Origin of the sequence: Coprococcus sp. RTP21281st1_F1_RTP21281_210402, assembly GCF_040915325.1 — a bacterium.
GTDB lineage: Bacteria > Bacillota > Clostridia > Lachnospirales > Lachnospiraceae > Coprococcus > Coprococcus aceti.
This window is the reverse complement of sequence record NZ_JBCPDQ010000001.1, coordinates 57,672-115,342: the sequence shown is the minus strand read 5'-3', so window position 1 is coordinate 115,342 and position 57,671 is coordinate 57,672. Positions and strand designations below refer to the sequence as shown.

57 protein-coding genes (1 of these 57 only partly in view) are annotated in these 57,671 nt (G+C 43.5%); 24 read left to right on the top strand and 33 right to left on the bottom strand.

Annotated features, from left to right (window positions below):
* Positions 1-10: 10 nt before the first annotated feature.
* The 21 genes from plsX (at position 11) to AB5150_RS00525 (ending at position 21,337) form a co-directional block, all read left to right on the top strand.
* Positions 11-1,021, top strand: a complete 1,011-nt coding sequence (plsX, locus tag AB5150_RS00625; RefSeq protein WP_022216447.1) for a phosphate acyltransferase PlsX — start codon at positions 11-13, stop codon at positions 1,019-1,021.
* Positions 1,021-1,710, top strand: coding sequence for a ribonuclease III (gene rnc / locus AB5150_RS00620; protein ID WP_022216448.1), 690 nt, complete (start codon positions 1,021-1,023; stop codon positions 1,708-1,710). The genes plsX and rnc overlap by 1 nt, the downstream gene beginning before the upstream one ends.
* Before the next feature lie 3 nt (positions 1,711-1,713).
* The gene (gene smc / locus AB5150_RS00615) at positions 1,714-5,271 is read left to right on the top strand and encodes a chromosome segregation protein SMC (RefSeq protein ID WP_368291036.1); all 3,558 of its coding nucleotides are present in this window, start codon (positions 1,714-1,716) and stop codon (positions 5,269-5,271) included.
* Positions 5,272-5,301: 30 nt separating this feature from the next.
* Positions 5,302-6,279: a signal recognition particle-docking protein FtsY gene (gene ftsY / locus AB5150_RS00610; RefSeq protein ID WP_022216450.1), complete on the top strand. Its 978-nt coding sequence runs from the start codon at positions 5,302-5,304 to the stop codon at positions 6,277-6,279.
* Between the two features lie 103 nt (positions 6,280-6,382).
* Positions 6,383-7,627, top strand: a complete 1,245-nt coding sequence (gene ilvA, locus AB5150_RS00605; protein WP_238050276.1) for a threonine ammonia-lyase — start codon at positions 6,383-6,385, stop codon at positions 7,625-7,627.
* 15 nt (positions 7,628-7,642) lie between these two features.
* Positions 7,643-9,082 (top strand): ASKHA domain-containing protein, encoded by a 1,440-nt coding sequence (locus AB5150_RS00600; protein ID WP_368291035.1) that lies wholly within the window; start codon positions 7,643-7,645, stop codon positions 9,080-9,082.
* A complete protein-coding gene (locus tag AB5150_RS00595; protein WP_368291033.1) occupies positions 9,079-9,876 on the top strand; it encodes an MBL fold metallo-hydrolase in 798 nt (265 codons plus the stop codon). Before AB5150_RS00600 ends, AB5150_RS00595 begins: the two co-directional genes overlap by 4 nt.
* Before the next feature lie 73 nt (positions 9,877-9,949).
* Positions 9,950-10,222, top strand: a complete 273-nt coding sequence (locus AB5150_RS00590; RefSeq protein ID WP_015534945.1) for an ACT domain-containing protein — start codon at positions 9,950-9,952, stop codon at positions 10,220-10,222.
* Between the two features lie 36 nt (positions 10,223-10,258).
* The gene (locus tag AB5150_RS00585; RefSeq protein ID WP_022216453.1) at positions 10,259-11,623 is read left to right on the top strand and encodes a PFL family protein; all 1,365 of its coding nucleotides are present in this window, start codon (positions 10,259-10,261) and stop codon (positions 11,621-11,623) included.
* A gap of 168 nt (positions 11,624-11,791) precedes the next feature.
* Positions 11,792-13,660: a TIGR03960 family B12-binding radical SAM protein gene (locus AB5150_RS00580; RefSeq protein WP_055272984.1), complete on the top strand. Its 1,869-nt coding sequence runs from the start codon at positions 11,792-11,794 to the stop codon at positions 13,658-13,660.
* Positions 13,644-14,342: a TIGR03936 family radical SAM-associated protein gene (locus AB5150_RS00575; protein WP_368291031.1), complete on the top strand. Its 699-nt coding sequence runs from the start codon at positions 13,644-13,646 to the stop codon at positions 14,340-14,342. The genes AB5150_RS00580 and AB5150_RS00575 overlap by 17 nt, the downstream gene beginning before the upstream one ends.
* A 46-nt stretch (positions 14,343-14,388) precedes the next feature.
* Positions 14,389-15,555 carry a ribonuclease E/G gene (locus tag AB5150_RS00570; protein WP_055144434.1) on the top strand — a complete coding sequence of 389 codons (1,167 nt, stop codon included), beginning with the start codon at positions 14,389-14,391 and terminating at the stop codon, positions 15,553-15,555.
* Between the two features lie 156 nt (positions 15,556-15,711).
* Positions 15,712-16,020: a 50S ribosomal protein L21 gene (gene rplU, locus AB5150_RS00565; protein ID WP_004850943.1), complete on the top strand. Its 309-nt coding sequence runs from the start codon at positions 15,712-15,714 to the stop codon at positions 16,018-16,020.
* Positions 16,021-16,048: 28 nt separating this feature from the next.
* Positions 16,049-16,375 (top strand): ribosomal-processing cysteine protease Prp, encoded by a 327-nt coding sequence (locus AB5150_RS00560; protein ID WP_015534943.1) that lies wholly within the window; start codon positions 16,049-16,051, stop codon positions 16,373-16,375.
* A 5-nt stretch (positions 16,376-16,380) separates the two neighbouring features.
* Positions 16,381-16,668: a 50S ribosomal protein L27 gene (gene rpmA / locus AB5150_RS00555; protein WP_004850948.1), complete on the top strand. Its 288-nt coding sequence runs from the start codon at positions 16,381-16,383 to the stop codon at positions 16,666-16,668.
* A 193-nt stretch (positions 16,669-16,861) separates the two neighbouring features.
* On the top strand, positions 16,862-18,157 hold the full coding sequence (gene obgE / locus AB5150_RS00550) for a GTPase ObgE (protein WP_055144437.1): 1,296 nt from the start codon (positions 16,862-16,864) through the stop codon (positions 18,155-18,157).
* Positions 18,158-18,171: 14 nt separating this feature from the next.
* Positions 18,172-18,459 (top strand): ribosome assembly RNA-binding protein YhbY, encoded by a 288-nt coding sequence (yhbY, locus tag AB5150_RS00545; protein WP_022216458.1) that lies wholly within the window; start codon positions 18,172-18,174, stop codon positions 18,457-18,459.
* Positions 18,460-18,471: 12 nt separating this feature from the next.
* Complete coding sequence (gene nadD / locus AB5150_RS00540; protein ID WP_055222654.1) at positions 18,472-19,095, top strand: nicotinate (nicotinamide) nucleotide adenylyltransferase; 624 nt, start codon at positions 18,472-18,474, stop codon at positions 19,093-19,095.
* Between the two features lie 69 nt (positions 19,096-19,164).
* The gene (gene yqeK / locus AB5150_RS00535) at positions 19,165-19,743 is read left to right on the top strand and encodes a bis(5'-nucleosyl)-tetraphosphatase (symmetrical) YqeK (RefSeq protein ID WP_082419750.1); all 579 of its coding nucleotides are present in this window, start codon (positions 19,165-19,167) and stop codon (positions 19,741-19,743) included.
* Position 19,744: 1 nt separating this feature from the next.
* A complete protein-coding gene (gene rsfS, locus AB5150_RS00530) occupies positions 19,745-20,095 on the top strand; it encodes a ribosome silencing factor (RefSeq protein WP_022216461.1) in 351 nt (116 codons plus the stop codon).
* 54 nt (positions 20,096-20,149) lie between these two features.
* Positions 20,150-21,337: an HD-GYP domain-containing protein gene (locus tag AB5150_RS00525; RefSeq protein ID WP_055222651.1), complete on the top strand. Its 1,188-nt coding sequence runs from the start codon at positions 20,150-20,152 to the stop codon at positions 21,335-21,337.
* Between the two features lie 294 nt (positions 21,338-21,631).
* Here AB5150_RS00525 and lexA read toward each other — a convergent pair whose 3' ends face one another.
* Entirely contained in the window at positions 21,632-22,252 is a 621-nt protein-coding gene (gene lexA, locus AB5150_RS00520) for a transcriptional repressor LexA (protein WP_368291028.1), read from the bottom strand.
* Between the two features lie 312 nt (positions 22,253-22,564).
* On the opposite strand from lexA, the gene AB5150_RS00515 reads away from it, so the two are divergent.
* From AB5150_RS00515 to AB5150_RS00505, 3 genes are all read left to right on the top strand, one after another.
* Positions 22,565-22,894 (top strand): LysM peptidoglycan-binding domain-containing protein, encoded by a 330-nt coding sequence (locus AB5150_RS00515; protein WP_015534940.1) that lies wholly within the window; start codon positions 22,565-22,567, stop codon positions 22,892-22,894.
* Positions 22,895-23,167: 273 nt separating this feature from the next.
* A complete protein-coding gene (locus AB5150_RS00510) occupies positions 23,168-24,232 on the top strand; it encodes a tyrosine-type recombinase/integrase (protein WP_055144446.1) in 1,065 nt (354 codons plus the stop codon).
* Positions 24,233-24,262: 30 nt separating this feature from the next.
* Positions 24,263-24,982, top strand: a complete 720-nt coding sequence (locus tag AB5150_RS00505) for a tRNA 2-thiocytidine biosynthesis TtcA family protein (protein ID WP_055279951.1) — start codon at positions 24,263-24,265, stop codon at positions 24,980-24,982.
* Between the two features lie 157 nt (positions 24,983-25,139).
* Here the strand turns inward: AB5150_RS00505 and AB5150_RS00500 are convergent, their stop codons facing one another.
* From AB5150_RS00500 to AB5150_RS00345, 32 genes are all read right to left on the bottom strand, one after another.
* Positions 25,140-25,754: an AAA family ATPase gene (locus tag AB5150_RS00500; RefSeq protein ID WP_238050269.1), complete on the bottom strand. Its 615-nt coding sequence runs from the start codon at positions 25,752-25,754 to the stop codon at positions 25,140-25,142.
* A gap of 183 nt (positions 25,755-25,937) precedes the next feature.
* Entirely contained in the window at positions 25,938-26,861 is a 924-nt protein-coding gene (locus tag AB5150_RS00495) for an RluA family pseudouridine synthase (protein ID WP_368291026.1), read from the bottom strand.
* A gap of 3 nt (positions 26,862-26,864) precedes the next feature.
* A complete protein-coding gene (gene lspA, locus AB5150_RS00490) occupies positions 26,865-27,383 on the bottom strand; it encodes a signal peptidase II (protein WP_368291024.1) in 519 nt (172 codons plus the stop codon).
* Positions 27,384-27,406: 23 nt separating this feature from the next.
* Complete coding sequence (aroB, locus tag AB5150_RS00485) at positions 27,407-28,492, bottom strand: 3-dehydroquinate synthase (protein WP_015534937.1); 1,086 nt, start codon at positions 28,490-28,492, stop codon at positions 27,407-27,409.
* A 32-nt stretch (positions 28,493-28,524) separates the two neighbouring features.
* Positions 28,525-29,241 carry a DivIVA domain-containing protein gene (locus AB5150_RS00480; protein ID WP_015534936.1) on the bottom strand — a complete coding sequence of 239 codons (717 nt, stop codon included), beginning with the start codon at positions 29,239-29,241 and terminating at the stop codon, positions 28,525-28,527.
* Between the two features lie 25 nt (positions 29,242-29,266).
* Positions 29,267-29,920 carry a cell division protein SepF gene (locus tag AB5150_RS00475; RefSeq protein WP_015534935.1) on the bottom strand — a complete coding sequence of 218 codons (654 nt, stop codon included), beginning with the start codon at positions 29,918-29,920 and terminating at the stop codon, positions 29,267-29,269.
* Positions 29,921-29,932: 12 nt separating this feature from the next.
* Positions 29,933-30,628 (bottom strand): YggS family pyridoxal phosphate-dependent enzyme, encoded by a 696-nt coding sequence (locus AB5150_RS00470; RefSeq protein WP_015534934.1) that lies wholly within the window; start codon positions 30,626-30,628, stop codon positions 29,933-29,935.
* 22 nt (positions 30,629-30,650) lie between these two features.
* Positions 30,651-32,057 carry an HlyD family efflux transporter periplasmic adaptor subunit gene (locus AB5150_RS00465; RefSeq protein ID WP_118649142.1) on the bottom strand — a complete coding sequence of 469 codons (1,407 nt, stop codon included), beginning with the start codon at positions 32,055-32,057 and terminating at the stop codon, positions 30,651-30,653.
* 94 nt (positions 32,058-32,151) lie between these two features.
* Positions 32,152-32,571, bottom strand: a complete 420-nt coding sequence (locus tag AB5150_RS00460) for a hypothetical protein (RefSeq protein WP_015534931.1) — start codon at positions 32,569-32,571, stop codon at positions 32,152-32,154.
* A 73-nt stretch (positions 32,572-32,644) separates the two neighbouring features.
* Entirely contained in the window at positions 32,645-33,640 is a 996-nt protein-coding gene (locus tag AB5150_RS00455; RefSeq protein ID WP_242849648.1) for a D-alanyl-D-alanine carboxypeptidase family protein, read from the bottom strand.
* Positions 33,641-33,692: 52 nt separating this feature from the next.
* On the bottom strand, positions 33,693-34,088 hold the full coding sequence (locus tag AB5150_RS00450) for a methylglyoxal synthase (RefSeq protein WP_022216472.1): 396 nt from the start codon (positions 34,086-34,088) through the stop codon (positions 33,693-33,695).
* 10 nt (positions 34,089-34,098) lie between these two features.
* On the bottom strand, positions 34,099-35,262 hold the full coding sequence (locus AB5150_RS00445) for an FtsW/RodA/SpoVE family cell cycle protein (protein ID WP_118649141.1): 1,164 nt from the start codon (positions 35,260-35,262) through the stop codon (positions 34,099-34,101).
* On the bottom strand, positions 35,213-35,542 hold the full coding sequence (locus tag AB5150_RS00440) for a cell division topological specificity factor MinE (protein ID WP_015534928.1): 330 nt from the start codon (positions 35,540-35,542) through the stop codon (positions 35,213-35,215). The genes AB5150_RS00445 and AB5150_RS00440 overlap by 50 nt, the downstream gene beginning before the upstream one ends.
* Before the next feature lie 16 nt (positions 35,543-35,558).
* Positions 35,559-36,350: a septum site-determining protein MinD gene (minD, locus tag AB5150_RS00435; RefSeq protein ID WP_022216474.1), complete on the bottom strand. Its 792-nt coding sequence runs from the start codon at positions 36,348-36,350 to the stop codon at positions 35,559-35,561.
* 25 nt (positions 36,351-36,375) lie between these two features.
* On the bottom strand, positions 36,376-37,080 hold the full coding sequence (locus AB5150_RS00430; RefSeq protein WP_055144455.1) for a septum site-determining protein MinC: 705 nt from the start codon (positions 37,078-37,080) through the stop codon (positions 36,376-36,378).
* 46 nt (positions 37,081-37,126) lie between these two features.
* Entirely contained in the window at positions 37,127-39,964 is a 2,838-nt protein-coding gene (locus tag AB5150_RS00425) for a penicillin-binding transpeptidase domain-containing protein (RefSeq protein WP_349092684.1), read from the bottom strand.
* Positions 39,964-40,473: a rod shape-determining protein MreD gene (gene mreD, locus AB5150_RS00420; protein ID WP_022216476.1), complete on the bottom strand. Its 510-nt coding sequence runs from the start codon at positions 40,471-40,473 to the stop codon at positions 39,964-39,966. Before mreD ends, AB5150_RS00425 begins: the two co-directional genes overlap by 1 nt.
* A gap of 22 nt (positions 40,474-40,495) precedes the next feature.
* Positions 40,496-41,362 (bottom strand): rod shape-determining protein MreC, encoded by an 867-nt coding sequence (gene mreC / locus AB5150_RS00415; protein ID WP_070099076.1) that lies wholly within the window; start codon positions 41,360-41,362, stop codon positions 40,496-40,498.
* On the bottom strand, positions 41,362-42,090 hold the full coding sequence (gene radC / locus AB5150_RS00410) for a DNA repair protein RadC (protein WP_015534923.1): 729 nt from the start codon (positions 42,088-42,090) through the stop codon (positions 41,362-41,364). Before radC ends, mreC begins: the two co-directional genes overlap by 1 nt.
* Positions 42,091-42,149: 59 nt before the next feature.
* Positions 42,150-43,436, bottom strand: a complete 1,287-nt coding sequence (locus AB5150_RS00405; RefSeq protein ID WP_368291019.1) for an aminotransferase class I/II-fold pyridoxal phosphate-dependent enzyme — start codon at positions 43,434-43,436, stop codon at positions 42,150-42,152.
* 2 nt (positions 43,437-43,438) lie between these two features.
* Positions 43,439-44,389: a tRNA (adenosine(37)-N6)-dimethylallyltransferase MiaA gene (gene miaA, locus AB5150_RS00400; RefSeq protein ID WP_015534921.1), complete on the bottom strand. Its 951-nt coding sequence runs from the start codon at positions 44,387-44,389 to the stop codon at positions 43,439-43,441.
* Positions 44,390-44,400: 11 nt separating this feature from the next.
* Positions 44,401-46,554 carry a DNA mismatch repair endonuclease MutL gene (mutL, locus tag AB5150_RS00395; protein WP_368291016.1) on the bottom strand — a complete coding sequence of 718 codons (2,154 nt, stop codon included), beginning with the start codon at positions 46,552-46,554 and terminating at the stop codon, positions 44,401-44,403.
* Between the two features lie 16 nt (positions 46,555-46,570).
* Positions 46,571-49,168, bottom strand: coding sequence for a DNA mismatch repair protein MutS (gene mutS, locus AB5150_RS00390; protein ID WP_368291127.1), 2,598 nt, complete (start codon positions 49,166-49,168; stop codon positions 46,571-46,573).
* A 29-nt stretch (positions 49,169-49,197) separates the two neighbouring features.
* Complete coding sequence (miaB, locus tag AB5150_RS00385; RefSeq protein ID WP_055144470.1) at positions 49,198-50,649, bottom strand: tRNA (N6-isopentenyl adenosine(37)-C2)-methylthiotransferase MiaB; 1,452 nt, start codon at positions 50,647-50,649, stop codon at positions 49,198-49,200.
* 53 nt (positions 50,650-50,702) lie between these two features.
* Positions 50,703-51,734 (bottom strand): patatin-like phospholipase family protein, encoded by a 1,032-nt coding sequence (locus tag AB5150_RS00380; RefSeq protein WP_368291014.1) that lies wholly within the window; start codon positions 51,732-51,734, stop codon positions 50,703-50,705.
* A 10-nt stretch (positions 51,735-51,744) separates the two neighbouring features.
* Entirely contained in the window at positions 51,745-52,317 is a 573-nt protein-coding gene (locus AB5150_RS00375; RefSeq protein ID WP_055272999.1) for a 5-formyltetrahydrofolate cyclo-ligase, read from the bottom strand.
* A 13-nt stretch (positions 52,318-52,330) separates the two neighbouring features.
* A complete protein-coding gene (locus AB5150_RS00370; RefSeq protein ID WP_055144981.1) occupies positions 52,331-52,549 on the bottom strand; it encodes a DUF896 domain-containing protein in 219 nt (72 codons plus the stop codon).
* 17 nt (positions 52,550-52,566) lie between these two features.
* Positions 52,567-53,427, bottom strand: a complete 861-nt coding sequence (proB, locus tag AB5150_RS00365; RefSeq protein ID WP_022216486.1) for a glutamate 5-kinase — start codon at positions 53,425-53,427, stop codon at positions 52,567-52,569.
* On the bottom strand, positions 53,420-55,063 hold the full coding sequence (locus tag AB5150_RS00360; protein ID WP_368291012.1) for an NAD(P)/FAD-dependent oxidoreductase: 1,644 nt from the start codon (positions 55,061-55,063) through the stop codon (positions 53,420-53,422). Before AB5150_RS00360 ends, proB begins: the two co-directional genes overlap by 8 nt.
* A complete protein-coding gene (locus AB5150_RS00355; RefSeq protein ID WP_238050262.1) occupies positions 55,050-56,294 on the bottom strand; it encodes an aminoacetone oxidase family FAD-binding enzyme in 1,245 nt (414 codons plus the stop codon). The genes AB5150_RS00360 and AB5150_RS00355 overlap by 14 nt, the downstream gene beginning before the upstream one ends.
* Before the next feature lie 37 nt (positions 56,295-56,331).
* Positions 56,332-56,739, bottom strand: a complete 408-nt coding sequence (locus AB5150_RS00350) for a hypothetical protein (protein ID WP_055279963.1) — start codon at positions 56,737-56,739, stop codon at positions 56,332-56,334.
* A gap of 90 nt (positions 56,740-56,829) precedes the next feature.
* On the bottom strand, positions 56,830-57,671 hold the 3' portion of the coding sequence (locus tag AB5150_RS00345; RefSeq protein ID WP_015534912.1) for a DUF3048 domain-containing protein. 256 nt of this gene lie beyond the right edge of the window; only the last 842 of its 1,098 coding nucleotides appear in the window; its start codon lies off the right edge, out of view — the gene reads right to left on this strand; the stop codon is at positions 56,830-56,832.

Sequence of the window (57,671 nt, the reverse complement as noted above, 5' to 3'; positions counted from 1 at the left end):
GAGTTTTGATATGGGCGATACAAGAATTGTAGTAGATGCTATGGGCGGAGATTATGCACCGGAGTGGATCATAAGAGGTGCTGTAGAAGCTGTGAACGAAGGGGCAAAGGCTCATATAATTCTCACTGGAAAAGAGGCTGTCATAAAGGGTGAGCTTGCAAAATACACATATGACACCTCCAAGATAGAGATAAAGAACTGTACTGAGGAGATCACATGTCACGATGCACCTGTTCAGGCAATCAGAAGCAAGAAAGACTCATCACTTACAGTTGGAATGAATATGGTAAAAAGTGGAGAGGCTGACGCAATAATCTCAGCCGGAAGCTCAGGAGCCATCCTTGCAGGAGGACAGCTTATCGTCGGAAGATCCAAAGGTGTGAAGAGATCACCTCTGGCACCACTCATCCCTACGACCAAGGGATATTCACTTCTTATTGACTGCGGTGCTAATGTAGATGCGAGACCTGAGCATCTGCTTCAGTTTGCAAAGATGGGTTCCATATATATGGAGAACATCGAGAAGATCGAGAAGCCAAGAGTAGCCATCGTCAATATTGGTGACGAGGAGGAGAAGGGTAACGCCCTCGTAAAGGAGACATACCCACTGCTCAAGGAATGTAAGGACATCAATTTTGTTGGAAGTATAGAAGCTCGTGAGATTCCAAATGGTGCTGCAGATGTCATCGTATGTGAAGCATTTGTGGGAAATGTTATCCTCAAGCTGTACGAGGGACTTGCAAAAATGCTGCTTGGAGAGATCAAGAAAGCGGTCATGTCTTCATTCAAGTCAAAGATCGGCGGTGCACTTATAAAGGATTCCCTCGGAGAGCTCAAGGAGAGATTCAACGCCAAGACAAAGGGTGGAGCACCTCTTCTTGGACTTAAGGGACTCGTAGTAAAGATCCACGGCAACTCACACAACGAAGAAGTTAAGAGTGCAATATTCCAGTGCATCAACTTCAGTGAGACCGGAGTAAACGCCAAGATTGCTGAAAAGCTGAGTGAGGAGCAGGCATAATGAAGAAGGATTATGGTGAGCTTGAAAAAAGAATAGGATACGAATTCAAGGATATAAGACTTCTGATAACGGCTCTGACACACACGTCATTTGCAAATGAGCTTAAGGTTAATAAAACTGAGTCATATGAGAGACTTGAGTTTCTCGGGGATGCCATCCTTGAGTATATTGTGAGTGACTATCTCTTCCGCAAGAAGAGAGAATATGAGGAGGGAAAACTCACAAAGCTGAGGGCAAGTCTTGTATGCGAATTTACTCTTTCACAGATATCCGAGAGTCTTGGATATGGCAAATTTGTCCTTCTTAGCAAGGGTGAAGCCCAGACAGGCGGAAGGACAAGGAAATCCATTCTGTGTGATCTCTTTGAATCCGTTCTCGGTGCGATGTATCTTGATGGCGGAATGGATGTCGCCAAGAAGTTTGTCCATCAGTTCCTGCTGGATGACGTTGAGACAAAATCATTGTTCTACGATGCAAAGTCAACCCTTCAGGAATTCTGCCAGAAGAATGGAAAAGAATTAAAGTATGAGCTCATAGAGGAGAAGGGGCCTGAACATAACAAGATATTTGTATCGGATGCCATGATAGATGGCCAGGCTACAGCCAGAGGTGAGGGTTCAAACAGAAAAAACTCCGAACAGATGGCTGCATACAAAACATTGTTACAATTAAGAAAAAAGCAGGATTAATTTATGTATTTAAAGAGTATAGAGGTAAATGGCTTCAAGTCATTTGCAAACAAGATAGTATTCAAATTCAATCACGGAATAACCTGTATCGTTGGACCTAATGGTTCGGGTAAGAGCAATGTAGCGGATGCAGTGAGATGGGTTCTGGGTGAACAGAGTGCCAAGAGTCTCCGTGGTTCCAAGATGGAGGATGTCATTTTCTCGGGAACACAGCTCAGAAAGCCGCAGGGCTCCGCATATGTTGCCATAACTCTTGACAACAGCGATCACAGCCTTCCTATAGATTATAATGAAGTCACAGTTGCAAGACGAGTATACAGATCAGGAGAGTCTGAATATCTGATTAACGGTACTGTCAGCAGACTGAAGGATGTATATTCTCTCTTCTTTGACACCGGTATCGGTAAGGAGGGTTATTCAATCATCGGACAGGGCCAGATCGAGAAGATCCTCAATGGTAAACCTGAGGAGAGACGAGAGCTTTTTGACGAGGCTGCCGGAATCGTAAAGTTCAAGAAGAACAAGGCTGCTGCGGAGAAATCACTTGAAGCAGAGAGGGACAATCTCAGCCGTGTCAACGACATTCTCAAGGAGCTTGAAAAACAGGTCGGACCACTCAAGGAGCAGTCTGAGACCGCAAGGAAATACCTGGCATTTAAAAATGAATTAAAAAAACTCGATGTGAATGCATTCCTTCTCGAGACAGAGAAACTTAAAACAGCTCTCGAGGAAGATCAGAACAGGCTCACTATCGTAAACGATGATATAGATGAGAGCAAGCAGGCGTATGAACAGACAAAGGAAGAATACGACCAGATAGAGACTGCTATAGAGCAGCTCAATTCCATAATTGAGTCATCTAAAAACGAGATTCATGAGAACAGGCTTGCAAAAGAGCGTGCTGAAGGTGAGATAAATGTTATCAACCAGCAGATAATCACACTCAAAATGAACGATCAGAACATACATGATCAGATAGACCGAATCAACAGCCAGATCGAGTCCGGCGAGGAAGAACTCGCAGATTACACATCCCAGAAAGATGAACTGGATGACTCTATCTCAGAAGTTGAACAGGCACTTAAAACAGCCCAGAAGGAAAGCTCCGACATGACCTCCTACATAGAGACCTGCCAGCAGGAGATTGAGAGCTGCAAGGCTGACATCATAGAATATATGCATGAGAGCGGTAATCTCCAGGCAAAGGTCGGAAGATATGACGCCATGCTGGAGAATATCAACTTTAGAAAGACACAGCTCAACCAGAGACTTCTGCAGTTTAAGAGCGACGATGCCGGGGACAAGAAGGAATATGAGTCACTGTCATCACAGCTTGCCGAACTTGAGGCGGGAGTAAAGGTCATTCTCGCGGGATTGGACAGTGCAACCGATCAGCTTGCCCAGAATCAGAATAGAAACAAAACTAACCGTGAGCTGATCCACAACACCAACGAGAAGCTTTCGGCCACAGAGTCCAAGATGGAGGCTCTCAGAAATATAACTGAGAGATACGACGGATACGGCAACAGTATCAGACGAGTCATGGAACAGAAACAGTGGAATCCGGGCATAATAGGCGTTGTTGCGGACATAATCACGGTAAATCAGAAGTACGAGGTCGCTGTGGAGACTGCCCTTGGCGGAAGTATACAGAACATTGTCACTGAGGACGATGCCACTGCCAAGAGAATGATCTCATATCTGAAGACCAACAGACTCGGACGTGCAACATTTCTTCCGCTTAACACCATAACAGACCGCGGTTCCGTCAGAAATGATGTGCTCAGGGAAAAAGGAGTCATAGGAGTTGCATCAGATCTTGTTGAGGTCGATTCCAAATTCAACACGCTGGTAAAGAACCTTTTAGGCAGGATCATAGTTGTCGACAATATCGATAATGCCCTGGCGGTAGCGCGTAAGAACAATCAGTCGCTCAGACTTGTCACCATAGAGGGAGAACTGATAAATCCGGGCGGATCAATGACCGGAGGTGCATTCAGGAATTCCAGTAACCTTCTCGGAAGAAAGAGAGAACTGGATGAACTCAAGGAGCAAATCGATAACCTGAAATCAACAGCGTCAAAGGCTGCGGCTCTCGACGCACAACTTAAGACTTCAAGAGATCAGCTCAGACAGGATATAGACAAATACAACTCCGAACTGCAGCAGGCATATCTGAAAAAGAATACTCTGACCATGAGTATTGACCAGGTCAAAGAAAAACTTGCCGAATCTGAAAGAGTATTTGTCTCGATCGAGAAAGAGGTAGCAGAGCTCAATAATCAGATAACGGAGATAAACAACAATAAGGATTCTCTTGCCGACAACAACAAAAAGCATGAAGCCATGAGGCTTGAAGCTGAGGCAAGAGTGGAAGAACTTGAGGGACAGGGACAGGAGAACAAGGATAAGCTCACCGCTGCAAACTCAAGGGTATCTGAGCTTATGATTAAGTTTAATTCCGTCAAGCAGAAAGAGGACTTCATTGTAGAAAATATCCGAAGAATAAATATGGATATCGAAAAATACAAGGAAGAACTTGAGGGCTTTACAAGCCGCGTGGAGTCATCATTCAGTGAGATCACAGAGCTGGAAGACAGAATAGCTGCTATAAAGACAGATATCGCAAGCAGAACCGGAAGTATCGCTTACAACGAGGACAAGGTAAACGAATTCTCAGTCAAGAGAGAGGAATTACAGCAGAGCCACAAGGAATTCTTTGCCAGACGAGAAGAACTTTCCGAAAAGATTGCAGGACTCGAGAAGGACTCATACAAGCTCACATCGATAATCGAGAAGAACACTGAGAAAGCAGACGAACTCAGCAACTATATGTGGGAGGAGTATGAGCTTACATACAGCAGTGCCCAGGAACTCAAGGACGATAATCTTCCTGAACTGCCGGCACTAAAGAAGGAGATCGTTGCAGTAAAGGCCAAGATCAAATCCCTTGGAGATGTCAATGTCAATGCCATAGATGACTACAAAGAAGTCTCTGAGAGATACGAATTTCTCAAGGGACAGCATGACGATATAGTCAGTGCGGAGACCAACCTTGTAAATATCATTGCGGAGCTTGAAAAATCAATGCAGGAGCAGTTTGCCGAGAAGTTCAAGGAGATACAGGTCATGTTCGACAAGGTATTCAAGGAGCTGTTCGGTGGTGGACGTGGTGCACTTGAGCTGGTTGATACCGAGGATCTTCTTGAAACAGGTATCAGGATCATAGCACAGCCACCAGGAAAGAAGCTCCAGAATATGATGCAGTTGTCAGGTGGAGAGAAGTCCCTCACCGCCATAGCACTGTTATTTGCAATTCAGAGTCTGAAGCCATCACCTTTCTGTCTGCTGGACGAGATAGAGGCGGCTCTTGACGACTCGAACGTAAGAAGATTTGCACAGTATCTCAACAGGCTTACAAAGGATACGCAGTTCATAGTTATATCACACAGAAAGGGAACCATGGAGGCTGCTGATATCCTGTACGGTATAACCATGCAGGAGAAGGGTGTATCTACCCTCGTATCAGTCAACCTTATTGAGAACGATCTGGATAAATAACAATAGAAGATATTAAACAGGAGGTATGTCATGGCAGAGGAAAAAGAGAAAAAAGGATTTTTTGCGAGACTTAAGGCAGGTCTTGCAAAGACAAGAGATAATATAGTAGAAAGCTTTACAGATGTATTCGGTGCATCCCATATAGATGATGATTTCTATGAGAATCTTGAAGAGACATTTATCATGGCTGATATGGGATATGAGACGACTGAGAAGGTTATAGAGGGACTTAAGCAGAAGGTTGAGGATTCACACATCAAAGAACCTGCTGCCTGCAAGGAACTTGTGATCAATATAATCAAGAACCAGATGTCTGTGGACGATTCAGCGTACGACTTCGAGAATAAGAAGTCCGTTGTGCTGGTCATCGGGGTAAATGGTGTCGGCAAGACAACGACCATCGGAAAGCTTGCTGCCCAGTACCGCCAGAGAGGCAAGAAGGTTCTCATGGCTGCTGCCGATACATTCAGAGCTGCCGCCATAGATCAGTTAAAGACCTGGGCTGACAGGGCACAGGTTGATATAATTTCACACAATGAGGGCGCTGATCCCGCTGCAGTTGTATACGACGCAGTGGCTGCCGCCAAGGCAAGAGATACGGATATCCTTCTCGTTGATACAGCGGGAAGACTTCACAACAAGAAGAATCTCATGGACGAGCTTGCAAAGATGAGAAGGATCATCACAAGGGATTATCCGGAGGCAAATGTTGAGGCGCTCATAGTTCTGGACGGAACAACAGGTCAGAATGCCCTTGAACAGGCAAGACAGTTCAGCAATGTAACTGAGCTTGACGGTATAGTTATCACCAAGCTTGACGGAACTGCCAAGGGTGGTATTGCGATAGCGATCCAGGCAGAGCTTGACGTACCGGTCAAGTTTATCGGAGTTGGTGAGAAGATCGGTGATCTCCAGAGATTTGACCCTCAGGAATATGTCAACGCATTGTTCGCAGATTTTGACGAGGACAGATCCGAGATCGATATGCTCATCGGCGATGACATGTAATACTACGGCATATATAATGATCATATGTATGTCAATATACTTATATCTGTGCACAACCATATATGATTTTCAAAAGGATTTTTACATAAGGAGACATTAACAAATGGCAGAACAGAACACAACAGACAAACTGACACTTGCGAAATTTGAGGAGGCCTACGACATTGTACAGAAGGTGGTTCTCCCTACAAAGCTCATATACAGTGACTATTTCAGTGAGATAACAGGCAACAAGGTATACTTCAAACCTGAGAACCTTCAGAAGACCGGTGCATACAAGATCAGGGGTGCATATTACAAGATAAGCACGCTTTCAGATGAAGAAAGACAGAAGGGACTGATAACAGCTTCGGCTGGAAATCATGCCCAGGGTGTGGCATATGCTGCAAAAGCATATGGAGTAAAGGCGACCATCGTTATGCCTTCATCTACACCTCTCATCAAGGTTAACAGAACTAAGGCATACGGCGCAGAGGTTATACTGTATGGAGACGTATATGATGAATCATGTGCATACGCTCTTGAGCTTGCAGAGGACAAGGGTTATACATTCATTCATCCGTTCGATGATCTCGATGTCGCCACAGGACAGGGCTCGGTTGCGATGGAGATCATAAAGGAGCTTCCTTTCGTTGACTATATCCTTGTTCCTATCGGAGGTGGCGGTCTGGCAACAGGTGTGTCCACACTTGCCAAGATGATGAATCCGAACATCAAGGTCATAGGTGTTGAGCCTGCCGGAGCAAACTGTATGCAGGTCTCACTGAAGAACAAGAAGGTTACAACACTTCCATATGTAGACACCATTGCAGATGGAACTGCAGTCAAGACACCTGGAAGCAAGATATTCCCATATATACAGAAAAATATAGACGATATTATAACTGTAGAGGATAACGAACTCATCGTTTCATTCCTTGATATGCTTGAAAACCACAAGCTGCTTGTTGAAAACTCAGGTCTTCTAACAGTGGCAGCACTTAAGCATCTCGATGTGAAAGGCGCCAAGGTCGTAAGCATACTGTCGGGCGGCAATATGGATATGATAACATTTGCCTCACTTGTACAGCACGGACTTATCGCAAGAAGCAGGATCTTCACAGTTTCAACACTTCTTCCTGACAAGCCGGGTGCGCTCATGAACATTTCAAAGGTTATCGCTGATCTCCAGGGAAATGTTATCAAGCTTGAGCACAACCAGTTCGTATCCATCAACAGGAATTCGGCAGTTGAGCTTGTTATCACTATGGAGGCATTTGGCCCTGAGCACAAGCAGCTCATCATCAACACACTTGCTGATAAGGGCTACAAGCCAAAGGAAGTCATGACAAAGGGAATATACAATTAATTGTAGTTGATATCGATGATTAACGATGAACTCACTTTAACCGTAAATGACAACAAAATAATCGCCTGCAGACGCGGTGACAATCTGTTCAAGGTGCTGTGCAGCGCCGGATATGTGTTCAGTGGAAACTGCGGAGGTCTTGGAAGGTGTCAGAGATGTCTGGTGGATGTAAAAGGTGCGGGCACGGTAAAAAGCTGTACCTACACTATCACTGATAACATACAGGTAACCATAGTTGAGGATAACATGTCAGTCCTTGCTTCGTACAAGGGTGCTGCTGAATCCAACAACGTATATAATGGCGATGGTCGTGATATAGGCATAGCTATAGATTTAGGCACCACCACCATCGCCATAGAACAGATAGATATGTCTGATGGAAGTGTCACGGACAGATGTGGATTTATGAATCCGCAAATTGAATATGGCAGCGATGTCATATCAAGGATCCGAACAGGCTCCACAGAAGATGGACTGGCAAAGCTCAGAAGCTCAGTAGTCACAAGGATTTCCTCAGAGTTGGCCGGAATGGGGTATGCCCCTGCAGATATATCAAGGATAATTATTTCCGGAAACACCACCATGAATGCAATACTGGAGCGGCTGCTTCTGGACAATCTCGGGCATGCACCATTTGAGATCAGGAATCCTGACAGTATAACAGTATCAGGGAAGGATTTCTTTGATGATGAAAGATTTTGCAGTGCTGAAGTCACATGTCTTCCTAACCTCAGTGCATTTGTTGGAGCTGACGCATTGTGCGGTGCAGTCGTCTGTAACATTGACAGGTCTGACAAATATCAGTTGTTTGCAGATCTCGGAACAAACGGAGAACTCATACTTGCAAAGCAGGGTATCGGTTATGCCACCTCATGTGCATGTGGTCCGGCATTTGAGGGAATGCTGAGGAGAGGTGTTGCAGCTCCAACCACAGCCTTTGATCTGCTGAACAGACTTAATTTGCTACACATAGTGAATGACGATGGAGTCCTGGTTGATCAGTATATAGACGGAGGCTACAGACTTGCAGGTGGAGTGACAATTGACATGGATATGATCAGAAGCTTTCTCCTTGCAAAGGCAGCCATATGTGCAGGGATAGAATCCCTCATGGATATGGCGGGGATAACGGCAGAGGACGTATCACGTGTATATCTGGCAGGAGGCTTCGGGTGCAGTCTTAATATATCAAGTGCGGTAAGCCTTGGACTTTTTCCGGACAGTTTTCAGGGGAAATCAGAATTTGCAGGAAATACATCCCTGCACGGAGCACATAAGTGCTTGATTGATAAGAGTTTTATTGATAGAATATATGCGTTTAAAGAGACCCTGACTGCTGTGAATCTCGGTGAGCTTGAGGGCTTTGACAGAAGATATTACAGTCATATGGATCTCAGACCATGGACCGCACAGTCACATGGTACAAATAAATTACAACAGAAGAGTAGATTATGAAATTACTAAGTATAGCAAGCGGTAGCAGCGGTAACTGCTATTACGTCGGCAATAGCGATACCCATCTTCTTGTGGATGTAGGCATAAGCTGCAAGAGGGTTGAAAACGCCCTTAAGGATGAGGGAATAAAGCCGTCTGATCTCGATGGTGTTCTTGTAACGCATGAGCATATAGATCATGTGAAGGGCATAGGTGTTCTGGCAAGAAAGCACGGTGTTCCTATATATGCCACTGCAGGAACCATAGCTGAGATGAAGAAGATGACCTCCCTTGGCAGTATCGATGAGGGACTGTTTCATGAGATCCGTCCTGATGAAAAGATACTGATAAAGGATATAACCGTTGATCCGTCATCCATCTGGCATGACGCAGCGGATCCGGTATGCTACAGCCTGTATGGAGATGGCAAAAAAGTGTCCATAGCGACTGATATGGGCAATTATAATGATTATATTGTAGATAAGCTTGACAACTCAGATATAATGGTAGTTGAGGCCAATCATGATGTCAGAATGCTTGAGGCGGGACCATATCCTTATTATCTCAAGAGACGAATCCTTGGCAACTATGGTCATCTGTCCAACGAATTGTCAGGGCAGCTCATATACAGACTTCTGAATGACCATGTGAAGGGTATCCTTCTGGGACATCTGAGCAAGGAGAACAATTTTGAAGAGTTGGCATACGAGACAGTCAAGCTGGAGCTTGAAAACAATTCATACGCCAACGATGTAAGGGAATTTGGGCTGGCAGTAGCCAGAAGAGACATGCCTATGGCTGCCATAGAGGCATAGGCTGATTTTTAGGAGTGAATAAAGATGGGTTCTGTATGTACAGGCTCCATCATCAACAAGGAGGATAAATGAAATGAAAAAGAGAATCATAACTGTAGTAGGTAAGGACAGCGTGGGAATCACAGCTAAGGTATGTGTATATCTGGCAAACAACCAGATCAATATACTTGACATATCACAGACTATAGTTGCAGGGTACTTCAACATGATGATGGTGGTTGATACACAGGAGTCATCCAAATCAACAGAGCTCATCGCATCGGAGCTTGGACAGATCGGAGAAGAGATTGGAGTACAGATAAAGGTACAGCACGAGAAGATCTTTGAGACAATGCACAGAATCTAATAATATACAGTCTGACAGACAGAAAAGAGGATATACATGATTAGCATAAATGAAGTAATCGAGACCAATAAGATGATCTCAGACATGAATCTGGATGTTCGTACCATCACAATGGGAATCAGTCTTTTGGATTGTGTAGGCACAGATGTGGATGATACATGTACAAAGATATATAACAAAATAACAACATATGCCAAGGATCTTGTATCAACAGGCCAGGAGATATCAAGAAGATATGGTATACCAATCGTCAACAAGAGAGTTTCTGTAACACCTATAGCACTGGTTGGTGGTTCCGTATGTAAGACCACCGGAGATTTTGTAAAGATAGCAAAGGCTCTTGACAAGGCTGCAGACACCATAGGAGTCAACTTCATCGGAGGATATTCAGCGCTTGTAAATAAGGGCATGACTCCTGCTGATGAGCTTCTTATCCGTTCAATTCCTGAAGCACTCTCAAGCACAGGAAAGGTGTGCAGCTCCATAAATGTAGGTTCAACCAAAACCGGTATAGATATGGATGCAGTCAAGATTCTCGGAGAGATGATCAAAGACACTGCCGAGCTCACCAAGGAAGCAGATTCCATCGGTTGTGCAAAGCTTGTAGTATTCTGTAACGCACCTGATGACAACCCATTTATGGCCGGTGCATTCCACGGTGTTACCGAGGGAGACTGTGTCATCAATGTCGGAGTCAGCGGCCCTGGTGTTGTAAAGAAAGCCCTTGAGAAGGTAAGAGGAGAAAACTTTGAGGAACTCTGCGAGACCATCAAGAAGACAGCTTTCAAGGTAACCAGAGTTGGACAGCTCGTTGCAAAAGAGGCATCCAAGATGCTCGGCGTACCATTTGGTATAGTTGACCTGTCACTTGCCCCTACTCCTGCAGTCGGAGACAGTGTAGGTGAGATTCTCGAGGAGATCGGTCTTGAATACGCCGGAGCTCCTGGTACAACAGCAGCACTTGCGCTCCTCAACGATCAGGTTAAGAAGGGTGGAGTTATGGCTTCATCATACGTCGGAGGACTCTCCGGTGCATTCATCCCTGTATCTGAGGACCAGAGAATGATCGATGCAGTTTCCGCAGGAGCATTAACTCTTGAGAAACTTGAGGCCATGACATGTGTATGTTCAGTAGGTCTTGATATGATAGCAATTCCTGGTGATACATCACCTGCAACCATATCAGGAATTATCGCTGATGAGATGGCTCTTGGTATGATCAACCAGAAGACAACCGCTGTAAGACTTATCCCTGTTATCGGTAAGACAGTTGGAGATCAGGCTGAATTTGGCGGACTTCTCGGATACGCACCTATCATGCCTGTCAACAGATTTGCATGTGATAAGTTTGTCAACAGAGGTGGACGTATTCCAGCCCCTATCCATAGTTTCAAAAACTAATATTGGATAATGCGGTATAGGATCACAGTTCCTGATACGATATAGATATAGAGGATGCGCACTGAATACGGAAATTCCGTGCGCATCTCTTTTGCTGTAATTGAATATTTCCATTTGGAGATAATCAGATAATATGATCACAAGAAAATTATTTAAGGATATTATTTTATGAGAAGATTAGCTTTACCGGATGAAATACTGATGAAGGTTGAAAAGCCCGCCAGATATATAGGTGGAGAATACAACAGTGTTATGAAGGACAAGGATAAGGTTGATGTGCGTTTCTGCATGTGTTTTCCTGATGTATACGAGATAGGTATGTCCCATCTCGGAATTCAGATACTGTACGATATGTTCAACAGGAGAGAGGACACATGGTGTGAAAGAGTTTATTCGCCATGGCCTGATCTGGACGCGGAGATGAGAGAACATGACATCCCTCTGTTCGCGCTGGAATCCCAGGATCCTATAAAGGATTTTGATTTCCTTGGAATAACACTCCAGTACGAGATGTGTTACACCAATATTCTTCAGGTGCTTGATCTGGCTGGAATCCCACTCCGTACAAGAGACAGAAAAAAGGGAGACACACTTGTTATAGGCGGAGGCCCATGCTCATACAATCCTGAGCCTATAGCAGACTTCTTTGACATATTCTATATGGGTGAGGGCGAAGTATCATATGATGCACTTCTGGAGCTTTACAAGGTGTATAAGCACTCTGATATGACCAGGGAAGAATTTCTCATAAAGGTGTCCAACATTCCGGGATTATACGTTCCTGAGCTCTATGAAGTCACATACAAGGAAGATGGCACGATAGCTTCATTTGCTCCTAGATTTGAAGATGTGCCTGCCACGATAACCAAGACGGTCGTCATGGATCACAGCAAAGTCTCATACCCAGAGAAGCCTGTTGTGTCATTCATGAAGCTCACTCAGGACAGAGTTGTTCTTGAGATCATGCGCGGATGTATAAGAGGCTGCAGATTCTGCCAGGCTGGAATGATATACAGACCAACCAGACCTAAGGATGTCAATCTGTTAAAGGGCTATGCTGAGAAAATGCTGGCAAGTACAGGACACGAGGAGATAACCTTCAGCAGTCTGTCGTCGAGTGATTACGAGGAGCTTCCGGAGCTCACAGACTGCCTGATCGAGAAGATGGACAATGAGCATGTAAATATCTCTCTGCCATCGCTCCGTATAGACGCCTTTTCTCTGGATGTCATGAGCAAGATCCAGGATGTGAAGAAGAGTTCACTTACATTTGCCCCTGAGGCAGGAACGCAGAGACTCAGAAATGTTATAAACAAGGGTCTCACAAAGGAGAACATAATGGATGGTGCCCTGAAGGCCTTCAAAGGCGGCTGGGATAAGGTGAAGCTGTACTTCATGATGGGCCTTCCTACTGAGACATATGACGATATTGCCGGGATTGCAGACCTGTCGGAGGAGATCACTGAGCTTTTCTTTGCAAATATCCCAAGAGAAGAACGAAATGGACGTGTCATGGTCACCGCATCGGCATCATATTTTGTGCCAAAGCCATTTACTCCGTTCCAGTGGGCTCCGATGATAAGGCCTGAGGAATTTGTCAAGCGTGCATACTTTGTGAAGGACAGATTCCGCGCAGAGAAAAACCATAAGAGTCTTAAGTTCCAGTACCACGAAGCAGATATCACCATACTTGAGGGACTGCTTGCTCGAGGCGACAGGAAGCTCTGCGATGTAATATATGATGTCTATAAGGCCGGTCAGATATTTGACGCATGGACAGAGTTCTTCAAAAAAGAAAACTGGGACAACGCCATGGCAAAGCACGGTCTGGATATAGATTTCTACACATACAGGGACAGAAATGTTGATGAGATACTTCCGTGGGATTTCATTGATATAGGAGTCACAAGAAAGTTCCTTGAGAGAGAGTGGGAGAACGCCCAGAACGAAAAGGTAACCCCTAACTGCAGACAGCAGTGTTCCGGCTGTGGTGCCGCAAGATTTGGAGGAGGTGTATGTTTTGAAAATAAGAATTAAATACTCCAAGCTCGGTAACCTCAGATTTATAGGACACCTTGACGTTATGAGATATTTCCAGAAGGAGATAAGACGTGCCGGTCTGGATGTGAGCTATTCCAAGGGATATTCGCCTCACCAGATCATCTCGTTTGCCGCTCCGCTGGCCATGGGGATCACTTCTGATGGCGAATACTTTGACGGAGAATTTGAATCCGTTACAACATCCAGAGAGATGATCGACGCATTGAATGCCGTATCGGTTGATGAGATGAAGGTCACTGAGTGTGTACTTCTTCCCGATGATGCAAAGAACTCCATGTCAGTTGTGTCAGCATCGGACTATGTCATCTCATTCCTTGACAAAGCAGGAACTGAAGAACGTCATAATATACTGGACAGTGTGGAATCCTTCATGTCGCAGGATCAGATCGTCATTCTGAAAAAGACAAAGAAGAGCGAACGCGAGGAGAATATAAAACCTGGTATCATGACCTGCGAGCTGAGGGACGATCAGATATATATGCTGCTGTCAACCGGAAGTGAATACAACCTCAAGCCGGAGCTCGTCATGCAGGCTCTCTGCGCGTATGCGGATGTCAGTCACAACCAGTTCCATTATCATATTCACAGACTGGAGACGTACATGGATGGCCCTGATGGCAATATAATACCTCTATACAAGGCCGGTTCACCATTCTAAGAGTCTGCCTGACCGTATATTTGAAAGATTATAAGGGGAATATCACATGAGAAAGCTGGTAGTTACACACTACGACAACAAAATATTACAGGCTGTTATACAGGATGGCAAAGTCACAGATCTTAACCTGTCAGAGGGCAGTACAGTCCTCGGCAATATCTATGTGGGCAAGGTGGCCAACATCGTAAACAATATAAATGCCTGCTTCGTGGATTACGGTGACAGACTTCCCTGCTACTACAGTCTGGATGACAATGATATTATATACGCCGATGGCAGGGAGCACACAAAGCTCAGGATCGGCGATGAGATAGTCGTTCAGATCAGCCGTGACGCAGTCAAGACCAAGAACCCTGTTGGTTCATCGGAGCTCACCCTCCGCGGGGATTACTGTGTGGTCCACACCGGGGAACAGATCGGTGTATCGAACAAGATAAGCAGCAGAAAGCTCCGGGACGAGCTTAAGGACATCGCGCGAAATACCCTCCCGGCGGGTATAGGTTGTATCATTAGGACAAATGCTGTGGATGCGGACCCTGAACTCATAAAACGTGAACTGAATGAGCTGGGCGGTCGTCTCACACAGATCCTGAAGGCCGCAGCAACCAGAAAATGCTTTTCCTGTCTGTACCGGAATCCACCGGAATATATAGAAAACATAACTTTCATGGGAAGTAATAAGCTAGATTCACTGGTAACCGATGATGAAGAAATATTCCACGTATTTGAGGATTACATAGAGAAAAAACAGCCTGGAACAATAGACTTAACGCTTCATACCGATACAGAATGTCCGCTTACGGCAATCTACAATCTCAATAAAGAAGTGGAGGGAGCTCTAAAGGAGAGAGTATGGCTTAAGTCAGGTGCCTACCTTATAATCCAGCAGACTGAGGCCATGGTAGTTGTGGATGTGAATACAGGCAAGGCTATATCAGGCAGAGATATGGAACAGCACATGCTGAAGGTCAACACCGAGGCGGCCATCGAAACCTGCCGTCAGTTAAGACTCCGCAATCTGTCAGGGATAGTAGTCATAGACTTTATAAACATGAAGAATCCCGATGATATTCTCAGGATACGTGATACCCTGATAAGAGAGCTGGCAGACGATCCTGTACCAGCCAAATTCGTAGATATCACCAAGCTTGGACTTATAGAGCTGACCAGAAAGAAGTTAAAGAGACCGCTTCACGAAATGGTTAAGCTTTGATGAAAATAAATCAAAAAATATTGTAAAAATATATAAGAAAATTATTGACAAATAATCATCTCAATGGTAGATTATATGAGTATGCCGCACAGTTAGGTATAAGTGTGTCAACAGACACCACCAAAACTGGCGAGTTTGATTAAGGAGGTATTAACCATGTACGCAATTATAGCAACAGGCGGTAAGCAGTACAAGGTAGCTGAAGGAGACGTGATCAAGGTTGAGAAGCTCGCAGCAGAGGCTGGAAGCGAAGTAACATTTGATGATGTTATCTTAGTAAGCACTGATTCAGACGTTAAGTGTGGAGATGCAGTTGCTAATGCATCTGTAACAGCATCAGTAGTTGGTGAAGGCAAGTCTAAGAAAGTTATTGTTTACAAGTACAAGAGAAAGACTGGCTATCACAAGAAGAATGGTCACAGACAGTCATATACTAAGGTTGAGATCAAGAAGATCAACGCTTAATTGGTATTGATTGTATCGATTATAAGACATGATTGATGTAGTTATTTATCAGAACAGCAATTCGGAATATATAGGATTTAAGACAGATGGACATGCGGAATATGATGATCCTGGACAAGATATCGTCTGTAGCGCAGTTTCAGCGATCACGATAACCATCCTGAACTCTGTTGAGAAGCTTTCAGATGTGAATTTCACACTTGACTGCGATCAGGAGAGTGGACATATGGATTTCATATTCACAGAGGAGCCGGATATCAAGGCACAGACTTTGATGCAGGCGCTTGTGATCGGTATATCCGGAATCGAAGAATCCTATGGCGATTATATTTGTATGACCTTTAAGGAGGTGTAATTGACATGATGAAGATGGAACTTCAGTTTTTCGCTCATAAGAAAGGTGTAGGTTCTACAAAGAACGGCAGAGACTCAGAGTCCAAGAGACTTGGCGCTAAGAGAGCTGACGGTCAGTTCGTAAAGGCTGGTAACATCCTTTACAGACAGCGTGGAACAAAGATTCATCCAGGTCTTAACGTTGGTATCGGCGGAGATGACACACTGTTCGCTACAGCTGATGGTATCGTTAGATTTGAGAGAAAGGGTAGAGACAAGAAGCAGGTTTCTATCTATCCAGTAGTTAACGAGTAATATTGGATATATATAAGTAATACTATCAAGAGACTGGAGTAATTATTATTATTCCAGTCTTTTTTTACAGACAAAAGTGCAGATATGGGGTATACTATGAAATAGTGTGCAGATGTATCTGCAGAACTTGACACAGGTAGTTTAGACATTGAATATTCGGTATAGAATATCTGACATAGAAAGGCGGTATATTATGTTTGCCGATAGAGCCAGAATATATGTGAGATCAGGCAAGGGCGGTGACGGACATGTATCCTTCAGAAGAGAGAAATATGTTCCAAACGGCGGTCCTGACGGCGGTGACGGAGGTAATGGCGGTGACGTTATCTTTGTTGTCGACGAGGGAATGAACACGCTCACTAACTATAGACATGTGACAAAATACAAAGCCGGAGACGGTGAAGAGGGCGGCAAGAAGAACTGCCATGGCAGCAATGGTGCCGATATCGTGCTCAAGGTTCCACCTGGAACTGTTGTCAAAGATTCAGAGACAGGTAAGGTTATTCTCGATATGGCCTACAAGAAGGAACCTGTTGTTTTCCTTAAAGGAGGCCGTGGTGGCCGTGGCAACAGAACATATGTAACTTCGACCATGCAGGCGCCAAAGTATGCACAGCCTGGTCAGCCAGCCAAGGAGCTTACAGTAGATCTTGAACTCAAGTGTATAGCTGACGTAGGACTTGTCGGATACCCAAGTGTAGGTAAATCAACCTTCCTTGCAAGAGTTACGAATGCCCGTCCTAAGATCGCGGCATATCATTTTACCACTTTAGTTCCGAACCTGGGTGTGGTGGATCTCGGGGATAAGAACGGCTTCGTGATCGCAGACATTCCAGGCATAATTGAAGGTGCGTCAGAAGGAACAGGTCTTGGACTTCAGTTCTTAAGACATATAGAGCGTACAAAGGTTATAATCCACATCGTGGATGCAGCCTCGGTGGATGGAAGAGATCCGATCAATGATATCCACGTAATCAATGAAGAGCTCAAGAAGTACAATAAAGACATCGAGAACCGTCCACAGGTTATAGCAGCCAACAAGGTCGATCTTCTGGATGATATGGGCTATGAGACTGTCATAGAGATGCTTAAGGAGGAATTCCCGGAGGATGAAGGATATAAGATATTCCCTATATCTGCAGTATCAGGAAAGGGTATCAATGAACTTCTCTGGTATGTCAATGACCTTGTAAAGCAGTCTCCAAGGGAGATCATCGAATTTGAACCTGAGATAGATCTGTCCATGCAGGATGATCCTGAGCTTCCATTTGAAGTCAGAAAGTCAGACGAGGAGGAGGGTGTATATATCGTCGAGGGTCCACGAATCGAGAAGATGCTCGGATATACGAACCTTGAATCTGAGAAGGGCTTTGATTTCTTCCAGAAGTTCCTCAGAGACAATGGAATACTTGCACAGCTTGAGGAGCTTGGCTGTGTAGACGGAGATACTGTAAGAATGTATTTCCTTGAATTTGATTATTATAAGTAAAGGAATAAACACGTATGAATAGCAAACAGAGAGCATATTTAAAGGGGCTGGCACAGACCATCCAGCCTATACTCAACATAGGCAAATCATCACTCACACCTGAGTTCACAGAATCTGTTGCAGAGGCTCTTGAGGCGAGAGAACTAATCAAGATCTCTGTTCTCAAGAACTGTCTTGACGATCCTCGTGAGATAGCAGCTATGCTCGGTGAGAGAACCCACTCACAGGTAGTTCAGGTGATCGGCAGAAAGATCGTTCTGTACAAGGAGTCAAAGGAACATAAGAAGATTGAACTTCCATAGGGGGAATACGCCATGCTGGCACAAAAAGCAGGACATGTAGGTATACTCGGCGGAACATTCAATCCTATACACTATGGACATATAGAGCTTGGCGTACAGGCATTGGAACAGTTTAGACTGGATAAAGTGCTTGTGATGCCCAACAATAAGCCTGGTTATAAAGATATTTCCAACGAAGTTACAACAGATCACCGGGTCAACATGATAAAACTTGCCATAGATGGCATAAAAGGGTTGGAGTATTCTGATTTTGAGCTCAGACGTCCCGGGATCACATACACCTCAGATACGCTTGAGGCCCTTCATGAGTTATATCCTGACGTTCACTGGTATTTTATCATGGGCGGGGATTCCATTATGTATTTTGACCACTGGCACAGACCTGACATCATATCAAGGCATGCAACGCTGCTTGTCACAACAAGAAGTGGAGCTTCTGAGGATATGATCAACGACAAGATAGCAAGCCTGCACAGTCTGTTTCCGGCTTCTGATATCCGCCGGGAATACATCCACCAGCACGATATATCCTCAAGTGATATAAGAGCTGCTGTGCGGTCAGGAGAAGATATCAGGGATATGGTTCCCGATAGCGTGATAACATATATCAGGGACAATGGTCTATATCACGTTTGATCTGGCAGGTATAACAACATATATTGAATATTACTTATACTTGAACATTTGCAACAGATAGGAGATAAGATGAACAGATTTGAGATGCGTGAGCGCCTTGAAAACAAGCTCACAAAGAAAAGATTTGAACATTCACTTGGTGTGGAATATGTATCAGGCTGCCTGGCCATGGTTCACGGAGCAGATGTGAACAAAGCTTTGACTGCCGGACTTCTACATGACTGCGCCAAATGTCTGCCTGCAGACGAGAAGATAGCAAGATGCCAAAAACACGGACTTCCAATAAGCCAGGTCGAATTTGCTAACCCTGAGCTTTTACACGCAAAGCTGGGAGCATATTACGCAAGAGAAAAATACGGAGTTGACGATGAGGACATCCGATCGGCTATAGAATTCCATACCACTGGAAGACCGGCTATGTCGCTTCTGGAAAAGATTGTTTTTGTGGCTGACTATATAGAGCCGAACCGTAAGCCTTTGCCGGAGATAGATGAAATAAGAAATGAGGCATTCTCCGATATTGACGCTTCGGTGGCCCACATATTAAAGAATACTTTAACTTATCTGGACAGTGGCAGCTGTGGAGACACGGACGAAATGTCTGTCCGGACATATAAATATTATACATCATTGAACAGTGAGGACTAATATGGCAGATTCCAGAGAGATGCTCAAGATAGCATGTGCTGCTCTTGAGGATAAAAAAGCATTTGACATTAAGATCATAGACATAAGCAGAATTTCAACCTTATGTGATTATATAGTGATAGCTGACGGAACAAATAAAAAACAGGTTCAGGCACTCAGCGATAATGTTGAGGACAATATGCACGAAGCTGGATATTCCCACAAGGGAGTGGAGGGATATTCTGAAGGTGGATGGATTTTGCTGGATTATTATGATATAATAATCCATATATTTTCTGAAGAATCAAGAAGATTCTATAACATAGAGAAGATATGGAGTGACGGAGATATTGTATCTCTGGACAGCATATAAGATATTCAGTTTAAAATAAGATTGGGTTGCAAGTAAGAATTTGGGGATTAAAACATGGAGAGTAACAGGCTATTAAGCGACAATTATATCAAGATCAATCATATTGCCTCCAAATGTATGAGGCTTTTTGCTATATTGATACTTTTGTACTGGGTATTTACATATATTGGAGGGCAGTGCAATATAGTGCTCCTGTGTTCCTGCATGGGAGTATGCTGTATTCTGACCCTTATACCTACGATTTTTATTGATCTACTTAAGAACAATGAGGGCAAATGTATAAAATATGTGGTAATTGCATTGGCTGTACTCATATGCTCCATACTCAATACAACTTTATCGTACACAGCTATGATCGTCTGGATATTTCCTATGCTTGTAGCTTCCCTTTATTATAACAAGACAATGGTTCTCTATACTGCGCTTTTATCTACAGTCGGTGTATTCGCTGCAGATATAGTCAATTACAGATTATGTGATCTTGTTATTCCACCCGCACATGATGATTTTGCTGACAATATGATACTGGTCATAGCGCCATGTGTTATAGCCATTTTTATCATGTCATTTGTATCATATTTCATAGTATCAAGAAACTCAACAATGCTCAATAATGTTATAGACCATGCTGAAGAGGTCAAGACTAATCAGAAGGAACTCATATATGCGTTTGCCGAGCTCTCTGAGAGCAAGTCAAAATCAACAGGTGAGCACATCAAGAGAGTTGCAAAATACATGGAGGTTCTTGGAAAGGCATCCGGTTTTGATGACGATTATGTTGACATGCTTTCAACCGCAGCCATGATGCACGATATCGGCAAACTGATGATCAGCGAAGAAATACTCAACAAACCTTCCCGTCTTACAGATGAGGAGTTCGCCATTATGAAGAGTCATGTATTATATGGCGACGCACTTCTCTCAAAATGTCCGGGACAGATCCTTCAGATTGCAAGAACGATCGCCAAGGAACATCATGAGAAGTGGGATGGCTCTGGATATCTGCATATGAAGGGAGAAGAGATCGCATATATCAGTAGGCTTATGGCTGTATGTGATGTATTCGATGCCCTTACATCAGCAAGATACTACAAGAAAGGCTGGTCTATGGAGGAGGCTTATACCGAGATAGTAAGCCAGAGTGGTAAACAGTTTGATCCAAAGGTGGTATTATTATTCCAGGCTCATTTCAAGGAATTCAAACAGATAGCAGAACAGAATGCTGATAAGCACATATACTAAAATGTGATTACTTAAAAATAGGCTAAATATACATTAAGCTAATAGGCTAAAAAACTGCTTTATGGTTTTTTAGCCTATTTTTGTTGGATTTAGACTTGAAATAAGCTAATTAATTGGTATAATGTAATTAACAAGTTGATATAAATTAACTATTTTTGAAGTTAATTTACTTTTAATAAGCCCCCTCTTAAAAAATATGACATAAATTGATCCCCAGGTCATATACGTAAATGTTGCTGACGTATGTTGACCTGGGGATCTCTTTCTTAATGGATTTATTATATTATATTGTAATTACATCTGCCTAAATAATCCGATAACCTTTCCGAGTATATCGCAGTGGCCTACGATAATTGGATCCATATAATCATTCTCCGGCTGAAGTCTTATATGACCATTCTCCTTAAAATATCTCTTTACTGTAGCCCCGTCATCGATAAGTGCAACCACAATATCACGATTGGAAGCAGAAGAGCATTGTTCAACAATAAGGAGATCACCATCGTTGATTCCGATGTTGATCATACTTTCGCCCTTAACGCGAAGCATGAATGTCTGATTATTGGTGTTATGTAAATATTCCGGTGGAATAGGAAAATAATCCATAATATTCTGTGTGGCAAGGATAGGAAATCCCGCTGCAACCTGTCCAACAACAGGTATATTAATAACCTCACGCCTTGACAATGCAAAATCATCATCTATTATCTCTATAGCCCTTGGTTTTGTTGGATCACGCCTTATATATCCGTTCTCCTCAAGAGATGCGAGATGAGCATGTACTGATGATGTAGACTTGAGTCCAACAGCCTTGCAGATCTCTCTTACTGAAGGTGGATAGCCCTTCTTAAGCTGTTCTTCCTTGATATATTCCAAAATCTCTGTCTGTTTATCAGATATCTTTCCTTTTCCCATGTATATTGAACCTCCACAAATAAATTCTATTTAACATAATCTGTTATATACAAAATATGATAGCACATATGTTCTGATATTGCAAACGAATGTTCTGTTTTAATTTTGCTTTGTTTTGAATATTCTTGACCGGATCTATTCTTTCGTGGGAATAAAAATGGACACTTGATAGTGCATAATATAGGAGTATTAAGGATTCAGAGTTACAATACGAACTGCAGTCGTACAAGTGTTCGAAAATCACTTGACAACAAAACATCTGTTCGATATAATACGAACATAGTAACAAACATACGTTCAGGAGGGATAGAGATGAATAGATTATTTAATTTCATTAGCAATAAAAAGGTGACAATAATTGTAGCCATAATCATAGCAGCAGTATTATATGTTTCGATCACACACATGGATGCATCCGAAGCTGATGCCACCAATGCCAGCACCAAGTATTACACATGTATATCCGTTGAGTCTGGCGATTCACTTTGGGATATAGCTCAGAAGTATATGACTGATGAATATACATCAACCCAGGATTATATCGATGAAGTTGTATCGATCAACAATCTGAACAACGATTCATCGATAGTAGCCGGAACCAACCTGGTAATACCATATTATGAAGTGACTGATCTCAATTAAACAAGGAATTAGATGTTCTTGATCAACGCATATAGATTCTATTAAATGATAGATTCTATATGCGTTTTCTGTTTAGATTTTTGCTTAGAGTGTCGTAAGAATCAGTGAAAGCAGTGCAGTTGGAATGTATTTTAGTCTATATGTTTCTATTCGCTAAACTCAGGTTTTACGAAAAAATATAGCATATTATATTAGATTATGCTATAATCCATTTAGTCATATACATGAATATGCCCACAAATTAACATATATCAGGAGGTTTCAAATATAACGATGCCAGCCAAGCCATACAACAAACAGGTCGATGAGAATAATATATTATTGCTCAGAGATATTCTTTCCGAGTTACCACAATACGCAACGATCGCTTTTCGTGGAATTGAGAATACTACATCCACAAGAACACGCCTTGGTTACGCCAGGGATATAAAAACATTCTACGAGTATTTATGTGAAAATAACCCATTCTTTCGTGATAAAACTCCACTTGATATTACTACTGAGGATCTCAGCAGACTTGAGGCCGAGGACATCGAGGAGTTCCTGCATGCCATGAAGCTTTACACTAAAAACGGACGTACATACACCAACGGTGAACAGGCGTTAAAACGCAAATTATCTGCACTCCGGGTATTTTTTGCATACCTGTATAAAAACGACCGTATAAGCTCAAACGCTGCAGAAAAGGTCGACATGCCAAAGATACACGATAAGAAAATTATACGAATGGAGCCAAACGAGGTTGCAGATTTTCTTGATAATGTTGAGTATGGCAGCGGCCTGACTGAACGCCAGAAAAAATATCATGAGAAAAATAAAGTCCGTGACCTAGCGCTTTTATCACTTATGCTCAGCACCGGCATGCGTGTATCCGAATGCGTTGGAATTGATATACGTGACGTTGATTTCGATAATATGCGGATTAAGATCGTTCGAAAAGGTGGCAAGGAGGCATACGTATACTTCAGTGATGAGGCAAGTGAAGCTTTGCTTGAATATCTTGATGAAAGGAAAAAACTGATACCGGAAAAAGGCCATGAGGATGCGTTATTTCTGTCCGGTCAATTAAAAAGAATATCTGTCAGATCAGTTGAGAATATTGTAAAAAAATACTCTCTTACCTCCGTTCCTTTAAAGCATATAACACCTCACAAACTCAGGAGTACGTTTGGCACTGAGCTTTATAGGGCTACAGACGACATATACCTGGTGGCGGACGTATTAGGCCACTCGGATGTAAATACAACAAGAAAACACTACGCTGATATGGATGAGGACAGAAAACGTCGTTTCAGGAACGAAGTACAGCTTCGTGAAAAACGCACAATTAAACCATAATAATATTATGTTAACTTAAGGAGTATTTTTATGAAATCACAAAAGCTTTTATCATATACAAGACGAGCTATAAATGATTACGATATGATCAGTCCCGGTGACAAGATAGCCATAGGAATATCCGGAGGCAAAGACAGTCTGACACTTTTATATGCAATGTCCAAACTGAAAAAGTTTTATCCCATACCATTTGAAATTGAAGCTATAACCGTAGATCTAGGATTTAAGGATTTTGACACGTCCAGACTTAAGGAATATTGCGAGTCACTTGGAGTCAATTACACGGTTTGCAAAACTCATATAGGCGAGATCGTTTTCGATTACAGGAAGGAACCTAATCCATGTTCACTCTGCAGCCGTATGCGTAAAGGAGCCTTCAATGATTGTGCTGCAGAACTTGGCTGCAACAAGATCGCATATGCCCATCACAAGGATGACGTTATAGACAGCTTCCTGATGTCCATGCTGTATGAGGGGCGCATTCACACCTTCTCTCCTGTCACTCATCTGGAGAAATCAGGTGTCACACTCATAAGACCTCTTTTATACGTCCTGGAAGGCGAAATAAGAGCATTTGCACGCGCCAACGATCTTCCAGTCTGCAAGAACCCTTGTCCCGCTGACGGCGTCACAAAACGTCAGGAAAGCAAAGACATTATAGACGAACTCAAAGTACGCGTGCCTGATGTAAAAGATCGTATATTTTCCTCCATCGAGGGTGCCGGAATAGACGGATGGTCAAGGCACTGATTAATAGCTTATGGATATAAAAAATGAATCCAATCACAAAACAAAAATGACAGTAAGCGTTTAACAAACAACCTACTGTCATTTTTTATATACAAGATTTTATAATAACATTATTATGATGATATATTACAATTTTCAATAATAATCATGACTGAGATCAATAATTATTTACAATGTCATATAACAGATCTATCGTCTTATCTATGCCGTACTTCGAAGTATTGATACATATGTCGTATCCCTTCATCTCGCCCCATCTCTTGGATGTATAATAGTTGTAATATGAAGCTCTGGCCTTGTCTTCCTTCTTGATCATATCCTTGGCCTTCGATTCACTTATGTTGTACTTCTTGGCGATTCTGGCTGTTCTGTCATCCATGTCTGCATACAGGAATATATTCACCACGTTGTCCAGATCCCTGAGTGCGTAATCAGCACATCTGCCGACAAATACACATGAACCATCTTTCTCTGCAAGATTCTTGATGGTGTCAAATGCCGCAAGGAAAACTTTGTGGTTGAGAGGAAGCTCTGTTGAACTGCCAAATCCCAGTGAATATGGATCCATCACCAGTGAGTAAAGAAAGCTATTCGTAGGCTTTTCGTCAAAGCTGTCAAAAATCTCTTCACATATTCCACTGTTCTTTGCTGCCTCTTTAAGTAACTCCTTGTCGTAAAATGGTATGTTCATCTTTTCTGCAAGAGCTTCTCCGATCTGCTTGCCTCCACTTCCGAACTGTCTACCTATAGTAATAATCTTCTTCTCTGCCATAGTAACCACTCCCATCTTCTCGTATTCTCCATGTAAAAAATATCAAAATATATTACTTATGTACAAAATACTTAAATTCCTATATGGGTTATTATAACATTTATACAATAAACTGTAAATAAAAAAGTATAGACAATTGCACGTAATTTGTGACAATTGTCTATACTCGTTTGTTACATTATATTAATTTAACAGTTTTAACTTCTTTATAAGATCTTCAAAATATTCCGGCAGATCAGCCTTGAACTCAACGTATTCCCCGGTTGAGGGATGTTCAAAACCGAGAATACCAGCATGCAGCGTCTGTCCCTGCAGCTTAAACGGACATTTCTTCGGTCCATAAACTTCATCCCCAAGTATGGGATGTCCAATGGATGCCATATGAACTCGGATCTGATGTGTCCTGCCGGTCTCAAGCTGACACTCAATAAAGGTATACTTTCCTCCAAAACGCTCCAGAACCCTGTAATGTGTGACGGCATGTCTGCCATTTCTGGTATTGATCGCCATCTTCTTCCGATCCTTAGGACTTCTTCCGATCGGCGCATCCACAGTACCATCATCCTGTGCGATATTTCCATGGACTATGGCATAATACTTTCTGGTTATACTATGCTCGTGAAGCTGCTCAGACAATGATCTATGGGCATTATCGTTCTTACACACCACAAGTACACCTGTTGTATCCATATCTATCCTGTGAACGATTCCCGGCCTGAATTCTCCATTTATACCGGAAAGGGAATCCTTAAAATGGTACATCAGTCCGTTGACCAGAGTCCCACTGTAGTGTCCCGGTGCCGGATGAACCACCATTCCCTTTGGTTTATTCACAAGTATCACGTCATCATCCTCATATATGATGTCGAGCGGTATATTCTCAGGCTCAATGTCAATGCTGACCGGATCCGGCACAGATATATCAAAAATATCTCCGGTACGTACACTGTAGCTCGGCTTTGAAGCCTTACCGTTGACCTGAATATATCCGTCATCAAATAACTTCTTTATGAAAGATCTCGAATAATCGCTGAAATACACGCTGAGAACCTTGTCTATTCTTTTCCCTGCCCAGTCGCCGCTGGCTTCGATGTTATATTCTTCCATATACTATTCCTGTCCATCTGTCTGTTTTTGGTGTATGATCTCTGAGAGCTCATCATCCTTATACTTGAACAGCACCAGAATAACTATAACAATAAAACTGCATGTGACAAATATATCTGCGACATTGAATACCGGGAAGTTAATAAGGCAGAAGTCAAACATGTCAACCACATATCCACGGACAACTCTGTCGATCATATTGCCAACAGCTCCCGATATGAGAAATACCAGTGATATCCTGAGCGGTGTATATTTCTTTTCCTGATTGCCTGCAAGCCTGATGTATACATATATAGCCGCAAGCAGGATAAAAAATGTTATCGCAAGCAGGAAAACGATCTTACCTGAGAAACTTCCCCAGGCCGCACCTCTGTTCTGAACATAGTTGAGCTGGAAAACTCCATCGATTATTTTCCTTGTCTGTCCAACCTGAAAGTTGGTTGATATGAGATGTTTCACCAGTTGATCTAAAGCTGTAAGAATAATAATGGCAAATATAGCCATCGGTATTCTCTTTTTCATAATATCCGTTCCTCCTTTGAACATCAATGCCACTCAAATGCCTTTTTCATATCATCAGGAACGACATTGGTATTGATATATGCATCGCCAATAGTGTGAAGAAGGATAAATTTTATCTTGTCCCCAACCATCTTCTTATCGTTCTTAGTGTACTCTATGACAGCATCTGCATCGACAGGGTAGTCCTTGAGAGTAGGGAAACCAAACATATCAAATGCATGTATGATCTTATGAAGCTCGTCCTCTGTGATGTCACCCCTATTGTATGAGATAACAGACGCAAGGCAGCATCCGATGCCGACACATGCCCCATGACTCAGCTTAAGGTCGAGGTATCTCTCTATGGCATGTCCAAGAGTATGTCCAAAATTGAGCAGAGCTCTGTCGCCCTTCTCCGTAGGATCGTTCTCCACAACAACTCTCTTGATGTTGCAGCTCACCCTGATCATCTCCATCAGGACATCCTTATCCCTTGCAAGTATTCTGTCGTGGTTTTCTATAAGCCAGTCAAAATATGCAGAATCCTTTATGAGTCCATGTTTTATGATCTCACCCATTCCCGAAATAAACTGCTCATCGGATAACGTGGTGAGTGTTGACACATTGATATACACAAGCTTTGGCATGTGAAAGGCTCCGACCATGTTCTTATATGAATCAAAGTCAACGCCTGTCTTTCCACCAATACTGCTGTCCACCTGTGCCAGAAGACTTGTAGGTATCTGTACAAAGTCTATGCCTCTGAGATACGTTGCAGCAGTAAATCCGGTTATATCGCCCGTCACGCCGCCTCCAAGAGCCACCAGAAGATCTTTTCTGTCAAACTTTGCAAGAATAAGCTTCTCGTAGATCATCTTTACTGTATCAAGATTCTTCTGAGACTCACCGGCCTCAAATATAATAGATATCAATTCTTTGCATTTTCCATCAAGCTGATTCCTGATCTCATCGAGATAAAGAGGCGCAACATTACTCTCTGTAACGATACATACCCTTCTATCAGCAATTCCCTGTCCGGCTAAAAGCTCAGGCAGGGAATTAAAATCGTTTGCAAAGAAAATGTCATAGATTGGTTCATCATTCAGATGAACTGTGAGTGCATTACACATATAAACATTCTCCATTAGTATAAAATATATTGTTAGTTTCCAAATGGATTAACAAATGACTTACCGCCAAGATTCTTTGTGTATACAGACGAATCACTTGTAACACTTCCGCCACCGGCACCGCCAAGTGTTGAATCACCCATGGCTGAGCCGCCTCCTGATCCGAGAGTTGATTCCTCGCGGCCCTGTGGATCGCCGTCATAGGAGTTCATAAACGAATTCATAGCTGCGCTCTGTGTCGACTGTGAATAAGAAGCATTTGAACTGCCCTCGCTTAATACATCGTCGAAATTAAGTCCCATCTCCTCATTGATAGGATTCTGGGCAAGGTAATTCATATGGGCTTCCATCAGAGCCTTGAATGCACATACATAGTCCTTGTACTGCTGTTTTATTCCATCAATACTTCCCTCTATGCGCTCAAGCTCCTCCCTGGCCTCCTGCACTATATTATTAGCCTTGATCTTGGCATCATTCTCTATCAGTCTCGCCTTATCAGTGGCGTTCTTTGTAGACTCCTCAGCATTCTTCTCTGCTAGCATGAGAGATTTCTGGAGCTTTGACTCGGTTGTTCTGTAATGTACTAAACTGTCAGTCAGAGTTTTCACCTGATTGGTAAGATCTGCATTGGACTTATACAGTTCTGTGTAGCTGAGCACAACTATGTCAAAAAATGCATCTACATCTTTTCGCGCATATCCCATTCCATGCGTGAACTTCTTCTGTTGTAAATCAACTGGTGTAAGCATATGTAATCCCCCGTAAAAACATATATTAATAAGTTGCCTTACTTGAAAGAGTTTCCCCCTGAAGAGATCCTCCAGCCAATTCCTCTCTTAAATCACCAGATACGTAGGTTCCATTAGGTGTGGCAAGGAATATGTTGCCCGAAATAGCCTGAAACAGACCATCCACAGCATAACTTGCTCCTCCAATGAAATCCGCTATTCTCTGTGCAGTTGGAAGATCAAGATCCTCCATGTTTATTACGATTATCTGTCCTCGATTGAGATGATCGATTATCATCTGCGCATCGTCAAACTCGTCCGGCTTGATAACAAATACTTCACTGTCATCCATTGCTCTGGATCTGCTGTTGATTGATACGAGCTTTCCATTACCTGCTCCTGACTGCTGACCATGAGAAGATCTTGCAGCTTTTGATCTGGCCGATCCATTGTCAGATGATGCAGAACCTTTGTACTTATTAAAGGACTTGAGCGGTGAAGCCTTCACTCTGGACTCTGTCTGAGGCGCATCGTAATCATCCTCATCATCGTACTCATCGTCTAAGCGATCGTCCATATCGTCTTCATCTTCATAGTCATCTTCATCTTCATCAAACAAATCATCATCAAAGTCATCGTCGCTTGAATCACTTAATTTGAAATAATCAAGAAAACTTTTCTTTGTATTTCCCTTTGCCATGATTGTTCTCCTTTAAATATTATAATTTCTGGCACCGAATATTCCCGTGCCAACTCTAACCAACGTTGCACCTTCTTCAACTGCAACTTCATAGTCGTTTGTCATACCCATCGACAAGACGCTCATATCGATATTATCAATGCTTTTAGATTGTATGTCAAGTGATAAATCTTTCAATTTGCGGAAATAGACCCTGTTGTCCTCGGGATCATCCACAAATGGAGCGATAGTCATAAGACCCTTAACCCTGATATGAGGGAAATCTTTTATCTCCTGGATAAGCGGAAGTACCTCGTCGCATGACAGTCCAAATTTTGTTTCTTCCTGTGCAACATTTACCTCAATGAGAATATTGACTGTGACATCATGCTTTGCAGCCTCCTTCTCAATGGTTTTGGCAAGATTTAACGAATCAACGGAGTGTATCATACACACCTTATCTACAATGTATTTTACCTTGTTCGTCTGCAGGTGACCTATCATATGCCAGTTTACAGGTCTTGAGACATTCTCGTATTTGTCCACAAGCTCCTGAACCTTATTCTCACCAAAATCAACGGCATCCGTATCACTGAGCAATTCCTCTATATCTGACAAAGGCTTTGTCTTGCTAACGGCGATCAGAGTGACATCCTCCGGTGATCTGCCGGCCTTTTCACATGCCCTGACTATGTTCTCTTTTACTTTTTCGTAATTTTCTTTAAGCATATTATCATCTCCTGTGTCTGTACTATTGATATATAAGCTCTCCCTCTTTCATGGAATGTCCGTCCAGTAATATTCTGTCATATCTGGATATTCCATATGAAAGATCCGGCTTGATGATCGAGTAATCATCGCCCGATACGATAACCTCTATTCTTCTGAATTCCGCAGTTCCTCTTGATACACACAGAACACCATCCATCGTATACTTGGCGGCTGTGGCAACGGAAAATGTCTCCTTGGAATTATTCTTCTGCAGTACCGCATCGGAATCTATACTTGACGGATCAACATAACAGAATCTCTTGTCGGTAAAATATATTATCGGTGATATCTGTTTTATTGAAGTGCTTCCCGAATTGCCATATGTTACCTGATTAAAATGAGTCAGATCTGAATCACCACTGCCTCCTGTCAGGTAATCCACAGGTATCATATATACATCCTTTGTTATTACGGATGAAGCCGGTATCTTCAGACCACTGGATTCCTCGAACATGAAGTTGATGTCCAGAAATCTTTCATTTACATACTGCGCGATATATTTGTTGAATGATACCACTATATAATAATGACCATCTTTTTCGATCTTATCGTATGTCGATCTGATCTTTCTGCTCGAATTATTGATGGTAAATGAAGCGTATTCATTCTGTGTAACCTTCTCAAATTCATCCTTGCTGAGCGATATGGCAATATTCCATTCCTCATCGTTGATAAGCTTACATACAGCGCTGCCCGCAGAAACCTGGCCATCTGACTTGAGTGACTGTTTTGTATACACAGTTTTATCAAAAAGCTCAGGTGTCAGATTCTTCACATCGACGCTCTCATATCCATCCTGATAGTATGTGACAAGTCCGCTGAATGGCGCCTTCTGGGCATCAAGTGAAAATGATGAAGAACCATTGCTGACCTGCTCAAGAGCAAGCTCCTCATAGAGCTCTAAAAGCTTGTTGTCGATGCTTGTCTTGAAATTATATACATTACCAAAATTGGATGCCGAAAATCCATTTTTGAACATCTTTATCTGATTGTTCAGACTTGTGTAATCTGCGCTCGTGAGAAGTGCTGAACCATTCTCCTGCATGTCGCTCATTGCTGCCTGCATGGAGCCCGAGCTGTCAATGGCATATATATTTGCACCCTTGGATACCTTCTCGCCATCTCTTATATAGTAGCATGGTGTTCCCGTCGCCGAGGCGGTTATGACAGTCTCACTTCTTACCGCAAGCCCTGTAGCCGTGAAATCAGTATCGTACGTACTCTGCTCAACCGTGAATATTATCGGATCAGAATCATTAACATACGCAACGACCCTGATGAGTATATATATGAATACGAGTGCAAAAAGGAATGTTCCAAAGCCCGGCATTTTAAGCTTTGGAAGTTCGATCTTTGTCTTTTGTTTTTTTCGTTTTATTGTCGCCATAATATGTCTCCCGTAATTTACTCTGGCACAGAAAATGGCTGGCAACATACATATGCCAACCACATTCTATCTGAAATATAAGGCGGCATCCAGCTTATAATGCCGCAATAACGCAGTCCTTGAAATCCTCTGGTACGTCATTGACATCTGTTGCCAGACAGATCACTATATCAACATTGAACATATCGGATATGTTCTTTATCTCGTCCAATGCCTCAACGATATGTGACTCTCCAACGTATGCAACCGTCTTAAAATTATCTATATAAATCTTCTCAATATCACTGTTCTGGGAGATTATTCCTCGCACGAATCCGGTGAACGAATCCAGCTTGCTAATTCCATAGCTTGTACAGTTGATCATCTTGACTCTGTTGCTGAGCTCATAGAGATGCTTGTTGTTATTATCAAGAAATACTACCGTACCGGAAACAACCTTTACTTCATTGTTGACCTTATCTATCAGTGCCTTTGTCTTTCCCTTACCCTTATCTCCTGCAATAATGTGAATCATTTTTCATGCCTCCTGAATCTTGATGTAAAATTTATACAAATAATGTCCGTATCATATATGTCAGATACACACATCACTTTGCCTTATTTATAAGTTCAGTCATGGCGCTGTACAGTGCCTCTTTTCCATCTGCTCCGGCTACAAGAGCAATATACTCTTCACCGGTGGAATCGTTCTTAAGCTCCATGATAAGACAGTTGAGTGCCTCCTCTGTGGTTCCGGTCTTCCACGAACCTATCGAGTATCCATCTGGAAAATTTACCTCACCAGTTAAGAATTCATTTGTCGGCTCTATGGTTACCACCTGTTCATTGCCATCTGCATCCGTGTATGTGAAATCATATGTATCAAGTGAATCTATCACATACGCAAGGTCATGCTTTGAAAATTCCTTTATTATAAGATACAGATCATACGCTGTAGTGTAATGGTCATCGTCGTGAAGTCCATGACAGTTGACAAAGTGGGTATTTGTCGCACCGATCTCCTTCGCCTTTTCATTCATCATGTCACAAAATGCTGATTCGCTGCCGGCTATCAGCTCTGCAAGTATAACACCACAGTCATTATATGATGTTATCATGAGACCGTACAGCAGGTTCTTGACCGTCAGGCTGCAGCCTCCGACCAGGTCACTGGCCATGGCATCCCAATCGTCAAATGTTACCTTTCTGTTGAGAGTTACCACATCGTCAAGGGATATATCTCCCTTTTCTATGCTCTCCATAACGAGTATACCTGTCATGATCTTGGTCATACTTGCCGGATATATCTTTCCATGTACATTATGAGCCACTATGGTATCCTTGGTCGTCTCATCGACAAGCATAGCGGCATAACATCCGTTGTAGTTTGCGGCATCTATCTCCTCGCCCTGTGCTATCACAGCGTTATCGTATGCCATTCCGAGCTCCCCATACACCGGAAGATCAGGCAACACACCTATGTCGAGCTGTTTTCCAGCTTTGTAGGTCTTGCTTCCGCAGCCGGTCAGAAGGACCATCGACAACACAAGTATCAAAGAGATACTTCTTCGCATGTATTTTCCTATTCTGCTTTGATTAAACATAATATAACCTCCGAAATATATTCAACAGCCTGATAACGGTGCTGAAATATATTTACTTGTAGAATTCACGCCAGTCAAGATCTCCTCTGTCAAGTGCCAGTATAAGAAGCTCGGCAGTTGCCAGATTAGTCGCAAGCGGAATATTATGTGTATCACACAATGTAAATATGTTGTTTATATCAGGTTCATGATTCTTTGGATGAAGCGGATCTCTCAGAAAGATGACCATATCGATGTCATTGTTCTCTATCTGTGATCCGAGCTGCTGCTCACCGCCAAGATGTCCTGCAATATATTTGTGAACTGTAAGATTGGTAACCTCCTCAATAAGTCTTCCGGTAGTTCCTGTTGCGTAAAGCTCATGCTTATTAAGAATTCCTCTATATGCTATACAGAAGTTCTGCATCAGTTTTTTCTTAGCATCATGTGCTATCAAACCAATATTCATGAAAATCCTCCTAATACTTTTTCTTTTGCAAATTTATATTGAGAACCATGCCCATTCCGGCACACAAACTGACGAGTGAACTCAGTCCGTAACTTATGAATGGCAAAGGTAATCCCGTGTTCGGAAGTATGGATGTGGCAACACCAATATTGATAAATGACTGGATGCTGACCAGTGCTGCCATACCTGTTGCTATATACATTCCCTTTTTATCACCGGAACGCCTAGCAACCCTAATACATTGTAACACTATGAGCAGTAAAATTGCAATAATAATAACACTTCCGATGAAACCTAATTCTTCTCCCACTGCCGAGAATATAAAGTCTGTCTGCTGCTCAGATATGAGATTTGTATCTTTTACGGTTGCCACATCAGAGCTGTTGATCCCCTTACCGGTCAACTGTCCCGATCCTATGGCCATGATCGAGTTGTTCTGCTGATCCTGGGTGGATCCGCCTCCATACATATGTCCAAGTATACGCTGTCTCTGATATCCGTTCAGAAACTGAGGCAGGTTGTCCTGCTGGATATACCAGAAGAAGCCTCCAAAGAATGGTATGAGTATCAGTACCGCAATACCTATTATCTTGAGTGAGAGCCCCGCTATAAATATGACTATAAACAATGTTGCACATATACATATCGTGGTTGAAAGATCCGGCTCGGCAAATATAAGTCCGATCGGTATTGCAAGGAAAGCTGCAAGCTTCAGCAGCGTCTTTGCCGTGTTCAGATCATCCGCATGTTTTTCAAGAAAAACAGCCGTGCAGATTATCAGTATTATCTTGGCAAACTCCGATGGCTGTATGGTAAATGAATCGGATATCTGGAACCATCTGCTGGCTCCATGGGAATCCGCACCTGATCCTACCACCAGTACAAGTCCCAGCAGCACTATATTTGCAGCGTATAGTACCATATAGTATTTGCATATGAAATTATAGTCTATGAGTGATACTATTATCATTCCCAGTATACACACCCCGGCACCGATCAACTGCTTTGTGAGTTTTGTCTCATCTACGCTCACTATGATCACAGTACCCATGGCCATGGCTGCTATTATCAGGAAAAACAATTTGAAATTGTAATCCAGTATACTGTATTTTTTTTGATTCTGATCAAGACTGAATTGTTTTAAGTTCAGTTGATCCTTCTTGAATAAGTTCATAATTCACTGATCCTCGTCCTGTTGTTCTGTATGTATATTCGTTATCCTTCTTCTCTGTATCCACGCTTAACAATGGAATATATGCCACTAGCATACGCTCCTTGACCTGGATATCGATATCTGATTCCTTTACATTGATGTATCTGTCTATCTCCTGCTTTATGGTATGCTTCATATCGTCCAGGAAATCCGGATTACACCCTATCCTGTCTGAAGCCAACATGCTTATAAGCCTTTCTTTGGCATAACTTCCTGTGTTATATAAATATATCTTATTCATCCCCATATTCCTCCCTTCAGGCTCTTTTACGTCTGAAAAGCGAACGCAGTGAGCGGTTCTTCCCTGAATAATAATCTTCAACTTCAAGGGAATCATCCACTATCTTTCTGCATATATTCATATATGCATGTCCCGATTTCGTGTTGCTGCACACGACCGGTTCTCCTTTGTTTGTCGATATGACTATGTCCTCATCGTCGGCGATCACTCCAAGCAGATCCACTGCAAGTATATCAACCACATCATCGACGGACATCATATTGCCCTTTTTGACCATATCATATCTTATCCTGTTGATTATGAGGTGCTGTTTTTCAATTCCATACGCCTCGAGCAGACCGATTATCCTGTCTGCATCCCTTATGGCCGAGACCTCGGGAGTTGTCACTATGACAGCCCTGTCAGCAGCAGCTATGGCGTTCTTAAAGCCCTGTTCTATACCGGCCGGGCAGTCAATGATTATGTAGTCATACTCGTCTCTTATCTCGTCTATGAGCTTGATGATCTGTTCCGGGCTGACCGCTGTCTTATCCCTGGTCTGCGCGCAAGGCAGCAGGTACAGATTGTTGTAGTTCCTCGCCTTTATAAGAGCCTGCTTATATCTGCAGTTTCCCTCTATTACATCTATCAGATTATAGACTATGCGGTTTTCCAGGCCAAGCACAACATCCAGGTTTCTGAGACCTATATCTGTATCTATCATCACCACTCTGTTCCCGAGGGACGCAAGACCGGTTCCTATGTTCGCCGATGTGGTCGTCTTGCCAACTCCGCCTTTTCCTGATGTAACAACAATAACTTCACACATAATAAAAATCCTCCTAAATTTACTATCATATGTAGGTTATATTTATAATCCCTTCATCATTCGTAGCTATCATTGGCATTCTTTTTGCACCCGGAAGTCTGATTCCTGTACTTTTCGCTTTTCCTATCTGCAAAAGCTGTGGGCACATTCTCATCGCTATTATGAAATTGTTTCCAGCCGCCAGCTTACCCGCTATGGCAGCTCCCGCCAGTTCCCCAACGACCACGATATTCTTACCGGATACAACCCTGGCATCCCTGGCAACATCTCCGAGGATAATGACATTTCCCCTGATCTCAAGGGTCTGCTTTCTCCCTATGTCGCCGCGGAAGATATATGGTCTTTCATTGTCACTGTGCGTTTTAGTCATATCCGGCAAAGCCATACTGACTTTTGCCTGTTGTGGTTCACGATCCCCATCATCCCGGACACCGGAACCTGTATATTGATCTATGTCAGGTTTAGCTGCAAATCTGACATGAATCTTATCAATGCTGTTTAAAAAACTGATTATCTCCTCCGTGTCTCCACGCTCCAGGGTACATCCCCTGAAAGATATACATACAGTTCCTTTTTTCTGGAAGGCACTTATATTATCGAGGATCCTGCAATACAGATCGCAGCAGATATCATTTACAGACATAGCCGCCGGTACATAGACAACTATGCCTGATCTGTCTGCCTTGATTGATAATCTGTCCATACCATCCATATCATCTGCTCCTGTCATATTATTTCCTACACACAGGTTCTGTGATATATCTTTGGTATCTCAATTAATCTGACATCTGGTTGTTTCCTGTTATGTCAAGCGTATCAAGCTTGTCAGGGTCATACATATATGCGTACACCATTCCGGCAAGCTCCTCTGCGTTACCCGATGTATATCCATGTGGAATAACACATGTTACACTGACCTCAGGGTTCTCATAAGGCGCAAATGACACAAACAATGCGTGATCCGGCCTTGTGGTATCCTCCTCTGCTGTTCCCGTCTTGCCGGCAACATTGACATTTATCTGATTTATAAGAGCCGATGGACTTGTGTGGTCACTTACCATCTGACGCATTCCCTGTTTTATGACCGCCCACTGGCCGTCCGTCAGATCAACTGTATTCTTAGGAACGTTGTCACTCTTATACACTGTTCTTCCATCTATATTTTTTATCTCGTTCACCAGTGTCAGGTCATAACAGTTGCCCTCATTGGCGATGGTTGTCACATATCTGGCAAGCTGGACAGGCGCATAGTTATTTGTACCCTGTCCGATAGAAGAACGTACCGCATCAGTATCTGACACATGCGGATCCATCTCTTCTATCTCCACACCTGACTTCTGGTCAAGTCCAAATAACGAAGCGTACTTCTGTATCTTATCTATACCTTGTGCATCCTGATATACTCCCTTGCTGTCTGTGGCAAGGCGGTATCCAACCTCATAGAAGAAACCGTTACACGATACCTCTATGGCGTCAGCGAGACCAAGTGTTCCGTGTCCGCTTCTGAGCCAGCAGGCCGGTGAAGGAACAACCTTTGAGAATGTACCGTAATCAGTTATAACTGATCCAACGTCTATAACGCCCTCCTGCAGACCAGCTGCAGCAATGAGCATCTTGTATGTGGAACCCGGTGCAGTTCTCTGCATGGTTGCACGATTGTACATAGGGGTCGTCTTATCTTCTGTTATCTTGGCATAATAGTCAGGATCGATCACATTTGTGAGCTTGTTGTTGTCGTAGCTTGGGTAGCTTACCATAGCCCTTACAGTTCCTGTCGCCGGATCGACCACCACGATGGATCCCGAGCATGGGTCAAGAGCAAGCATGGCAGGTGTTATCTCAAGCTTTTTGATCTTTCTGTAAATAAATTCAAAATTGCTGAGGACACCTGACGTAAATTCCTCGTAATCTTCGTCTGTTGTACTATTAAGGATTCCCTGGTCGTATAACAGGTATATTACCTGGGAACCTGTTATTTCACCTGATAATATCATATATTTGAAGACTCGTTTGTCGAAATCGGAGTCATCCTCAAATTCTTTGAGTACATAATCGACAATAACATTGTATATCTCATCCGTATCATAATAATCACTGCTTGTCTGAATGCCGGTTATGTCTATTACTCCCTGGCTTATGCAGTATTTCAGATACTCATATAATGATATCTTGTCATTTACATAGTTGTTATATGTGTCACTGTCCTTATCCACTGCACTGCTGTCATATATGCCGTTTGAGCTCAGCGTCTCGCATATAAACTCCATATAATCCTTGTACTGATCCGAAAGATTATACAGTTCCGTGTGACTGCTCTTCAGAATGTCCGAAAGCGCATTGAGTGTGTACTGCTTGCTTGATACAAATGTGTTGTACACATTCTTTTCATTGTCAGTTGCATTCGCAGCATTAAGGGCCTTTATGTCTATAATGTTGTTGTCAAAGAATGCCGAGTACACATCCGTTATAGGTATATCCTCTTTCTCCTTGGATGTCGTCACGTTCTTGAGATTTGCAAGGAGAATATACGACAATTCCTTTTCAAGTGCGTTGTAGCAGTATTTCTGAAGATCAGAGTCAAGTGTGAGGTAAATATCGTTTCCTGCAACAGAATCAGTCTTTTCTATAATCTCAAGGACTTTTCCCATGTTGTCAACGTACATCTTCTGGGAACCGTCAACACCACGAAGCTGATCCTCGTACGACTGTTCCAAACCAAGCTTTCCAACCATATCATTGGAATCATACTGCTGATTCTCGTCAAGCTTCGCATTGTACTCCTCGAGCTCCTCATTTGAAATGTTGCCGATATATCCGATTATATGCGAAAAATATATGGCATCATTGTATACTCTGTTTGATTCAATACTCACATCCATTCCGAGCAGTGTATCCATATTCTCAGTTATCGCAGCATAGCTCTGCTGACTTATATTGTTGGCGATATCCACTGTCATGTACTGCTGGTATCTGTTGAGCCATACCTCATATCTCACGGCAAGGATCTTGAGCACATAGGCATCCGAATAATCACCTGAGATATTGAAAAGTTCATCACTTCTCATATAGTCAAATACTTCCCTTGCTGTAGCATTCTTCTGTGCATCGGTGAGGGCATCAACTGAGCTTGCACCATAAACATTCATATAAAATGTATTGAGCTGTGAGCCGCTTATCGTGAATTTCATGTTGCCATTTGCATCCAGCTTGATCGGAAGCTCCACGGACAGACTGTCTCCATTCTGCTCAAGTATAAGTATCGTCTTATAAACTATCTCATTTCTTAGCTCATTGACCGACATATTCTTCTTGTCTGCCGCCTCAGTGAGGTCTGCATTGCTGGTGAAACTCAGATTGTATGAAGATTCGTTATATGCAAGCAGTTTTCCGTTGCAGTCGAAAATCTTTCCTCTGGTGGCCTTGACCGACACCGTCTTAAGTGATTTGTACTGGAAGCTGGACTGATATTTTTCTCCATTTATGATCTGAAGATTAAACAATCTGTACACAAGCACGCCTGACAGGCACAAAAAAAACAGAGTGACATAAAAAATACGGCTCTTTAACTTTTCTACTATAAAATCTTTGATTATCTCTAATATATCTCTGATCACTATGTCTCACTTCCTTTTTCAGCGCGTTTCAGCCGCTTGTTTATAAAGACAAACAGCTTGAATACTATCATCGTAAGTATGGCTGTGTATATCATATCCGGCAAAATAATATCCTTCATGTACAGCCCAAAACTGAGTCTGTTACGCATTACAAAGAATATTATAAATGTTATGAAATTAAATATGAAATCATCAAGTGTTATGATGATGATAGGCAGCAGTACATCCTCCACGAGGTACAGTCTGTGGAAAAATCCGTTACAGTATCCAATGAGCATATATATGATCATAAAAGGGCCTATGGCAAAGCCAAAGTACAGATCATATAAAAAGCCACAGAAAAATCCCACCAGCATTCCCTCTTTTCGACCTCTCATAAGTCCAAAGGACACCGTGAGGATGAGCATCAGATTGGGAGTCGCACCCGCAACTGAAATATATGGAAAAAGTGCTGACTGAAGCACAAAACATATTATGATTAATAATCCAAGTGTGATAACTCTTCTCAATGTCTGTTTAACCTCTTTACTTCTACTCCGAAACAGTTTTCTTGGTCTGGAGGACTATGAGTACCTCCTGTATCTTTGAAAAATCACATGCCGGAGTGATATATGCAGTCTTTGTAAGATTGTTGGAATCTTCCTCTATTTTTGTTACATACCCTATGTTAATTCCCGACAGATATTTGCTTGACACATAGGATGTGACGACCTGATCGCCGACTCCGACCTCTGCGTCCTTGTCAATGTTTTCAGCGATAAGATAGCCATTCTCATAATTGCTGACACTTCCCTCAACATTACAAATAGCCTCTGACGGTAATATCATTCCGTTTACATTTGATGTATCGTCTATGATGGCTCTTACCTTGGCATAATCCTTTCCGGCCTCTGTGACTATTCCACACAGGCCGTTGCCATACATGACATTGCAGCCCTCGACAACACCATCATCTGTTCCCTTGTCGACATAGAACACCTGAAACCATCCGCCGGTATCCTTTGATATGACTCTGGCAGCAGTCTTCTTATAATCGTAATACTGGAGATCAAGCTCATAAAGTGCCTGAAGACGTTCGAGCTCATACGAATTCTGCTGGTACTGTGCCACCTGCTTCTGACTCTGTTCAAGCTGATCCTTGAGTGTTTCATTCTCCTTTAACAGTGCGTCGTAATTCTGGAATGCCTCAGTTTTGCTCTGAACCCATCTGCCTATGGTATTTACCCCTTTCTGCATGGGCTGGACAAATATGTTGGTAAAATTCCTCACCGGTGCAAATATTCCCCCCGCAAAGAGAGATACAAGCATGAGCACAACGCAAAAGCCTGTGAGTCCAAGCAAAAAATATCTCGGTGTGATCTCTATTCTTTTTCTGTTCCTATTTCGTCTTCGTTTCATTATAAAATACCTCGCTCAGCTAAGCTGACATAGCAGTTATTTCCTAAAATAATATGATCTGAAAGCTCTATCCCTATCAGTTCCCCAGCTCTGTCCATCTCTCTGGTGATATCTATATCCTGACCGCTCGGAGTCGGATCTCCGGATGGGTGGTTATGCACAAGTATGATATAGACAGCATCGTATCTGAGCGCCTCCACAAACACCTCTCTCGGAGATAACATCGAACTGTTCACTGTTCCCTCTGAAATGCGGACATCCTTTATGAGCTTATGCTTCGCATCAAACATGAGGAGATACACGTATTCCTTTTCGAGATATCTTGTGTTCTCCATGAAATAATCCGCAATGCTCTGTGGGGACTGGAACGACAAAAACGGCTTAAATGAAGCCCTGGCCATCCTCCTGGATATCTCAGCCAGACATTTCATCTGTATCGCTTTTACCTTTCCAACTCCGCTTATCTCTTCAAGTTCACTCACAGTCAGGTAATTAAGCCCCACTATCCCCTTGTGGACCGGATGGGCATCCAGTATCCTGTAGGCTGTGGACAGCGCATTTGCCTTCCTGCTTCCGGTTCTGAGGATGACTGCCAGAAGTTCAGCATCTGTGAGAACCTCAACTCCATACTTAAAGCTCTTCTCATACGGTCTCTCAGTCTCCGACATTTCTTTCATGGAGACCGAAAGTCCTCCTGCAAAATTCTCTTTGCAATAATTTTTATCCATATTTCCTCCTTCCGCCTCTCCAAGCTCCAGAGAAAATTTTATATGGCCGACTAATTAATCTACCATACTATAAGGTTTTTTTCTACCATTTTCTGTAATGACATTATTATGCCGTACTTGGCATGGGGATATGTAAGTCCCCCCTGAAAATATACCGCGTAAGGTGAGCGCATAGGTGCATCCGCTGAGAGCTCAATGGATGAACCAGACACAAATGCTCCAGCGGCCATGATGACCGGTGAATCATAGCCCGGCATGTCCCAAGGCTCAGGTCTTACATAACTGTCAACCGGCGCTGCAGCCTGGATTCCTTCACAGAATGCCACGACCCTCTCAGGAGTCTGAAGCTCAACAGCCTGAATAATATCGTATCTGTCCTCTGTGCTGTCAGGAACAGCCTTAAAGCCCAGTCCCTCGTATACATTTGCTGCAAATATCGCACCCTTAAGCGCACTTGCAGTAACTGTAGGTGCCATGAAAAGTCCCTGAGTGAGAGTCTTTGTATTGCCAAGTGAGGCTCCAACCTCCTTGCCGAGTCCCGGAGTTGTGAGTCTGTATGAAGCATTCTCCACGTACTCCTTCTTTCCGCATATATAACCTCCTATCGGTGCAAGACCGCCACCCGGATTCTTGATGAGAGAACCGACCACAAGATCGGCACCCACATCCGACGGCTCTATATCCTGTACGAATTCTCCGTAACAGTTGTCTACCATGCATATGATGTCAGGATTTACACTCTTGACCGCTTTTATGGCCTCACCGATCTGCTGTACAGACAGCGTCTTTCTGACCGCATATCCCTTGGATCTCTGTATCTCCACAAGCCTTGTGCGGCTATTGATCGCATTCTTTATTCCATCAATGTCAAAGTCTCCGTTCGGCAACAGATCTACCTGGGCATATGTGACACCATACTCTGCAAGTGACCCCCTTGACTCCCTGATACCAATGATCTCATCCAATGTGTCGTACGGCTTTCCCGCTATGGCAAGGATCTCATCTCCCGGGCGCAGATTACCGAACATGGCCGTGCAGAGTGCATGGGTTCCGCACACTATCTGTGTCCTGACAAGGGCATCCTCCGTGTGAAATACGTCTGCATATATCCTCTCAAGGGCATCTCTTCCGTCATCCGTATAACCATAACCCGAAGAGCCTGCAAAATGTGCCTCAGACAATCTGTTGTCCTGCATGGCCTTAAGGACCTTGAGCTGGTTAAGCTCACTCACAGCATCGATGGCTGCAAATCTATCCTTAAGTTTCTCCTCCACACTATTGCAGTATTCAAACACCTTTTCATCCACATTCAGTGATCTGTAGTAATCCTTTAACATATCTTTCATTTCTATATAATCTCCTTTTCGTGAAGCCTGTCCAGCATAAATGACAATATTTCAGACTCGCTGTCGTACTCACTTTTATCAACCCAGGTCACATGTTTTTCCCTCTTGAACCATGTGATCTGTCTCTTGGCAAAATGCCTTGTATCTCTCTTTAGCGTATATACTGCCTCATCCAGAGTGCATCTGCCCTGAATATAATCGATTATCTCCTTGTAGCCAAGCCCCTGCATGGACACCAGCTCCCTGCTGTAACCCTCGCTCACAAGCAGTTTTACCTCGTCCAGAAGCCCTGCCTCAAGCATGATATCTATCCGTCTGTCTATTCTATCATATAATTTCTGTCTGTCATCATTTAACACAAAATATTCAAAATTATATGGTGACTTCTTCTGCGACTCAGTCTCGTTGTGTTCAGATATCTTCATACCTGTTTTTTTATAAAATTCAAGAGCCCGTATCACTCTTTTTACATTGTTCTCATGTATCTTTTCAGCGGATTCAGGGTCGACCTCCGCTAGCATGTCATGAAGGAATGTCTTGCCGTGGGTATCTGCAAGGTTCTGCAGCTTTTCCCTGTATGACATATCGTTGTCATTTTCCTCAAAATCAATATCGTACAGAAGAGCCTGGATATAGAAACCGGTGCCGCCTACTATGATTGGAATTTTTCCACGGGAATATATATCCTCCATAGCACGAAGAGCATATTTCTTGAAAAGCACAACGTTGAACTCTTCTGCCGGATCCAGAATATCTATCAGATGATGCCTTACCCCCTGCATCTCCTCCGGCTCTATCTTCGCCGTTCCAATATTCATCTTTCTATATACCTGCATGGAATCTGCGGATATGATCTCGCCGTCCACCGCCTTTGCCAGTCCTATGGACAGTGCCGTCTTGCCGACAGCCGTGGGGCCGGTGAGGATTATCAGTGGTTTCATATTCTTATCCATCCTGTTATCTCCTATACTATTCGCTTAAACTTCTTCTCAATCTCCGCCTCCGTCATGGATATGACAGTCGGACGTCCATGAGGACATGTATAAGGGTTTTCTAGTTTTAAGAGCTGGTCTATAAGTGCGTCAGCCTCCTTGAAGCTTATCTCCGTATTGCCCTTTATCGCAGCCTTACACGCCATAGTGGAAAGCTTGTGTATAAATGTGTCTATGGTAACCTTTTTCGCACTGCTGCTCGCATCAGCTATGAAGTCTATAAAAAGCTCTCTGCCATCAAGGCCAAACAGGTTGTCAGGTACAGCGTTAAGTTTGAACTCCCTGCCTCCAAAGTTCTCTATCTGATATCCAAGTGCCTCGAACATATCCATGTTCTCATGAAGGAACTCTATCTCTGCGGCACTGAGTGTAACAACCGCTGGAGGCATAAGATACTGTGAGTATATCTTCTTATTCTTGTAATTCTCCATAAGCTCTTCGTACTTAACCTTCTCATGGGCGGCATGCTGATCCATTATGAAGAACTTACCATCGTACTCTATGAGCCAGTATGTCTTGAAAAGCTGTCCTATGAGTCTGTGCTTCGCACGGGCCTCCTTTGTCAGGAATTTCTCCTGGAACATATCCTGCTGTACATATTTTTTTTCGGCTTCCTCAATATAAGCTGCATCTGAAGCTGCAGATACTGTTGAGTCTTGTGTCGCCGCTGTGACCGAAGGTCTAGCTGGTGCCGGAGCTGTATATGCCGGACTCTCGTTTACCACATTCCTGTTTTGTACTATCTCTCTCTCAAGATCATTATTTCTATCCGCATATATGTAGTTTCCTGCCGGCTTCTCCGTCTGGTTATTATCTATGACGTCTGATTCTTTATTGTTTGAGCTGCTAGTCTCATCTATGATTTCTATAACCGGGCGGACCGGCTGTGATGATGTCTGTGGTTCGATCGGGCAAAGCTGCTGTGGTGATGTCTGCGTCTCCGCCGAGCGAAGCTGCTCAGGCTGACTCTGCGGTTCTGCCGGCCGAAGCTGCTCAGGCTGACTCTGCGGTACAGTCCGCTCCTCTGCCCTGACTATTGCCTCACGCCTTTTATTCTCGAATGCCTCCGGTGCATTTCCAACATCCCTCTGCTTAAATGTCTCCGGCTTCGGATCCTTCCCCGGCGCCACATCAGGAATGAGCTCCTTGAATAACAGTGTCTCCCTTATGGCATTGTAGGTGAAGCTGTATATATCCTGACTGTTGGCGAATTTCAACTCCATCTTGGTCGGATGTACATTTACATCGAGGAGATCAGGTCTCACCTGGAAATTGATCTCGGTGAATGGAAACTTGTGTATCATGACAAATGTCCTGAAAGCATCCTCGATCGCCTTGGTGAGCACCGCACTCTTTATATATCTGTGATTTACATAGTAGCCCTCAAATGATCTGTTGCCCCTTGATATACAAGGTCTTGCTATATATCCGGAGATCTTCATATAGTCATTTTCCGCATTTATCTCAAGAAGATTTGAGGTGATGTCTCTTCCATAGATATGGTAGATTATGTCTCTGAGTTTGCCATTGCCTGATGTGAACAGCTTGTCTGTTCCATTTGCAATGAACTTAAATGAGATCTCCGGGTGTGACATGCATATACGGCACATCAAGTCGTAGATATAGCTTGTCTCCGTGGCATCAGTCTTCATGAACTTCTTTCTCGCCGGTGTATTGTAGAAAAGATTTCTGACAATTATGGTTGTTCCACCCGGAGCACCTATCTCCTCGCTGGATATCTCCTTACCGCCATGTATCTGGTATCTGAGACCGGTCACATCATCAGCGGTCTTGGTTATCATCTCCACCTGGGCAACCGCCGCTATACTTGCAAGTGCCTCACCACGGAAACCAAGAGAAGAGATACTCAGGAGATCCTCGACTGTCACAAGCTTACTTGTGGCATGTCTGAGAAATGCAAGCTTGACCTCATCCTTCTTTATACCTGCTCCGTTGTCGGTGACTCTGAGAAATGACAGTCCGCCTCCCTTTACCTCGACGGTTACCGCTGTGGCACCTGAGTCTATGGAATTTTCCACAAGCTCCTTGATGACCGAGCTCGGCTTCTCTATAACCTCACCGGCTGCTATCTTGTTAATCGTATTTTGGTCTAATACTTTTATCATTACTTATCGCTCCTTATTATTTAAGTCGCTCCTGCAATTCATTTAAATAAAGCAACGCCTTCATAGGTGTCATGTTGGACAGATCAACACACTTTATGTCCTCGATCACCTGTGATTCGGCAAGTGAGCCGAACATTGACATCTGGGTGTCTTCTTTCTTCGGCTTGAAATCATTTGTAACCTTTATCTCCTTCAGCTTGGTGGTTATGTCCTTGTCTATAAGCTGATTACATATCTCATTTGCTCTCGCTATAACGACATCCGGCACACCGGCAAGCTTTGCAACCTGTATACCGTAGCTTCTGTCGGCACCGCCCTTGACGATCTTTCTGAGGAACACTATGTCGTCTCCGTCTTCCTTGACCGCTATACAGTAGTTGTTGACTGCCGACAGCTTACCCTCAAGCTCCGTGAGCTCATGGTAATGTGTCGCAAACAGAGTTTTTGCTCCGAGCAGTTCACTGTTGCTTATATACTCAACGACAGCCCAGGCGATCGCCAGACCGTCATATGTGCTTGTTCCTCGACCTATCTCATCAAGGATGAGAAGGCTGTTCTTCGTGGCATTTCTAAGTATATTTGCGACCTCGCTCATCTCCACCATAAATGTGGACTGTCCTGATGCAAGGTCGTCGGAAGCTCCCACTCTTGTAAATATCCTGTCGCATATGCCTATATTGGCAGATGCCGCAGGGACAAAGCTTCCAACCTGAGCCATGAGAACTATGAGCGCAGTCTGTCTCATATATGTGGATTTACCAGCCATGTTAGGACCGGTGATGATAGATATCCTGCTCTCATGGTTGTTCAGATATGTGTCGTTTGTGATGAACATATCGTTGTTCAGCATCTTCTCAACGACCGGATGACGTCCGTCCTTTATGTCGATGACTCCATCTGTATTGATCTCAGGTCTAACATACCCATTTGCAACAGCCACATATGAGAGTGAACACAGAGCATCGAGCATGGCTATGCTGTGTGCTGTTCTCTGTACCCTTGTGAGCTCTGCAGCAAGGGTGTCCCTGAGCTCAACATATGTGTTGTACTCCAGCGCAACAAGCTTGTCGGATGATCCGAGTATAACTCCAGCCAGTCTGTCAAGCTCCTCGGTTGTGTATCTCTCAGAATTGGCAAGTGTCTGCTTTCTGATGAAATAATCCGGCACAAGACTCTTATATGAATTGGTTACATCAAAATAATATCCGAACACCTTATTAAACTTTATCTTGAGATTCTTGATTCCGGTCTTTTCCTTCTCTCTGGCCTCAAGCTCTGCGATCCAGTTCTTGCCATCAGTTGTGGCATTCTTCAGAGTGTCTATGTCCTCAAGATAGCCATCTTTGAATATTCCGCCCTCTCTGATAAGTATAGGCGGCTCATCAACTATGGCACGGTCAAGAAGGTCATAGAGATCCTGTAGATCATCTATTCCATCCCTGATCTCGGTGAGCTCATCCGAATGGAATTCACCGAGAAGCTGTATTATAAATGGAAGAAGCTGTATGGACGTCTTAAATGCCAGAAGATCTCTCGGATTCGCTGTTCTTAACGATATCCTCGTCATAAGTCTCTCGAGATCGTATATAGTATTCATGTACTCACGGAGTTCGTCTCTGGTTATGACAGAGTCGTTGAGCTCTGTTATCGCGTCAAGTCTGGCTTCTATATCATCTTTGTGGATAAGGGGCTGCTCTATCATATTTCTGAGCATTCTCGCTCCCATGGCCGTTTTGGTCTTGTCAAGCACCCAGAGCAGTGAGCCTCTCTTCTGCTTATCCCTGAGTGTCTCTGTCAGTTCCAGATTTCTTCTGGATGAGCTGTCTATGATCATGAAGTCCTCTATGGAATATATATCTATCCTGTTGATATGATCCAGTGAGTTCTTCTGTGTCTCATGTAGATACTGGAGAAGTGCGCCCGCTGACAGCAGCATATCCTCCTGCTCATCTATGCCGAGACCATCTATTGATCCGACCTTAAACTGTCTTTTAATGAAATCCTCACAGGTGTCATCGTTAAAATAATGAGACGGAGCCTCCGATATCGTTATCTTCATCTTCTCCTTCATGTAATCAAAGTTCAGATCGCATGACAGGAATGTGCCATTTCCTATGATCTCCGTCGGGGAATATTTGTTTATCTCGTCGTACAGCTTGGATGTAGATGAGATATGACAGGAACGGAACTCCCCTGTTGTGATATCGCATACGGCCACACCATACTCATCATTACAGCCAAATATACACATGAGATAGTTATTCCTCGTCTCATCAAGAATAGCCTGGGACATATTTGTACCAGGCGTAACTATACGTATAACTTCTCTTTTTACTATACCCTTTGCGAGCTTCGGATCTTCCATCTGCTCACATATGGCTACCTTGTAGCCCTTCTCTATCAGCTTGTTCAGGTATATGTCACAAGCATGATACGGAACACCACACATCGGTGCCCGCTCCTCCTGACCACAGTCCCTGCCGGTCAGTGTTATCTCAAGTTCCCTGGATGCCGTCAGGGCATCGTCGAAGAACATCTCGTAGAAATCTCCCAGTCTGTAGAAGAGAATACAGTCCTTATACTGATTCTTAACTTCCATATACTGAGCCATCATTGGTGTTAATGCTGCCACTTCAACTACTCCTATTCTGCTAATTCACCCATGTAATAAAATCCCTTACACTCAACAAGCTTTACATTCAGGATCTTTCCAACCATCTCCGCACACCCAGGGAAATGGACAAGTATGTTGTTGGAGAGTCTTCCGGTCAGAAGGCCGTCGCCCTTCTCGTCAAAGCCCTCAACCAGAACCGGCTGTGTCTGTCCCTTTATCGCAATGGTCTTCACATCACTTATCTCCTGCACACGCCTTAAAAGCCTGTTGTATCTATCCTGTATCTCTTCCTTTGTGGAACCATTCTCCATTCCGGCGGCAGGAGTTCCTGTTCTCTTTGAATATATAAATGTAAATGCGGTGTCATACTGTACTTTCTCAACCACGTCCATGGTCTCAAGGAAATCCTCCTCGGTCTCACCAGGGAATCCCACGATTATATCAGTGGTGAGTGATATCTCCGGAACCTTTGCCCTTATGCGGTCAACCAGTGCAAGATATGACTCCTTTGTGTACCGTCTGTTCATCGCATTCAGTATCTTTGTCGAGCCCGACTGTACCGGCAGATGGAGATGTCTGCAGATCTTTTGATTCTCCGCGATGACATCTATCAGTTCATCCGACAGATCCTTTGGATGTGAGGTCATGAATCTTACTCTCTGTATCTTCTCTATGGCACACACACGCCTCAACAGTTCCGCAAATGTGATCGGATGCTCAAGATTCTTGCCATATGAATTGACATTCTGCCCGAGGAGCATGATCTCCACCACTCCGTCGTCAGCAAGCCTCTCACACTCAGCTATGATATCCTCCGGATTTCTGCTTCGCTCCCTTCCTCTTACATATGGAACTATACAGTAGGTACAGAAATTGTTGCATCCAAACATGATATTTACACCTGATTTGAATGGGAATTCCCTCACCGCAGGAAGATCCTCCACGACCTCCTTGGCGTCCTTCCAGATATCTATGACCATGCTTCCGGATTCTATCCTGCTCACAAATATCTCAGCAAGCTTATATACATTGTGTGTTCCAAATACCATATCGACAAACCTATAGCTCTTGCTTATGGTTGTCACCACATGCTGCTCCTGCATCATGCATCCGCACAGAGCTATCTTCATCTCAGGATTTTTCTCCTTGAGGTGCTTCATGAGACCAAGGTGACCATAAACCTTTCTGTTGGCATTCTCCCTGACCGTACATGTGTTATATATTATAAAGTCCGCATGTTCGGACTCGGTCCTAACATATCCCATCTGCTCAAGTATTCCGGCAAGCTTCTCAGAATCCCGGACGTTCATCTGACAGCCAAATGTCTGTATGGAACAGGTAAGGTCACGTCCCAGCTCTTTGCTTCTTGCTGTGACATACTCCCTGCCCTTTTTTATAAAATAATACTGCCTCTCCGGTTCCTCAAACGGAGCTGGAAGCCCCAGATCTATGCCGTCAATAACTTTTTCCAAATCATTCATAATATCTATGTATCCTTATCTATTTCTTTAAAGCTGCGTAAATCCTTCTGTAGTTATTCCTCTATGCCCAGCTTACCAAGTATCCTGCCTATGTTATCCATAGTATTTTTCACGCTGGAATCCGCGGCATCCATCCTCATCTGAGTCTGTATATCCGCAAGATCAATATCCCTGTAATGATCCAGCGCCGCGATGTAATCAGGATCATTCTCAAAATGAACCTTAAGTGCCCTCATGGCATCCTTATAACCGAGCAGGCTTCTGAATTTTACTGAATTTGCAGAGAAATTCAAGGTTCCATCTATCAGATCTCCCAGGCTTACACTTGGATATATCTCTATGATATCCGCATCTGTATATGCAGATATGTCTTTCTTTGAGTCGGGATTAAGGCCGCACACAACGATATTCCTATATCCCATATCATACAGAGGTTTCACCGGAACATTGTCGGCGAGACCGCCATCACAATACTCCTTACCGTTATAAGTCACAGACTCATAGAGCATAGGCAGGGTGGATGATGCCATGACAACTGTCCTGATCTCCTCCGCATCCATTCCTGCAAGGCTTATATACTCAGCCTGTCTTTCACCTTCCTGCGCGCACTCAGCTATGGCTGCATACACGGTGACCTGCCCATCAGACAGCTTTCCGTAATCCACATAGCTGTCCATGAGCTTTATCATCTCCCTGCGCGACATGAATCCCGATTTGTCGTTGAACATCAGATCAGGATCAACGTCAAACACCGTCTCAAAATGTATCTTCTTCCATGCCTCCTCGCTTCTGTCAGGATCATTGCACGCGAAAAGCACGGCATTTATCGCGCCTATGGAGGTGCCTGATATGGCCGTAACCTTGTCAATAAGTCCATACTCTGCAAGTGCTCTGTACACCCCGAGCTGGTACGCTCCTTTACCGCCGCCACCGCCAAGGCACAGCGCATAGCTGTCAGCCTTCACTCCATGCTCTGCAGATCCCACAACACTTCCTGTGCTGTATGCACCATTTTTTTGCAGCTTATCCATCTGTATCTTCTTTTCAAGTTCAGCGATCTTTGCTGTTATCTCGTCTCTGTTCATTGACCCTCCATTATGATATAACTTCCGATTCTGTTACTATGATATGTGGTCTGATATCTGTAGGTTCACTGTCTATCTTATCAACTATCTGGAATTCATACGCCAGTGCCACCGTGACAAGCCCTGCATGCCTCGCCAGATATCTGTCGTAATACCCTCCGCCAAAGCCTATGCGGTTGCGGCTGTGATCAAATGCAATCCCGGGCATGAACATAAGCCCATCTTCGATCTCCTCAAAATCATCAGAAACCGGTTCGAGTATCCCAAAGTTTCCGGATGCAAGTTCCTCGTAGTCTGTGATCTCAATAAACTCCATGTCTTGTCCATAAACCTTTGGAACATATACATGCTTTCCGTCCGACCACGCCTTCTCAATTATAAGCTTTGTATCCACTTCATTCCCTTTGGAAATATATGCACATATATTGAGAGCATTCTCGTATTCAGGAAGCTCAGACAGACGTCTGCATATAAGTTCAGATCTCCATGCACAGTCACCCCTGTCCATGGCATTTCTAACCGCTTTTATTGTTTTCCTTATATCGGCTTTGCTGCCGGGTTTTACCCTGTCTTCGCTATTCATAATACAGTCGTGCCTACGCCTTTCTTGTAGGATCAAGGTCCTGAAGTCTGGTTATGGAACCGTCCTTCTCTTTGATATCTATATTGTTGAGCGTGCTCCTGAGATTATTCTTCACAGCAAATATATATTCCTGCCTTAACTGCTGCTGTTCCTTCTTCTCAGCGTCGGTGAGCCCCTCAGCCTTGGACTTGTGATATAACTCATTTATACGTGCGATCTTTGCCGCATCGATTATCGTCTCTTTCATAACTATATAAGATACTCCTTATTCAAAATAAATCTGACAACGTCAAAGTCATGATCCTTATATTCTGTGAACAGAGTTCCTATACTTTCTCCGTTCATTACCTTAACAATATTGTCCATATCCGCTCCGGATACTATGACCATATCCGAGTTGGAGTTGGTTGCTATCCTGGCGGCTGCGATCTTGGTCGTCATTCCGCCGGTTCCGTACTTGGAGCCTGCACCTTTACCCATATCCATTATATGGTCGTCTATACAGTTCACCTCTGGTATAAGCTTTGCATCAGGGTTATTGTGTGGATCATCAGTGTACAGACCGTCTATATCCGTGAGAAGTATCAGGAGATCTGCATGGATCATGGATGCAACTATGGCAGACAGTGTATCATTGTCGCCAAATGCCACGCTGTCATCCAGCTCATCGATGGCAACCGTATCGTTCTCATTGACGATCGGTACGACACCGAGCTGAAGAAGCTCGTTGAATGTGTTGATGGCATTCTTTCTCCTCTCATCCGACGATATAACATCAAATGTTAGCAGAACCTGAGCTGCTGTGCTGTGATACTCTTGAAAAAGCTTCTGATATATCATCATTAGCTGTCCCTGTCCCACTGCAGCACACGCCTGTCTGAGCGAGGTCGTCTTAGGTCTTCTGGCAAGTCCCAGCGCCTGTACTCCGACTCCGATGGCTCCCGATGATACGAGGACCACATCCTTGTCCTGATTTCTCAGATCACATATGATGCGCACCAGCTTCTCAAGCTTTGTATAGTCAAGTCCACCCGTCTCCTCGTGAATAAGTGAAGATGAACCAATCTTTATTACTATCTTTTTCTTGTCTTTCAAATACTCTCTATCCATTTATATTCTCCTGTGTACCGTCTGTTATTGCCTCATTGCTGAATCTGGATGCTATGGCCTCGGCCACCTTCATACCATCGACAGCGGCTGAGGTTATTCCCCCTGCATAGCCCGCGCCTTCCCCGCACGGGTATATACATGTCCCCTCACAGCGCAGCTCATCGCCTCGTATCATACGAACAGGTGATGAGGTTCTGGCCTCGATTCCTGAGAGAACTGCATCGTCAGATGAATATCCCGGCATCCTCTTATCAAAGGACACAACTCCTTCTATTATAGCATCCTTTATATACTCTGGCAAACAGCATTTGAGGCTTGTAAGCCTGTACTTACCCTTAATCTGAGGCTTAACACCGCCCAGCTTTTCCGTAGGAATGTCCCTTCTGTAATCTCCGAAGAGCTGCACCGGAACAGCCCCCTGTCCGGCCTCGTATGCGGCCTTCTCCCATCTTCTCTGAAACTTCATTCCCGCAAGAGGATGATCTGATCCGTAATCCTCCGGGGTAACATTTACCACAATGGCGCTGTTGGAATTCTCACCATCCCTGCCGCTGTAGCTCATACCATTCACACACGTCTCACCGTGCTCGGATGATGCATTCACCACGTAACCTCCAGGGCACATACAGAATGAATATACAGCCCTGCCATTTGACGCCTGATGCGTCATCTTGTAGTCTGCCGCCGGCAGCAGCTTTGCATACGCCGGATCATCGCCATACTTCATGACATCTATATCTGCTCGCTTGTGTTCGATACGAAGTCCCATGGCAAATGGCTTTGGCTCCATCGGAACACCTTTTTTGTAAAGCATCTCCACAGTATCCCTTGAGCTGTGTCCAAGTGCCAGAACAAGGGCATTTGTCCTGTATTCCTTCTCACTGCCATCTGAAAGGTTCTTTATATGTACACACACCTCATCCTGTGTGATCTGATCATAACCGGTAAAAAGTGAATCAAAATGTACCTCTCCGCCAAGTCTCTTTATATCCTCACGCATATTCCTTACAATACCAGACAGCACATCAGTGCCCACATGTGGCTTATTTATATACATTATGGACGGATCTGCACCATACTCCACAAATGTCCGCATGACCTCAGTGCGTCTGCCCGAGCCATCCTTTATGACCGTATTCAGCTTGCCGTCCGAAAAGGTTCCTGCGCCGCCCTCTCCAAACTGTACATTACAATTTGGATCAAGTCCTTCCTCACCCTTCCAGAATCTCTCTATATGCTCCATTCTCCTGTCAACATCCATGCCGCGCTCAAAAACAACCGGTCTGTATCCGGCTCTGGCAAGATACAGTGCAGCAAATAAGCCACCCGGTCCTGTTCCTATCACCACAGGCCTATAGGTCATTTTGACATTTCCCGGCTCCGGAAATCTATATTGGGTAGCATTTGTTAACATAACATTATTATTGTGAAGTCTTTTCAATAATTTTTCCGGATTCGGAACATCCACATCTATGGATGCAATATATTTCACCTGGTTTCTCCGCCTGTCATCAAGAGACAGCTTGAAAAAAATATACTCAAACTCCTTATCTGTCTTCAGCGTCTTTTTGATAACACTTCTAACATCTGCCTCTGTAAATCCAAGCTGCAGTTTTACATTGTTAATTCTGATCATCTTTTATTCTCTTTCCTGCAGACTCCCCGGCTCTCATGCCGCTTATAACAGCCCACATTATATTATATCCACCACATTTGCCGGTCACATCGACATACTCTCCAGCGGCGTATAAGCCTCTGTGTCCATCAAGTTCCAGGTTATCTGCCCTGAGCTGCAATGTGTCAACTCCACCGCTTGCCGCCTGGCTGTCCTCATAGCTGCCGAATCCATCTATGTTGAATCTCATATGTTTGAGCATATCACATATGGATGTTATATCAGCCGCGTCAAGTCCGGCCGCTTCAGAAGCTTTGATACCAAGACTTTTTATAATATACCCGGCGATCTTCTCGTTGACAATACCATTGAGCATCGCCTCGACTCTCCGTCTGCCATTTACCTCGGCAAATCGTCTCATCCTGTCCGCCAACATATCATCACTGATGTCCGGAACAAGTTCAAGTTCTATGTATGGCTTTTTGCCAGTCTCCATCAGATTTATACACTGTATACTCATATTAAAAACCGCTATGCCCGAAAGATATCCCGATGCAAACTGAACCTCGCCTCTCTCGTGGTCATACTCCTCTCCATCACACATTAGGCGGACAACAGCCTTTGCACGTACCCCTGACATATCAGATATATATTCATGGCATTTTAATTTACACAGAGCCGGATGCGTTTTCACAAACCGTACATTCAGATCATCCAGAAGTCTGTATACTCTATCAGATCCGCCAAGCTTTGGCGCAGCCGCACCTCCGGGTGCAAGTATCACCTGGGTCGTCCTATACCCGCCTTTGTCTGTGTCTACAATATATGTACCATCTTTCCCCTGTTTTATACTCAGGACTTCCTCCGATGTGCTGTTTTCTATACCAAGAATTTTGAGCCTGTCCGTCAGTGCCCACACTATGGTAGATGCCTGCAGCGATGCAGGATATATATATCCATTATCATCATAGCTGGAAACACCAAGGCTTTCAAAAAAATCCATGACATCATTATGACTGTCCGTTGTTACGAACTGAAATGGGAAAAATTCATTTGCACTGGAATAGCATGACAGATCAAGCTTCGTATTTGCAATGTTACATTTGCCATTTCCCGTCGCATACAGCTTCTTTCCGAGTTTTTTGTTTTTATCTATAAGCTTTACCGAAGCCGATGGTGCTGTCTCTTTTGCTTTTATTGCGGCTGTCATCCCAGCCGGGCCACCGCCGATAACTATAATATCATAAATCATTCCGATACACCTTTCCCATAATCATTTATCATACGTTTTACAGGCTGTCAATAAACCTGTTCATGTCATCTATATCATTGAAATACACGTGCTTGTGGATCAGTTCTCTTATACGTTTGTCCAATGAATCCACTGTACAAGTCGTCTCCCTGCAAAGACTGCCAAATCTGTTGTACACCGCCACATGTCCATTATAAGTGCTCACATAGAAATTGCCATGTGGTGTTCCACCCTCAGCAGCAATCACGAGCCCTCCGTAAAGCTCCGGTTCACTCTCATTTGATATGGGTAATATATGCCCGCTATCCATACCGTCAAATTCTCTATACACACTTTTACTGTCTCCGGATCTGCACGCCGTACTCACCACGATCTCTCTAGTTATAAAAGATAACACAAATACCGCTATAATGATAACAAAAAAATACATAATTCTTTTAAACATTACCACACCTTCTCTTCATAACAAAAAACAGAAGACAGGATATTCCATCCCATCTTCTGTCCTTGTTAATATATGTGGTTTATGTCTGTATTATTCCCATACAACTCCGGCCTTATTGTCACTCTCAAATACTGTGACATATGTCTTGCCCGGATTGAGCTGAAGTTCTTTTCCATCTGCTGTTGAATACTTTGTCACGGAGTCATCGGTTGACTTTGTCCATGTGATAGGAACGATCTTTCCATCTGAAACATAGTATCCGTCTCCTGTGCCAACGAGATCGATCATCTGTCTGTCGTGATCATCAATGCTGGTGTAGTGAGCAAACTGTATGATGATATTCTTGAATGTGAGCTGCTTTCCTGTGAGGTCATCGATCTGCTTGTCACCATACTGGAATCTGTTATATACCTTATTCTTTGAATCATATTCAAACCAAGGCTGTGTGTAAACTGACATGTTGAGTGTGAGCTTGTTTACAGACTCGCCCTCAGGAACCGTATCTTCCTCATTGAACTCAAACTTGCTCTTGTATCCCTTGTTGTGGGTAGTTGAGCATCCAAGATAATCAAGACCAGCCTTGATCATATCGCTGTTTGTGTACACATTGTGTGGAGCCTCGCGGTCTGATGATCTGTAGAAAGATACAGATCCTTCTCCACCAAGTCCGCTTATATGATCTATTCCTGTCCTGTCAAGCTCCTCCTGTCCCTGTGGAGACTGACCATAATGCATGTATATAGCATCAAACTCCATGGCAGTTGTAACATAGTAAGGTCTGCAGCTTCTGATCGAACCGACCTTCTCAAGATTGTCATAGTCGTTGAATATTGCAAGCATTCTTGTTATTCCGCCCTCAACGACAAACTCATATAAAACATCAGCCTGGCCTATGCCTGACTGAGGAATCGCATTCTCAATATTGTTGATCA

Excerpts from the sequence above, each read along its gene's own strand:
- AB5150_RS00600 (WP_368291035.1), top strand. The coding sequence starts at position 7,643 with ATGATTAACGATGAACTCACTTTAACCGTAAATGACAACAAAATAATC.
- AB5150_RS00495 (WP_368291026.1), bottom strand. The coding sequence starts at position 26,861 with ATGGAAGAATATAACATCGAAGCCAGCGGCGACTGGGCAGGGAAAAGA.
- AB5150_RS00375 (WP_055272999.1), bottom strand. The coding sequence starts at position 52,317 with ATGAATAGCGAAGACAGGGTAAAACCCGGCAGCAAAGCCGATATAAGG.
- AB5150_RS00585 (WP_022216453.1), top strand. The coding sequence starts at position 10,259 with ATGATTAGCATAAATGAAGTAATCGAGACCAATAAGATGATCTCAGAC.
- lspA (WP_368291024.1), bottom strand. The coding sequence starts at position 27,383 with ATGAAAAAGAGAATACCGATGGCTATATTTGCCATTATTATTCTTACA.
- plsX (WP_022216447.1), top strand. The coding sequence starts at position 11 with ATGGGCGATACAAGAATTGTAGTAGATGCTATGGGCGGAGATTATGCA.
- lexA (WP_368291028.1), bottom strand. The coding sequence starts at position 22,252 with ATGGGAAAAGGAAAGATATCTGATAAACAGACAGAGATTTTGGAATAT.
- AB5150_RS00570 (WP_055144434.1), top strand. The coding sequence starts at position 14,389 with ATGAGAAAGCTGGTAGTTACACACTACGACAACAAAATATTACAGGCT.
- AB5150_RS00460 (WP_015534931.1), bottom strand. The coding sequence starts at position 32,571 with ATGATTCACATTATTGCAGGAGATAAGGGTAAGGGAAAGACAAAGGCA.
- nadD (WP_055222654.1), top strand. The coding sequence starts at position 18,472 with ATGCTGGCACAAAAAGCAGGACATGTAGGTATACTCGGCGGAACATTC.
- mutL (WP_368291016.1), bottom strand. The coding sequence starts at position 46,554 with ATGATAAAAGTATTAGACCAAAATACGATTAACAAGATAGCAGCCGGT.
- AB5150_RS00595 (WP_368291033.1), top strand. The coding sequence starts at position 9,079 with ATGAAATTACTAAGTATAGCAAGCGGTAGCAGCGGTAACTGCTATTAC.
- smc (WP_368291036.1), top strand. The coding sequence starts at position 1,714 with ATGTATTTAAAGAGTATAGAGGTAAATGGCTTCAAGTCATTTGCAAAC.
- AB5150_RS00480 (WP_015534936.1), bottom strand. The coding sequence starts at position 29,241 with ATGCTTACACCAGTTGATTTACAACAGAAGAAGTTCACGCATGGAATG.
- AB5150_RS00455 (WP_242849648.1), bottom strand. The coding sequence starts at position 33,640 with ATGTTTAATCAAAGCAGAATAGGAAAATACATGCGAAGAAGTATCTCT.
- aroB (WP_015534937.1), bottom strand. The coding sequence starts at position 28,492 with ATGTGTAATGCACTCACAGTTCATCTGAATGATGAACCAATCTATGAC.
- radC (WP_015534923.1), bottom strand. The coding sequence starts at position 42,090 with ATGGATAAAAATTATTGCAAAGAGAATTTTGCAGGAGGACTTTCGGTC.
- AB5150_RS00525 (WP_055222651.1), top strand. The coding sequence starts at position 20,150 with ATGGAGAGTAACAGGCTATTAAGCGACAATTATATCAAGATCAATCAT.
- AB5150_RS00360 (WP_368291012.1), bottom strand. The coding sequence starts at position 55,063 with ATGATCAGAATTAACAATGTAAAACTGCAGCTTGGATTTACAGAGGCA.
- rnc (WP_022216448.1), top strand. The coding sequence starts at position 1,021 with ATGAAGAAGGATTATGGTGAGCTTGAAAAAAGAATAGGATACGAATTC.
- mutS (WP_368291127.1), bottom strand. The coding sequence starts at position 49,168 with ATGATGGCTCAGTATATGGAAGTTAAGAATCAGTATAAGGACTGTATT.
- AB5150_RS00505 (WP_055279951.1), top strand. The coding sequence starts at position 24,263 with ATGAAATCACAAAAGCTTTTATCATATACAAGACGAGCTATAAATGAT.
- AB5150_RS00510 (WP_055144446.1), top strand. The coding sequence starts at position 23,168 with ATGCCAGCCAAGCCATACAACAAACAGGTCGATGAGAATAATATATTA.
- obgE (WP_055144437.1), top strand. The coding sequence starts at position 16,862 with ATGTTTGCCGATAGAGCCAGAATATATGTGAGATCAGGCAAGGGCGGT.
- AB5150_RS00405 (WP_368291019.1), bottom strand. The coding sequence starts at position 43,436 with ATGAAAGATATGTTAAAGGATTACTACAGATCACTGAATGTGGATGAA.
- AB5150_RS00515 (WP_015534940.1), top strand. The coding sequence starts at position 22,565 with ATGAATAGATTATTTAATTTCATTAGCAATAAAAAGGTGACAATAATT.
- mreC (WP_070099076.1), bottom strand. The coding sequence starts at position 41,362 with ATGAAACGAAGACGAAATAGGAACAGAAAAAGAATAGAGATCACACCG.
- AB5150_RS00445 (WP_118649141.1), bottom strand. The coding sequence starts at position 35,262 with ATGAACTTATTCAAGAAGGATCAACTGAACTTAAAACAATTCAGTCTT.
- AB5150_RS00580 (WP_055272984.1), top strand. The coding sequence starts at position 11,792 with ATGAGAAGATTAGCTTTACCGGATGAAATACTGATGAAGGTTGAAAAG.
- rplU (WP_004850943.1), top strand. The coding sequence starts at position 15,712 with ATGTACGCAATTATAGCAACAGGCGGTAAGCAGTACAAGGTAGCTGAA.
- rsfS (WP_022216461.1), top strand. The coding sequence starts at position 19,745 with ATGGCAGATTCCAGAGAGATGCTCAAGATAGCATGTGCTGCTCTTGAG.
- miaA (WP_015534921.1), bottom strand. The coding sequence starts at position 44,389 with ATGGATAAGAATATGAAACCACTGATAATCCTCACCGGCCCCACGGCT.
- AB5150_RS00500 (WP_238050269.1), bottom strand. The coding sequence starts at position 25,754 with ATGGCAGAGAAGAAGATTATTACTATAGGTAGACAGTTCGGAAGTGGA.
- AB5150_RS00355 (WP_238050262.1), bottom strand. The coding sequence starts at position 56,294 with ATGATTTATGATATTATAGTTATCGGCGGTGGCCCGGCTGGGATGACA.
- AB5150_RS00450 (WP_022216472.1), bottom strand. The coding sequence starts at position 34,088 with ATGAATATTGGTTTGATAGCACATGATGCTAAGAAAAAACTGATGCAG.
- AB5150_RS00440 (WP_015534928.1), bottom strand. The coding sequence starts at position 35,542 with ATGAATAAGATATATTTATATAACACAGGAAGTTATGCCAAAGAAAGG.
- miaB (WP_055144470.1), bottom strand. The coding sequence starts at position 50,649 with ATGAATGATTTGGAAAAAGTTATTGACGGCATAGATCTGGGGCTTCCA.
- rpmA (WP_004850948.1), top strand. The coding sequence starts at position 16,381 with ATGATGAAGATGGAACTTCAGTTTTTCGCTCATAAGAAAGGTGTAGGT.
- AB5150_RS00350 (WP_055279963.1), bottom strand. The coding sequence starts at position 56,739 with ATGTTTAAAAGAATTATGTATTTTTTTGTTATCATTATAGCGGTATTT.
- AB5150_RS00475 (WP_015534935.1), bottom strand. The coding sequence starts at position 29,920 with ATGGCAAAGGGAAATACAAAGAAAAGTTTTCTTGATTATTTCAAATTA.
- yhbY (WP_022216458.1), top strand. The coding sequence starts at position 18,172 with ATGAATAGCAAACAGAGAGCATATTTAAAGGGGCTGGCACAGACCATC.
- AB5150_RS00560 (WP_015534943.1), top strand. The coding sequence starts at position 16,049 with ATGATTGATGTAGTTATTTATCAGAACAGCAATTCGGAATATATAGGA.
- yqeK (WP_082419750.1), top strand. The coding sequence starts at position 19,165 with ATGAACAGATTTGAGATGCGTGAGCGCCTTGAAAACAAGCTCACAAAG.
- AB5150_RS00590 (WP_015534945.1), top strand. The coding sequence starts at position 9,950 with ATGAAAAAGAGAATCATAACTGTAGTAGGTAAGGACAGCGTGGGAATC.
- AB5150_RS00465 (WP_118649142.1), bottom strand. The coding sequence starts at position 32,057 with ATGGCGACAATAAAACGAAAAAAACAAAAGACAAAGATCGAACTTCCA.
- proB (WP_022216486.1), bottom strand. The coding sequence starts at position 53,427 with ATGGATAGAGAGTATTTGAAAGACAAGAAAAAGATAGTAATAAAGATT.
- ilvA (WP_238050276.1), top strand. The coding sequence starts at position 6,383 with ATGGCAGAACAGAACACAACAGACAAACTGACACTTGCGAAATTTGAG.
- AB5150_RS00470 (WP_015534934.1), bottom strand. The coding sequence starts at position 30,628 with ATGCTTAAAGAAAATTACGAAAAAGTAAAAGAGAACATAGTCAGGGCA.
- AB5150_RS00430 (WP_055144455.1), bottom strand. The coding sequence starts at position 37,080 with ATGACAGGAGCAGATGATATGGATGGTATGGACAGATTATCAATCAAG.
- ftsY (WP_022216450.1), top strand. The coding sequence starts at position 5,302 with ATGGCAGAGGAAAAAGAGAAAAAAGGATTTTTTGCGAGACTTAAGGCA.
- minD (WP_022216474.1), bottom strand. The coding sequence starts at position 36,350 with ATGTGTGAAGTTATTGTTGTTACATCAGGAAAAGGCGGAGTTGGCAAG.
- AB5150_RS00380 (WP_368291014.1), bottom strand. The coding sequence starts at position 51,734 with ATGAACAGAGACGAGATAACAGCAAAGATCGCTGAACTTGAAAAGAAG.